General features: G+C 39.9%; 54 protein-coding genes and 1 pseudogene (1 of these 55 running past the window's edge). 7 read left to right on the top strand and 48 right to left on the bottom strand.

Annotated features, from left to right (window positions below; translation table 11 throughout):
- Positions 1–262, top strand: partial view of a TVP38/TMEM64 family protein gene (locus tag K1I67_RS04360; RefSeq protein ID WP_223338960.1) — the 3' end only. 359 nt of this gene lie to the left of the window's left edge; only the last 262 of its 621 coding nucleotides appear in the window; the start codon falls outside the window, past its left edge; the stop codon is at positions 260–262.
- 285 nt (positions 263–547) lie between these two features.
- On the opposite strand, the gene K1I67_RS04355 is transcribed toward K1I67_RS04360, so the two are convergent.
- The 4 genes from K1I67_RS04355 to prfB all read right to left on the bottom strand — a co-directional run bounded on the left by K1I67_RS04355 (position 548) and on the right by prfB (position 4,798).
- Positions 548–1,702: an MFS transporter gene (locus tag K1I67_RS04355; RefSeq protein WP_223338959.1), complete on the bottom strand. Its 1,155-nt coding sequence runs from the start codon at positions 1,700–1,702 to the stop codon at positions 548–550.
- 373 nt (positions 1,703–2,075) lie between these two features.
- Positions 2,076–3,002 carry a permease-like cell division protein FtsX gene (ftsX, locus tag K1I67_RS04350; protein WP_223338958.1) on the bottom strand — a complete coding sequence of 309 codons (927 nt, stop codon included), beginning with the start codon at positions 3,000–3,002 and terminating at the stop codon, positions 2,076–2,078.
- The gene (ftsE, locus tag K1I67_RS04345; protein WP_223338957.1) at positions 2,995–3,687 is read right to left on the bottom strand and encodes a cell division ATP-binding protein FtsE; all 693 of its coding nucleotides are present in this window, start codon (positions 3,685–3,687) and stop codon (positions 2,995–2,997) included. Before ftsE ends, ftsX begins: the two co-directional genes overlap by 8 nt.
- A 15-nt stretch (positions 3,688–3,702) precedes the next feature.
- Positions 3,703–4,798 (bottom strand): peptide chain release factor 2 gene (prfB, locus tag K1I67_RS04340; RefSeq protein WP_223338956.1). Its coding sequence is split into 2 segments (ribosomal slippage): positions 3,703–4,725 and positions 4,727–4,798, totalling 1,095 coding nucleotides; the frame shifts between segments, so codons are not numbered across the junction.
- A 506-nt stretch (positions 4,799–5,304) separates the two neighbouring features.
- Between prfB and K1I67_RS04335 the strand changes: the two genes are divergently transcribed.
- Entirely contained in the window at positions 5,305–6,783 is a 1,479-nt protein-coding gene (locus K1I67_RS04335) for an oligosaccharide flippase family protein (protein WP_223338955.1), read from the top strand.
- 167 nt (positions 6,784–6,950) lie between these two features.
- On the opposite strand, the pseudogene K1I67_RS04330 reads toward K1I67_RS04335, so the two are convergent.
- From K1I67_RS04330 to K1I67_RS04255, 16 genes and pseudogenes are all read right to left on the bottom strand, one after another.
- Positions 6,951–9,461, bottom strand: a pseudogene (locus K1I67_RS04330) (MBL fold metallo-hydrolase).
- A gap of 79 nt (positions 9,462–9,540) precedes the next feature.
- Positions 9,541–10,251 carry a LicD family protein gene (locus tag K1I67_RS04325; RefSeq protein ID WP_075227501.1) on the bottom strand — a complete coding sequence of 237 codons (711 nt, stop codon included), beginning with the start codon at positions 10,249–10,251 and terminating at the stop codon, positions 9,541–9,543.
- Between the two features lie 3 nt (positions 10,252–10,254).
- On the bottom strand, positions 10,255–12,402 hold the full coding sequence (locus K1I67_RS04320) for a LicD family protein (protein ID WP_223338954.1): 2,148 nt from the start codon (positions 12,400–12,402) through the stop codon (positions 10,255–10,257).
- 8 nt (positions 12,403–12,410) lie between these two features.
- Positions 12,411–13,376 carry a glycosyltransferase family 2 protein gene (locus K1I67_RS04315; RefSeq protein WP_223338953.1) on the bottom strand — a complete coding sequence of 322 codons (966 nt, stop codon included), beginning with the start codon at positions 13,374–13,376 and terminating at the stop codon, positions 12,411–12,413.
- Positions 13,360–14,205: a LicD family protein gene (locus K1I67_RS04310; protein WP_223338952.1), complete on the bottom strand. Its 846-nt coding sequence runs from the start codon at positions 14,203–14,205 to the stop codon at positions 13,360–13,362. Before K1I67_RS04310 ends, K1I67_RS04315 begins: the two co-directional genes overlap by 17 nt.
- 140 nt (positions 14,206–14,345) lie before the next feature.
- Positions 14,346–15,665 (bottom strand): LCP family protein, encoded by a 1,320-nt coding sequence (locus K1I67_RS04305; protein ID WP_075227505.1) that lies wholly within the window; start codon positions 15,663–15,665, stop codon positions 14,346–14,348.
- Positions 15,662–16,510: a prephenate dehydratase gene (gene pheA, locus K1I67_RS04300; RefSeq protein WP_223338951.1), complete on the bottom strand. Its 849-nt coding sequence runs from the start codon at positions 16,508–16,510 to the stop codon at positions 15,662–15,664. Before pheA ends, K1I67_RS04305 begins: the two co-directional genes overlap by 4 nt.
- A complete protein-coding gene (locus tag K1I67_RS04295) occupies positions 16,507–16,983 on the bottom strand; it encodes a shikimate kinase (RefSeq protein WP_223338950.1) in 477 nt (158 codons plus the stop codon). Before K1I67_RS04295 ends, pheA begins: the two co-directional genes overlap by 4 nt.
- Positions 16,976–18,259, bottom strand: coding sequence for a 3-phosphoshikimate 1-carboxyvinyltransferase (aroA, locus tag K1I67_RS04290; RefSeq protein WP_223338949.1), 1,284 nt, complete (start codon positions 18,257–18,259; stop codon positions 16,976–16,978). The genes K1I67_RS04295 and aroA overlap by 8 nt, the downstream gene beginning before the upstream one ends.
- Before the next feature lie 89 nt (positions 18,260–18,348).
- Entirely contained in the window at positions 18,349–18,687 is a 339-nt protein-coding gene (locus tag K1I67_RS04285) for a YlbF/YmcA family competence regulator (RefSeq protein WP_223338948.1), read from the bottom strand.
- Positions 18,688–18,698: 11 nt separating this feature from the next.
- The gene (locus K1I67_RS04280) at positions 18,699–19,802 is read right to left on the bottom strand and encodes a prephenate dehydrogenase (RefSeq protein ID WP_223338947.1); all 1,104 of its coding nucleotides are present in this window, start codon (positions 19,800–19,802) and stop codon (positions 18,699–18,701) included.
- 9 nt (positions 19,803–19,811) lie between these two features.
- Positions 19,812–20,978, bottom strand: coding sequence for a chorismate synthase (gene aroC, locus K1I67_RS04275; RefSeq protein ID WP_223338946.1), 1,167 nt, complete (start codon positions 20,976–20,978; stop codon positions 19,812–19,814).
- Between the two features lie 9 nt (positions 20,979–20,987).
- The gene (aroB, locus tag K1I67_RS04270; RefSeq protein WP_223338945.1) at positions 20,988–22,055 is read right to left on the bottom strand and encodes a 3-dehydroquinate synthase; all 1,068 of its coding nucleotides are present in this window, start codon (positions 22,053–22,055) and stop codon (positions 20,988–20,990) included.
- A 16-nt stretch (positions 22,056–22,071) separates the two neighbouring features.
- Positions 22,072–22,929, bottom strand: a complete 858-nt coding sequence (locus K1I67_RS04265) for a shikimate dehydrogenase (protein ID WP_223338944.1) — start codon at positions 22,927–22,929, stop codon at positions 22,072–22,074.
- The gene (gene aroD / locus K1I67_RS04260) at positions 22,919–23,596 is read right to left on the bottom strand and encodes a type I 3-dehydroquinate dehydratase (RefSeq protein WP_049508709.1); all 678 of its coding nucleotides are present in this window, start codon (positions 23,594–23,596) and stop codon (positions 22,919–22,921) included. The genes K1I67_RS04265 and aroD overlap by 11 nt, the downstream gene beginning before the upstream one ends.
- Entirely contained in the window at positions 23,593–24,756 is a 1,164-nt protein-coding gene (locus tag K1I67_RS04255) for a class I SAM-dependent rRNA methyltransferase (protein ID WP_223338943.1), read from the bottom strand. The genes aroD and K1I67_RS04255 overlap by 4 nt, the downstream gene beginning before the upstream one ends.
- A 246-nt stretch (positions 24,757–25,002) precedes the next feature.
- Here K1I67_RS04255 and K1I67_RS04250 point away from each other — a divergent pair, with 246 nt between their 5' ends.
- Positions 25,003–26,454, top strand: a complete 1,452-nt coding sequence (locus tag K1I67_RS04250; RefSeq protein WP_223338942.1) for an alpha-amylase — start codon at positions 25,003–25,005, stop codon at positions 26,452–26,454.
- Positions 26,455–26,652: 198 nt separating this feature from the next.
- Here K1I67_RS04250 and K1I67_RS04245 read toward each other — a convergent pair whose 3' ends face one another.
- The 12 genes from K1I67_RS04245 to cdaA all read right to left on the bottom strand — a co-directional run bounded on the left by K1I67_RS04245 (position 26,653) and on the right by cdaA (position 37,884).
- A complete protein-coding gene (locus K1I67_RS04245; RefSeq protein WP_223338941.1) occupies positions 26,653–27,327 on the bottom strand; it encodes a DnaD domain-containing protein in 675 nt (224 codons plus the stop codon).
- Between the two features lie 8 nt (positions 27,328–27,335).
- Positions 27,336–28,280 (bottom strand): homoserine O-acetyltransferase MetA, encoded by a 945-nt coding sequence (gene metA / locus K1I67_RS04240; protein ID WP_001122704.1) that lies wholly within the window; start codon positions 28,278–28,280, stop codon positions 27,336–27,338.
- 192 nt (positions 28,281–28,472) lie between these two features.
- Entirely contained in the window at positions 28,473–28,985 is a 513-nt protein-coding gene (locus tag K1I67_RS04235) for an adenine phosphoribosyltransferase (protein WP_006145170.1), read from the bottom strand.
- A gap of 122 nt (positions 28,986–29,107) precedes the next feature.
- Positions 29,108–29,713 (bottom strand): hypothetical protein, encoded by a 606-nt coding sequence (locus K1I67_RS04230; protein ID WP_223338940.1) that lies wholly within the window; start codon positions 29,711–29,713, stop codon positions 29,108–29,110.
- Positions 29,713–31,581 (bottom strand): ABC-F family ATP-binding cassette domain-containing protein, encoded by a 1,869-nt coding sequence (locus K1I67_RS04225; protein ID WP_223338939.1) that lies wholly within the window; start codon positions 31,579–31,581, stop codon positions 29,713–29,715. The genes K1I67_RS04230 and K1I67_RS04225 overlap by 1 nt, the downstream gene beginning before the upstream one ends.
- Positions 31,578–32,777 (bottom strand): CCA tRNA nucleotidyltransferase, encoded by a 1,200-nt coding sequence (locus tag K1I67_RS04220; RefSeq protein ID WP_223338936.1) that lies wholly within the window; start codon positions 32,775–32,777, stop codon positions 31,578–31,580. Before K1I67_RS04220 ends, K1I67_RS04225 begins: the two co-directional genes overlap by 4 nt.
- The gene (gene dapB, locus K1I67_RS04215) at positions 32,774–33,541 is read right to left on the bottom strand and encodes a 4-hydroxy-tetrahydrodipicolinate reductase (RefSeq protein ID WP_223338934.1); all 768 of its coding nucleotides are present in this window, start codon (positions 33,539–33,541) and stop codon (positions 32,774–32,776) included. Before dapB ends, K1I67_RS04220 begins: the two co-directional genes overlap by 4 nt.
- 44 nt (positions 33,542–33,585) lie before the next feature.
- Complete coding sequence (locus tag K1I67_RS04210) at positions 33,586–34,434, bottom strand: DegV family protein (RefSeq protein WP_223338931.1); 849 nt, start codon at positions 34,432–34,434, stop codon at positions 33,586–33,588.
- A 3-nt stretch (positions 34,435–34,437) separates the two neighbouring features.
- Positions 34,438–34,812 carry a DUF1149 family protein gene (locus K1I67_RS04205; protein ID WP_223338929.1) on the bottom strand — a complete coding sequence of 125 codons (375 nt, stop codon included), beginning with the start codon at positions 34,810–34,812 and terminating at the stop codon, positions 34,438–34,440.
- Between the two features lie 65 nt (positions 34,813–34,877).
- On the bottom strand, positions 34,878–36,227 hold the full coding sequence (gene glmM / locus K1I67_RS04200; protein WP_223338926.1) for a phosphoglucosamine mutase: 1,350 nt from the start codon (positions 36,225–36,227) through the stop codon (positions 34,878–34,880).
- Positions 36,228–36,248: 21 nt separating this feature from the next.
- On the bottom strand, positions 36,249–37,040 hold the full coding sequence (locus K1I67_RS04195) for a CdaR family protein (protein ID WP_223338923.1): 792 nt from the start codon (positions 37,038–37,040) through the stop codon (positions 36,249–36,251).
- Positions 37,027–37,884: a diadenylate cyclase CdaA gene (cdaA, locus tag K1I67_RS04190; RefSeq protein WP_223338921.1), complete on the bottom strand. Its 858-nt coding sequence runs from the start codon at positions 37,882–37,884 to the stop codon at positions 37,027–37,029. The genes K1I67_RS04195 and cdaA overlap by 14 nt, the downstream gene beginning before the upstream one ends.
- A 133-nt stretch (positions 37,885–38,017) precedes the next feature.
- On the opposite strand from cdaA, the gene K1I67_RS04185 reads away from it, so the two are divergent.
- Positions 38,018–38,986 (top strand): NAD(P)/FAD-dependent oxidoreductase, encoded by a 969-nt coding sequence (locus tag K1I67_RS04185; protein WP_223338919.1) that lies wholly within the window; start codon positions 38,018–38,020, stop codon positions 38,984–38,986.
- 32 nt (positions 38,987–39,018) lie between these two features.
- Here K1I67_RS04185 and whiA read toward each other — a convergent pair whose 3' ends face one another.
- The 13 genes from whiA to rlmD form a co-directional block, all read right to left on the bottom strand.
- Positions 39,019–39,930: a DNA-binding protein WhiA gene (gene whiA, locus K1I67_RS04180; protein WP_223338918.1), complete on the bottom strand. Its 912-nt coding sequence runs from the start codon at positions 39,928–39,930 to the stop codon at positions 39,019–39,021.
- Positions 39,927–40,904, bottom strand: coding sequence for a YvcK family protein (locus K1I67_RS04175; protein ID WP_223338916.1), 978 nt, complete (start codon positions 40,902–40,904; stop codon positions 39,927–39,929). Before K1I67_RS04175 ends, whiA begins: the two co-directional genes overlap by 4 nt.
- Positions 40,901–41,791, bottom strand: coding sequence for an RNase adapter RapZ (gene rapZ / locus K1I67_RS04170; protein WP_223338964.1), 891 nt, complete (start codon positions 41,789–41,791; stop codon positions 40,901–40,903). The genes K1I67_RS04175 and rapZ overlap by 4 nt, the downstream gene beginning before the upstream one ends.
- Positions 41,792–41,851: 60 nt before the next feature.
- Positions 41,852–42,232 (bottom strand): RidA family protein, encoded by a 381-nt coding sequence (locus K1I67_RS04165; protein WP_223338914.1) that lies wholly within the window; start codon positions 42,230–42,232, stop codon positions 41,852–41,854.
- Between the two features lie 9 nt (positions 42,233–42,241).
- Positions 42,242–42,829: a ribosome biogenesis GTP-binding protein YihA/YsxC gene (gene yihA, locus K1I67_RS04160; protein WP_049494688.1), complete on the bottom strand. Its 588-nt coding sequence runs from the start codon at positions 42,827–42,829 to the stop codon at positions 42,242–42,244.
- An 8-nt stretch (positions 42,830–42,837) separates the two neighbouring features.
- On the bottom strand, positions 42,838–44,070 hold the full coding sequence (gene clpX, locus K1I67_RS04155) for an ATP-dependent Clp protease ATP-binding subunit ClpX (protein ID WP_223338913.1): 1,233 nt from the start codon (positions 44,068–44,070) through the stop codon (positions 42,838–42,840).
- Positions 44,071–44,101: 31 nt separating this feature from the next.
- The gene (locus K1I67_RS04150) at positions 44,102–44,272 is read right to left on the bottom strand and encodes a hypothetical protein (protein ID WP_000442255.1); all 171 of its coding nucleotides are present in this window, start codon (positions 44,270–44,272) and stop codon (positions 44,102–44,104) included.
- Positions 44,272–44,778 (bottom strand): dihydrofolate reductase, encoded by a 507-nt coding sequence (locus tag K1I67_RS04145; protein ID WP_223338911.1) that lies wholly within the window; start codon positions 44,776–44,778, stop codon positions 44,272–44,274. Before K1I67_RS04145 ends, K1I67_RS04150 begins: the two co-directional genes overlap by 1 nt.
- Before the next feature lie 124 nt (positions 44,779–44,902).
- On the bottom strand, positions 44,903–45,421 hold the full coding sequence (locus K1I67_RS04140; protein WP_223338909.1) for a Dps family protein: 519 nt from the start codon (positions 45,419–45,421) through the stop codon (positions 44,903–44,905).
- A 149-nt stretch (positions 45,422–45,570) separates the two neighbouring features.
- Positions 45,571–47,352 (bottom strand): ABC transporter ATP-binding protein, encoded by a 1,782-nt coding sequence (locus K1I67_RS04135; RefSeq protein WP_223338908.1) that lies wholly within the window; start codon positions 47,350–47,352, stop codon positions 45,571–45,573.
- Positions 47,353–47,362: 10 nt separating this feature from the next.
- The gene (locus tag K1I67_RS04130; RefSeq protein WP_223338906.1) at positions 47,363–49,099 is read right to left on the bottom strand and encodes an ABC transporter ATP-binding protein; all 1,737 of its coding nucleotides are present in this window, start codon (positions 49,097–49,099) and stop codon (positions 47,363–47,365) included.
- 124 nt (positions 49,100–49,223) lie between these two features.
- Positions 49,224–49,982: a triose-phosphate isomerase gene (gene tpiA, locus K1I67_RS04125; RefSeq protein ID WP_223338905.1), complete on the bottom strand. Its 759-nt coding sequence runs from the start codon at positions 49,980–49,982 to the stop codon at positions 49,224–49,226.
- 117 nt (positions 49,983–50,099) lie between these two features.
- Entirely contained in the window at positions 50,100–51,467 is a 1,368-nt protein-coding gene (gene rlmD / locus K1I67_RS04120) for a 23S rRNA (uracil(1939)-C(5))-methyltransferase RlmD (protein WP_223338904.1), read from the bottom strand.
- Positions 51,468–51,522: 55 nt separating this feature from the next.
- On the opposite strand from rlmD, the gene K1I67_RS04115 reads away from it, so the two are divergent.
- The 3 genes from K1I67_RS04115 to ntdP all read left to right on the top strand — a co-directional run bounded on the left by K1I67_RS04115 (position 51,523) and on the right by ntdP (position 53,705).
- Positions 51,523–52,296, top strand: coding sequence for an aminoglycoside 3'-phosphotransferase (locus tag K1I67_RS04115; RefSeq protein WP_223338903.1), 774 nt, complete (start codon positions 51,523–51,525; stop codon positions 52,294–52,296).
- A gap of 10 nt (positions 52,297–52,306) precedes the next feature.
- On the top strand, positions 52,307–53,083 hold the full coding sequence (gene recX, locus K1I67_RS04110; protein WP_223338902.1) for a recombination regulator RecX: 777 nt from the start codon (positions 52,307–52,309) through the stop codon (positions 53,081–53,083).
- Positions 53,084–53,171: 88 nt separating this feature from the next.
- Entirely contained in the window at positions 53,172–53,705 is a 534-nt protein-coding gene (gene ntdP / locus K1I67_RS04105; protein WP_000775325.1) for a nucleoside tri-diphosphate phosphatase, read from the top strand.
- 268 nt (positions 53,706–53,973) lie between these two features.
- On the opposite strand, the gene K1I67_RS04100 is transcribed toward ntdP, so the two are convergent.
- From K1I67_RS04100 to asnS, 3 genes are all read right to left on the bottom strand, one after another.
- Positions 53,974–54,741 (bottom strand): epoxyqueuosine reductase QueH, encoded by a 768-nt coding sequence (locus K1I67_RS04100; RefSeq protein ID WP_006154672.1) that lies wholly within the window; start codon positions 54,739–54,741, stop codon positions 53,974–53,976.
- 67 nt (positions 54,742–54,808) lie between these two features.
- Positions 54,809–56,008, bottom strand: a complete 1,200-nt coding sequence (locus tag K1I67_RS04095; protein WP_223338901.1) for an MFS transporter — start codon at positions 56,006–56,008, stop codon at positions 54,809–54,811.
- Between the two features lie 118 nt (positions 56,009–56,126).
- A complete protein-coding gene (gene asnS, locus K1I67_RS04090; protein WP_223338899.1) occupies positions 56,127–57,470 on the bottom strand; it encodes an asparagine--tRNA ligase in 1,344 nt (447 codons plus the stop codon).
- Positions 57,471–57,671: the final 201 nt, after the last annotated feature.

Below are 57,671 nucleotides of genomic sequence, written 5' to 3'. Positions count from 1 at the left end.
CGTGCAATCTGTCGTCAGCAAACGCACCTATGATAAGTACATCGGCTGGCTAGACAAGGGCAATCGCTTTGACCGTTTCTTTATCTTTATGATGATTTGGCCAGTTAGTCCAGCTGACTTTCTCTGTATGCTGGCAGCTCTGACCAAGATGAGCTTCAAGCGTTACATGACTATTATCGTCTTGACCAAGCCCTTCACTCTGGTCGTTTACACCTATGGCTTGACCTACATCATTGAAATCTTTTGGAAAATGTTCGCCTGATCACTAAAAAGAGTTTGGGTAAAAACTCAATTTTATAACACTCAATAAAAATCAAAGAGCAAACTAGAAAGCTAGCCGCAGGTTGCTCAAAACACCGTTTTGAGGTTGTGGATAGAACTGACGAAGTCAGTAACACATATACGGCAAGGCGACGTTGATGTGGTTTGAAGAGATTTTCGAAGAGTATAAGCAAATGAAGAAAATAAAACGCATAATATCAAGTTATTAAAACACCTGATATTATGCGTTTTTTGATTTTAAAAATTTTTTCCCAGCCTCTTTTTGTTAAACTTCTTTTTTCAATAGGAGAGAAACAAGGACTGATGTAACAATCATCCATGCTCCTAGAATGATAAAGGTCATTCGACCATCCATAGTCACCAAGCTGATCCCTGATAGAACAAATGGTGTTAAGGAGGCACCAAAACTACATCCCAAAACAGCATAGGACGTTGCTTTGTTGAGGAGTTTTGCTGGGATTCTCTCAGATATCAACTGAAAGACTGTCGTCAGAGCGATGCTGTAGGCAAATCCTCCTAAGACCGAACCTGCAACCATTACCCAGAGAGAAGGAGAAAGAGCGATGACGATTTGCCCGATACCAAAAGTGACACCAGCAACCAATAAAAGTTTTTCCTTAAAGGCAGAGATGAGGAAGGAAAAGCTGATTCCAGCTAGAATTCCAATCAACTGCATGGCACTTAATACCAGACTGGATAACTGAGCATCTCCAAAGCCTGCCTCAATCATGAGACTAGGAATACGGAATGTAATGGCCGTATTGGTACATACAATGACTGCAGCACCGATAGCAAGGAAAAAAATCAACTGTTTCATAGAGCGAGTCAATCTTACTGCTTCTTCTGTCTTTTGCTTCGTAACTTGAAGTTCAGATTTCCCATAAGGGACAAAGGAAAGGAAGAGGACAAGAACCACTAACCCAGCAGCGTATGCTAGAAAGGTTGCAGTCCAGCCAAAGTTCAAGAGTTGACCGACTGCCAGAGTCAATATAGAGGCTCCCACTACCTCAGCTGATCCACGAAAACCAAGCATCTGTATACGAATCTTGCCATGATAACGTTCACTGATGATAGAGATGGCCTTAGCATTGAGCATCCCAACTCCTAGTCCAAAGAGGAGACGAGTTGCAAAGACAAAGTAGTAACCCTGATACCAGAAAGGTGCCGTTCCACTGATTGACAAGACTAAAAGTCCCAGAGTCAGTTGGAGACGCTCTGGAAAAATCCGTTCTAGAACTCCGTTTAATAAGAGCATAGCCATAATCCCAAAGGATGGGAGACTAACTAAGAGCTCTACCTGCCCGGTCGAATAACCCTGATAATAGTCAAACATGGCAGGGAGGGCACTCGAGATTGAAAACGATGTGATCAATACTAACGAGAGGGAAAGTATACTCACTTTTTCCAAAAATTGTTTCATCTTATCCTCATATTTCATTCATTTTATCTTGAAAGAGCTCGTGCTTGCTTGTATAGCTTGATGAAAGTCGTCTATTCACTACTTCTATCAGCTGATTGCCAGCTTCTTTCGTCAGCTCTTATGTCAAAAAGGTCCTTACCTATCATACACTGTTTCCCCAAAATTGGCAAGCAACTGATACTCAATGAAAATCAAAGAGCAAACTAGGAAGCAAGCCGCAGGCTATACTTGAGTACGCCAAGACCAATCTGACGTGGTTTGAAGAGATTTTTGAAGAGTATGATTTATAAGTTCAACATAAAAAGTAGGACCATCTGACTCGGTGAAGCCCTGATGGTATCCTACTTTTATAGATTTTAGTAAACTATCTTACTTAGATTTTCAAGAATCGGCGCATTGAGATTCCTGAACCAAGTGAACCGATACAAATTCCGATGAGGAACAAAAGACCGATCATCAATGGAATAAAGGTATCTGGAGTAATCAACGATAGGTTTTGTCCAACCAAGGATGGGTTGACAGATTGGAATACTCGATTATAGATAAAGTAAACCAAAGCTGATGGAAGAGCTGCTCCCAACAAACCAATAAAGGCACCTTCTAGCAAGAATGGGCCACGGATGTAGCTATTCTTAGCACCAACCAAACGCATGATTTGGATTTCACGACTACGTGAAATGATAGTGATACGAATGGTATTGGAGATCAAGAAGACTGCAATGAAAATCAAGAGTCCTGCAATGAACAATCCCCAAACACGGATGAAGGAAGCCAACTTGAAAAGACGTTCAGTATTGGCACCACCGTCTTGAACTTCAGAAACTCCCTCTATCTTTTTAGCTTCTTCAGCTACTGGTTTCACATCATTTGGTGAATTGGTATCGACAATGTAGGCATCATGAAGAGGATTGGCATCTCCTTCAAAAACCTTCCACTCGTCACCCATGGTTTCAGTCAGCTTTTGGTACTGCTCCTCTTTACTTGAGAAGGTTACATTTTTAACAGCTGGCATAGCCTTGAGGGCATCATAAACTTTGTGGTAATCATTGTTTGTAACTGTTTGGCCTTCTTTAACAATGGTTTCACTATTGTCTTCAACATCTTTACGGACATAAACCATTACTCGAACGTTGTTCTCGATATCCGTTGCTAATTTTGCAGTATTAAAGATAACTGAGGCAAAAATAGCAACCAAGGTCAAGGTAATCATTACTGAACTGACAGCAGCAATGGTCATCCACCCATTACGCTTTAAACTCTTTAAAGCTTCGAACAGGTGGCGGAAAAATCTACTAATCATCGTATCCGTACTCTCCTTTCGCTTCGTCACGAACCACACGACCATTCTCGATGGCAATGACACGGTGGCGCAAGGTATTTACGATTTGGCTGTTATGGGTCGCCATCAAAACAGTTGTTCCCTGTAGATTGATGCGCTCCAAAAGGTTCATGATTTCCCATGAGTTATCTGGGTCCAAGTTCCCTGTTGGTTCGTCCGCAATCAAAACCTTAGGATTGTTTACGATAGCACGCGCGATGGCGATCCGTTGTTGTTCACCACCTGAAAGCTCATTTGGGAATGAACGAACCTTGTGCTTCAGACCGACAAGGTCCAAGACTTCCATAACACGTTTTTTAATATTGCGACGGCTTTCACCAACAACCTCCATTGCGTAAGCAATGTTCTCATAAACTGTTTTCTTTGGCAAGAGCTTGTAATCCTGAAAGACAACTCCAACACTACGACGAAGGAGCGGAATATCTTTCTTTTTAATCTTAACAAGATTAAAACCTGCAACCTGCAAACTTCCTTTTTCAACTTTAACTTCACGGTACAAGGCACGGATAAAAGTTGACTTCCCTGCACCTGAAGGACCTACGATATAGGCAAATTCTCCTGGTTCAATATTCACAGATACGCCACGTAGGGCTGTTGTCCCGTTGTCATACTTTTTGACAACATCTCTCATTTCAATGATCGACATGTGACTTCCTTTCTTTTAACTAATACGCCATTTTAGATAGGCATCGATGAAACCATCTAAGTCTCCATCCATAACCTTATCTACCTGCGCAACTTCAAAACTGGTACGGTGGTCTTTTACCATGGTATAAGGGGTAAATACATAGGAGCGAATTTGACTTCCCCATGTGATTTCTTTCTTATCCCCCTTAAGGGCATCTACCTCAGCAGCTTTCTTTTCCTGCTCCATCTGATAGAGTTTAGCCTGGAGCATCTTCATCGCACGTTCACGGTTTCCGTACTGAGTACGGTCAACAGTTGATGCAACAACAATCCCTGTTGGAATGTGGGTCAAGCGGACACCAGTTGAAACCTTATTGACGTTTTGTCCACCTGCACCACCTGAACGGAAAGTATCCATCTTGATATCATCTTCTCGAATATCGACTTCAATAGTGTCATCCAACTCTGGCATGACCTCTACAGAAGTAAAAGAGGTGTGACGACGTTTGGCCGAATCAAATGGTGAGATACGTACTAAACGATGTACTCCCATTTCTGATTTAAGGAGACCATAGGCATTTGGCCCTTCAAAGGACAAGGTCACTGACTTAATACCTGCTTCATCACCAGCTTGATAATCCAAGACTTCAACCTTGAAGCCTTTGGCATTTCCGTAACGAGTGTACATACGAAGGAGCATATCACCCCAGTCTTGGGCTTCTGTTCCTCCAGATCCTGGGTGAATCTCTAAAATAGCATTATTATGATCATAAGGCTCTGACAAGAGCAGAGTCATCTCGTAGCTGGTCATCATCTGATCTAGATCAGCTAGCTTCTCCACCAACTCATCCTTGACAGACTCATCCTCTGCTAAAAAGTCTAGTAAGATCTCAACTTCATCCTGCAACTCCTCCATGGTATGGAAGGTGTTGTAGGTATTTTTTAGTTCATTTAATTCTTGCGACGTTTTTTGGGCCGCAATATTATCGTTCCAAAAATCAGGTTCTGTCATTTTGTTTTCCAAAATGGCAATTTCTTCTTCTAACTCTTCGAGGTCAAAGAGACCCCCTAAAAGAAGCTAATTTTTCACGATTGACGTCAATTTTTTGACGAATTTCTGAAATGTCCATATTTACTCCTTTTTTGTATCGTTTTATTATACCATAATTTTTCTTATTTGTCTAATCAGTCGTTTTTAAAATTTCTTATCAAAATATTTCGATTTGAAGACTAAGAGATTGTTTTCAACAATTTAAGGTGTATAGAATCAAAAAACATCCCAAAGCTAATCAATATTTTCAAGCAAAATTCTTTTGTATTCCAAAACTGTAAAAACTTCAAAAGCAGAAAGAAGCAATTTGATTCTCTCCATAATATGACTTGTTCAGTGTTTTTTATGAGCTCCTCTCTCATGTAAAACATGAGAATTTATATTTTCTGTAGCTAATTTAAATAGATTTTCTAAAGTTATGGTTGTTTTTAAATTGTACCATTATCTTATTTCCAACCTAACTCTAGTAAACATACGCTAGCAGTCTATCTATGCAAATCTGATTTTAAAGATTTTATCAAAAGGATGACGTAGCAATGTGGTATAATACTAGTATCTATTTTAGAATGTAAGAAAGAAAGTTTCATGAAAAATATAAAAGTTAACGCTTTGGCTAGCTTGCTGGTCAATATTTTAAACATCGTGTTCCCCTTGATTACTAATCCCTATCTAACGCGGATTCTTAGTAAATCAAATTACGGTTACTTCAACACTGCCAACACCTGGGCAAGCTTTGTTATTCCGCTTGCTGCTTTTGGTATCTACAATTATGGAATTCGAGCCATCAGTAAAGTAAAGGATGACAAAAATAAGATTAATTATGTCTTTTCTAAGTTGTTCTATATCTCAGTAATTACTTCAGTTGTAACAACTGCTATTTATTTCCTCTTTATTTATTTTGATACTAGTATTGTCAATCTAAAAATCCTTTACTATATCCTTGGAATCCAAGCTCTCTTCCAATTTTTGAATATCGAATGGATGAATGAAGCCTATGAGAATTATTCTTTTATCCTTTATAAAACACTAGTTATTCGTATTGGAATGTTGGTTGCTATCTTCGCCTTCGTTAAGACACCTGATGATATTGTTCCTTATGCAACAATCATGAGTGCGACAACCATTATCAACTATCTACTTAGCTTTCTATGGATTAAACGAGAGGTTTCCTTTGTCAAAATCCAAGTCATCGAACTTCTCAAAGCTTCTAAGCCTCTTATGACCATGCTACTCCTAGCAAATGCTAATATGCTCTATACCTTGCTAGACCGTATGTTCATTACTAAGGGTCCTGATGAAAATTTCATCTCCTACTACACCATTGCCTCAAGTATCGTCATGCTGATTGCTAGTGTCCTCAGTGGAGCCATTAATGTCAGCATTCCTCGACTTGGCTACTATTTAGGAAAAAAAGATTTTAATTCTTATAAGTATTTGGTCAATCAAGGAGCAGCTCTCTTTTTCTTCCTTATGATTCCGACTAGTATCGGAATTATGGTTTTAGGAACCTATGCTACTGTTATCTATTCTTCTGAGAAATACATAGAAGCAGGAATTGTAACAAGCGTCTTTGCCTTTCGAACCATTATCTGGGCTATCGAATTAATCCTTGGAAAGCAAATCATCTTTATCAATGACCACGAAAACCGATTAACAGCCTTTTACTTTATCGGCGGTGGAGTCAATGTAGTTCTAAACTCTCTACTCCTTTTCAACAACATCTTTACTCCTGCATACTACATCGGAACAACGATTATTGCCGAGGCAATCGTCGTTCTACTTGAAGTACGGTTTATTCTGAAGCATAAACTCTTGGATTTAAAAGAAATTTTCGGAACATTAGCCCGTTACACAATTGTGTCACTTGGCTTTATCCCAATTTACTATACCTTTAAAATCCTCTTCCAAGTTCATTCATACACAGTGAATATGGCTATGCTCAGCATGGTGGCATCTACAATCGCCGGATGTGCTATCTATTATGCCTTAACTCTCTTTGTAATAAAAGATAAAACCCTCCACTATGCACTTGATCTAGTTCGTGCTAAAATCAAAAGAAGTTAACAAAACACCTATAAGGCTAAGCCTTATAGGTGTTTTAATTATCTTCTAAAAATATTGATCGATCTTTTGAGATGTATAAAAATACTATTTCATGAGAAAACTAGGTAGTGAGTGAAATACCAACACAAAGGGAGTTTCTCGAAGACTTAGTAAGAGGTAAAAAGCACTTATTCTTTATCTGCCTTCAAAGTCGAAGTTTCTTGGGCATCTGCTGATTTTTCTTCCTTATCTACCGGCTTATCAGAATCCTTCTTAGGATCTTCTTGATCTCCCTGAACTTCTTCCTCTTTTACAGGATTTAAGCTCCAAATACCATCTTGATTGACCTTGTAGCCATCAGGTGTTGTTCCATTTCTTAGAAGTGAACCATCTGCTTGGAAATAGTACCAGTTGTCATTCAACTGTTTCCAACCAGTCTCCATTGCGCCGCTAGTATTGAGATAATAACGAGAGCCATCAATCTCTTGAAGACCTGTTGCCATGACTCCGTCCTCAGTTTGGAGATAGTACCAGATCCCCTTATCTTTGAACCAACCTGTCTTCATAGCTCCACTGCTTGTGAAGTAATAATAATGATTATCAAACCATTTCCAACCGGTTTTCATGGCTCCACTTGCATTGAGATAATAGCGAGTACCTTCGATTTCTTGAAGGCCAGTTTGCATGATACCTTCTTTATCTAGATAATACCAAAGATCGTTTTCTTTGAGCCATCCTGTCTTCATTGCTCCACTGCTTGTGAAGTAGCTATAATGATTATCAAGCCATTTCCAGCCGGTCTGCATAGCTCCACTTGCATTGAGATAATAGCGAGCACCTTCAATTTCTTGTAGGCCAGTTTGCATGATACCTTCTTTATCTAGATAGTACCAAAGACCCTTATCTTTGAGCCAACCTGTCTTCATTGCTCCACTACTTGTGAAGTAGCTATAATGATTGTCAAACCATTTCCAGCCAGTTTGCATAGCCCCACTTGCATTGAGATAATAGCGAGTACCTTCAATCTCTTGGAGCCCAGTTAGCATGACACCTTCTTTATCAAAGTAATACCAAGTATCTTTATCCTTGATCCAGCCTGTTTTCATCGCTCCAGAACTTGCAAAATAGTTCCAATGCCCTTCAATCAAGGCCCAACCTGTTTGCATAACTCCCTTATTATCAAAGTAGTAGGTTACTCCATTGATTTCTTTTTTACCAACTATTTGTTTTCCTTCTTCATCAAAGTAGTACCAGTTTGATTCAATCTTTTTCCAACCAGAGCCTGTCTCATCTGACTGTAATGCCCCACTACTTGCAAAGAACATTTTCTTACCATTAAAGACTTGTGAGCCAGTAAGCATTTTACCATCTTTATCAAAGAGGTACTTCTGCCCACCGATTTCAGCTAGTTCATTATAAAGTCTTGCACCTGTAGAGCTAATATAGTACCATGAACCATCTTGCTTGAACCAGCCCTCATACTGCATCTTACCATTACTATTAAGATAATACCAGTTGCCTTCCAGTTTTTCTCTACTATCATTTAAATGAATCCATTTGCTTGCCTGCATTTGACCTTTTCCATTAAAGAAATAATAGATATTATCTATCTTTCTCCATCCAATGGCCATTTCATTATCTGATAGACGATATTTCCAGTAACCATCTTCTTGATACCATTCTTCAGATACTGTAGGAATATCTGGGAAAGAATCAGAAACATTTGTAAAACCAGAATCAGCAATATTAAATACCGTCGCATCCTTAGTTAGACTAGAAGCATGAACAACCTGAATATTCTTCTTTTTTAGATAATCTCTTGTTGAAGCCAGATTTGCGTCATAAGAAGACGTATGGACAACCATACTAGGTGAAAGAGAATCTAAAAAAGGAATTGTATTTGAAATTTGAGCATCATAATGATGATTCCATTTCATCATGTCTACTTTGCCAATTTCTGGGCCTAATCTATCCTCAGCACCTTCAGCATTATCTAAGTCGCCACCAAGATAAATTTTTTCCCTGCAACTGTTACAACTGCAACCAAGGAATTCGAATTATCATCATAGACTCTTTTCAATTTGCCATCCGGACCATACTCATTCTTATAATTATAGAGTTGGATATCCATATCGCCCAATTTGAAACGACTATCTTCTTCCTTAATATCTTGAACAATTGTTACTCCTTTTTCACGAGCAACATTGAGTGCATTATCATAATTAAAAAGGTTATCCCACAAACGCCATTTACTGGTAATTCTCTCATCAGTATATTTTTTTAAATAAAGTTTTCCGACTGGATAACGTTTTAGAATCTCATCTGCGCCACCGATATGATCACTATGGACGTGGGTTCCTAAGATAAAATCAAATTTTTGAATACCTAGTCGATTTAAATGGCGAAATAATCTATCTTCCAAAACAAGCTCATTTTGCCTTGTAATACCAACTCGGCTTGGATAACGCGGATCCGTTCCATCTGGAAAATCATAATCTTCCCCCCATGTCAATTAGGGCATAATGTCCATTACTCTCCAATAGAATGGCATCACTTCCTGAAGCTCCCTTGGTATTGATAAAGTGAATACGATTCCCAGAACCTGCTGAGATAGTGTCTGCCTTTACTGCTTGCAAGTGACTGGCAGTAACTGACAAAAGTATAATACTAAATAAGATTGTCTTCTTTAAATTTTTCAAATCTATCACTTCTTTCCTTAAAACTTATCTGGTGTCATTCACAAATAGACTTTGTAATTCATTTGTAAGTGTACTTAGCTTATTTCTTTAAAACAACTCGAGCAAAGTTGGCATCACCTTGTTTATAGATTGGATTTTCTTTCCAATTATAATTGGTATTTGGAGTTTCAAAATCAGCTCCATACAAGTGACTGATATAGTCTCTAGTATTCTCTGGAATTTTCACATCTACGCCCTTAAAGTTTGCGACTTGTAATTGACTGAATGGCAATTCGTAATGATAGACCTCATGACGAGTTGGTACTCCCAAAGCATTAATCATAAAGAAAATCGTATCGGAGGAGATTGTTTCCCCTTTTTTATCATAAACAATAAGATCTACATTCAAACCTTTAAAGCTGTATGATAGTTCTACCAATTGTTCATTGTAATAAAATTCTTTGGTTCTTGAAAAACCTCTTTCCAAGAGATATTGTTCATCCTCTACAAAGCGTTGATAATCTGGAATAATGATGCCAAAATCCATATCCAGGTCATGGCTAATAAAATCATTTTCTCTAAAAAAGCCTAATAGAGTCCCAAAATCCAACCAAATATCATAATCTTTTAAAGGAGAACTATAAATCGTTTGAAGAATCTCTTCAAAGTTGTCTTTTAACAACTCACTTCTTTTGGAGTCCAATTCAACGTTCGCTTTGTCATTGAGACTTTTAATGATTGGTAAGTTCTTGATGAGGTCTTTCTTGTCCCCTAAAAGACTTGCCAAACTTCTTTTTAACCATTGTAACACGTCTTACACCTCTTTTATATAAGCGACAAAATCATCATGTTTCACTCGTTTTTCAACTGGTGGAATTTCCATAAAATCATCACCGTAGATAGCTGATAAGATCTGGTGAGAAGCTGCTGGAATTTTATAAATTCTATCTTCGAATGGGCTGTCCATTACTTTATCAAGCAGCGTCTTCTCAAATTTTGTAGAAGTTCTCTTATTTTCCATCAAATAATCAATAGAATCATTATCATTAGCCTGCATTGAGAGAATGTTCATTTTTTTATTCCAAGTTTTAACTCTTGTTAAACGGAAAACAAGTACTAATAGATATCTGACAAGATTCTTAAATCCAGCATTTTTACTATGAATACCATAGAGAGTATAAACAGAAAGTCTACGATAGGTATCTAGTTTAACCATCTCTTTATTGACATCAGCATAATAATCAAATGGGAAAACATCCACGCAAATTCCTAAATCGATATCATTTTCAATATAGTTATTCTCATAAACGGTACGAGCATCATATACTCGATAAAATGGATAAGGATAGCGAGCATCATTTTCCCAAGATACTACTTTGTAGATAGGGTCATTGTCCCGTAGAACTGCTTGATATAACTTGTCATACTCATCACGTTTCAATGAGATATCAACATCATCATCCCAAGGGATGTAGCCCTTATGTCTAACGGATCCTAATAGAGTTCCATAAGCCAAAGAATAACTAATATTCTCTCTTTCACAGAGATTGTGGATATAATCCATTACCCCTAATTCTACTTCTTTAATCTCTTCTTCAGATAGTTTTCTGTATCCATCTCTCTTTTTAGAAATAACAGAGAAATAATAGCCTGAGATTATAAACAGAATACAACCTAATAATGAGATACCATAGAAGGTTGAACTCAAGAATAAGTTAGAAATCAAGATAACGACGGTCATCAGTAATCCTGAAACAAGCTCATGATCAATTCTATCTTCCTCTTTGTCTTTTTTGAATTTTCTAAGACTTGCAAAGATAAATGAGAGCATGAAAATAGCGATCGGCACGATACCAAAGATTCCGTTATAGAATAATAACTCTAGGTATCCATTGTGAGTTAAGTAATGTTGTTTAATGATATATGCACTTGCATCATAAGTTTTCCCTAATTCATACCAGTTTCCTGCTGAGTAACCAAATAGAGGTCTCTTTGGAATGAACGAGGCTGTCGATTGCCAAATAGCAAAGCGGTTATTGGAAATATTTTCTTCGCTGGTATCAGTTCGCTCCAAAGTCAAATTATTGTTTTCACCTTTTTCCTTATTTCGTTGAATTTCAGCTGAGTGAGCTTTCAAATACAGATCACTACTGTACTTGACACCATTATAAGATAAAAATACTAGTCCAACTGTTAACAATACAGCGACAAATGATTTAGCCTTATTACTATATTCAAATATTATCAAAGAATAAAGAAATGCTGCTACAACTAGACAAATATATGTCGTTCTTGAACCTGATAGAACTATATAGGCAAAGTTTAAAACAATGGAAGAAATAGCAAGAGTTTTAACAATTTTGTTTAAAGCAGAAAGTCTCATCCATAAATAGATAATAACGATTAGGGAAATAATCGAAAGATAGTTAGGACTTGCTAAAATACCAAACAAGCGTGATTCAACGAATCCTTGACGAATTAAGAGACCTTTATAGTCGAAAACTCTGTAACCAATCAACATAAAGAATTGAACAAGAGAAATGAAAACTCCCACAGTATTAGCTACAGTAATCACTGAGAAGAATAGGTTAAATAAAAGTCGAGACTTTTCTTTGGTAAAGGTCTGAAAAATTGGGTAAATAGCAAAGAAATAGATAAAGAATACTACCAAGTTCTTGATATTTGTTGAAAAGCCATACTTCATCACCAGTAAACTTGTGATAATATTCATAGCAAAAAAGATGATTAAGTACTCAATTTTTCTAACAAATAAATAAGCTTTCTTCACAAAGAAATTATACAAACCTAATAAAACTCCTAAAAGAGTCATACCTAAGGTAACAAATTTATTAGCCGAAATAAATTGAAGGGGGACAATGAGTCCCGCCATACAATAAAAAGATATGACTGATAAAAATACCAGATTTATTTTAAAATAGTTTTTCTCAATAATAGAAATCATTTTCTCTCCTAACGATGATCTTGACTAAGTAAAATCTTAGTATAGAGTTTTCTGCTGATGACTAAAGCTAAAAAACTTATTTTTCTAGCATTGGTAAATCTGCTATCACGTAAAATATTCATGCTATTCTTTTTCAAATAGGCGATCAATTTATCTTCTAAAGCCTTATCCTTAAAATCTGAATCAACCAGTAAGCGATCCAGAACATAGAAATAAGCCCAGTTGAGACGCATGCTTGCGACGTCAGCGATTGCCGGATACTGTTCTCTTATTATATTCGCGTTTTGTTCATAGGCTTCAATAACATTCAAGAATTTTAATGAGAATTTTTGAGTGGTGATACTGTTTTCTCGATGGACATAGTAATACTTCTTCTCATTTGTTGCGGCAACCTTCTGACACTGACTCAGTAAACGAATCATAATAAAGGCGTCTTCAGCAATTTTTCCAACTTCAAATCTCAGTTGGTCAAACAACTCTTTTTTATAGAGTTTATTAACTGCCGTCACTGACAATACCTTTGCTTCCATGACCATTTTGATAGCTTCTTCTGAAGATAATTGCCAAGTTTTAATCTCTGAAACTTGTTTTTCAGGAATCTGATGAAAGACATCGTAGTGACCACACATTGATAAATCTGCATTGGCCTCTCTTAAATGACGGTAGAGAGTCTCGTACATATCTTCGTCAATATAATCATCGCTATCAATAAAGCCAATCAAATCTGAACTTGCTTCATCAATTCCTCTATTTCGAGCATCAGACAAACCACCATTTTCCTTATGAATAACCCGAATTCGTTTATCTCTCAAGGCCAGCCGATCACACAAGTCCCCACTCTCATCAGTCGAACCATCATTTATAAGGAGCAATTCAAAATTGGTATAAGTCTGCTTTAAAATCGACTCTACGCAGCGTTCCAAATAAGCTTCTACATTATAGACAGGAACAATGATACTAATTTTTTCTTGCATTGTATTCTCCCTTATATTCTGTATAGCTCTTATCCATATCTGCTATAAGGGCATCGTGGTGAGGCACTTGCTTGTCAGCTGGTGGTGGTGTCATGTAGTCACCAAATGCTGTACTGAGATAGGCATCATAACCAACTGGAATAGGCATTTCTGTTCCTTCGAATGGTAAGAAAATGCTATCTTCAAAGGCCTGAATTGGATACTTCTTCTTCATGTAGCCTGGACCTGAGCATAACTCTGTGATGCCATCACTTTCAGCTGGACCATACTTGGTCATTTCTTTCTCAGCCTTTTTCCAGATACGATAACGAAGGGCTTTAGGAGTTAATCCTAATAAAATAGTGCTGCCCCATTTCATGAGAGCTCCATGATTTTCTGGAATGGTTTGTGCACAAAAGAGCGAATAAATCAAAGCCCAACGTACCTGTTTCTTACGTTCAGCTGGATTTTTAGGGTAGTAGTCCAATGGAAGAACATCCAGAGCCAATCCATGTGGCAAATCCAAATCCTGCTGGTAAGGCTTTATGCAAGTTGTTGCCTTGTCTCGAATAGTGATAAATAGATTGCGATCGACAAAGTTTTTATCACTCTTTGATAGGAAATATCTCTCATCCGCGAAACGAGGCCATAACTCTGCTAATCTTTCATAATCCTTGCGGGGCATAAAGAAGTCTAAATCATCATCCCAAGGAATAAAACCTTTATTTCGTAGAGCTCCAATAGCTCCTCCACCACACAAATAACAGAGTAAATCGTGTTCTTTACAAAAGGCGACAAAATATTCAGCCATCTCTAGGCTACGAGCTTGAATTGCCTTTAAATCACTCATCTTATTCTCTTCCTCTTCTATAGAATACATCATTCTATTATACCATAAAAATAGTTTATAAATCCATCTGACCATGTGAAAAATCAAAGCCCAAGATAACCATTTTCATAGGTACCTCAAGCTCTGATTCATTTTACATGTTATCTAAATCCCATTTGGGCCAATTTATTTTGGTAAGCTTTTTGGTCCACTCGAAGGGATTGACCGCCGTATACATCAAAGTCATCTACCCAGTCTCCAAGTTCTGGGACTGTCAATCTTTCAATACCATTCTGCGCTCCTTCAAGGACTGATAAACCGTTGGTCAATAAGAAGGTATATGGAAGGTTTGTAGAGGTCATGGCGAAAACTTTCCCGAGTGCTTCTGAGCCGGTGAAAAGTTTTGTAGGATCCTTAATCTGCTGCAAGACAGCTGTCATGACCTGCTGTTGTCTACGAGTACGGCCATAATCCCCTTCATCATCATCACGGAAACGTGCATAGTTCAGAAGAGTCGAACCATTCATCTGTTGTTTTCCAACTCGAATGGTTTGAGTCGGTGACTCAGTTTCCGTTGCATGCAAGTCATCGCCTACAGTCGCTTCTGTAACTGGAACCCCATTTAGAGTTGAAAACTGGGCATCAATAGTCACCCCGTCAGGGAAAAGCGTATCAATGGCTGTCGCAAAGGCTTGGAAATCGACAAGTGCATAATATTTGATGTCTAGATCAAAATTATCCTTGAGCACCTTGCGGACCATTTCAGCTCCTTGTTTACCTTCTTGTTCCCCTAATTCATAGGCCAAGTTTAATTTATGGTCGGTCTGTTTTTGACCATTGATGACTTGGCTATACCCATCAATATAGACCAAATTATCACGCATAAAGCTAACGAGCTTCAATTTTTTATCTTTGCCACTTACATTCAAAACCATAATGGAATCTGTCCGTGTTTCTGCACTATTCTGTCCAATACGGCCATCCGTACCCAAAATCAGAATATTAACCCCATCACGCGTATCTTGTCCATTGAAGACTTCAACCTGAGCAGCTTTGGCATCTTTGGGCCCATTTGAACTATTAGGGTTCGCCGATTGGAAGCCTTTTAAGAACATGACGATCATTCCTACTGCTACACAAAGCAATATCATCCCTAACCAAGCAAATAAGCGTTTAAAACGAAAACCCCTTTTTTTCTTTTGCTTCTTAGCTTTTGGAATCTTCGTTTCCAGTTGATCTCCACTACTACGGCGACTAGAACGACTACGATTAGCATAGGTTGGCAGGTCGATACCAGAGTCTGAAAGAAGTTGTTCTTTGGCTTCTGGATTGAAAACTTCTGCTGAATCTTTTTGACCTTCTAACTTGGCTTGTAAAAAGGCAAATTCTCTCTTTTCTTTCTCATTCAAATAATGAATGTTTTTCAAAAGATAGTCATATCTCAGTTTTTCATGATGTGTCAAAGGATTCTCTCTAGTCATTCCTTCTCCTTCCCTTTATCCTGAATGGTATAGATAGGGTAAGCTCCTAGTATTTTATACTGGATTCCAATTGTTTCTAATTCTTCTTGAGCAAAATGGACCAATTCTTTATCTCTATAGTCAACATCAATGATAAAGAAGTATTCACCAAGTGCAGTTTTAAGGGGACGACTTTCTATCTTGGTTAAGTCAATCCCTCGCCAAGCAAAGGTAGAAAGCGCCTTGTAAAGAGCACCAGGTAGATTGTCTGGCAAGGTAACTGCTAGGCTCATTTTTTCAGTTGCATCCTGTAAAGGAATCTGTGGCAACTCTGCCCCCAACACCCAAAAACGAGTGAAATTAGCTTCCATTTCTTGAATATCTTGAGCGACCAGTTCCAATCCATATTCCTCAGCAGAGCTCTTGGGAGCAATAGCTGCAAAAGCTTGATCCGAATGTTCGGAAACATACCGCGCCGCATAAGCTGTGCTAGCAGTGACTTCTAATTGAGCATTGGGAAAATGTTCCTCGATAAATTTTTTCCCTTGAGCCAAAGCTTGCGGATGAGAAAAGATTTTTTCAATCCTAGACTGGCCTGGCACTGCCATTAGCTGTTGATGAATTGGTTGAACAATCTCTGCTACAGCCTGAATATGAGCCTGATGAAAAAGATAATCCAAGGTTTCATGAACACTACCTTCTATGGAGTTTTCAACTGGTACTACTGAATAGTCTACCAATCCCTGTTCATAGGCCTTGATAACGTCTGTAATATTTGAAAAAGGCTCTAGTTCCTCATGAGGAAAAGCCGTTTGCACCACATGGTGCGAAAAAGATCCTTTGGGACCTAGATAGGCAATTTTCATGTCAATTCCTCTATAATTTCCTCCGGACTTAGCTTGGACACATCGATAACTTTACTAGCCACTTCCTCATACCAAGCCTGTCTTTCTTTAAAAATCGCAGCCAAATCTTCCTTGCTATTCTTTAAAAATAGTGGACGTTGATTGCCCTTATCGGCTGAAATTCGCTGGTAAAGAGTCACGAAATCTGCTTTTAGATAGACGTTGTCTGAGTTTTCCTTGAGCAAAACCCGATTACGTGGAGAAATGACTATTCCTCCTCCTGTGGAAATAACTTTATCTGTCTTCAGCAGTTCAGCCAGTACTTCTTCTTCTAGCTGACGGAAGGCTGCTTCTCCTTCTACTTCAAAGAAACGAGCAATCGGCATACCTAATCGTTCTTCAAGCAAAGCATCCATATCTACAAAATCAGGATCCAGCTTTCTAGCAATAGTCGTTTTTCCTGACCCCATAAATCCTAGTAAAACCTTAGCCATGAATCAAAGTCTCCAAATCCTCAAAGAAACTTGGGTAGCTAGTATTAATGGCTTCTGCACGGTCAAGCTCCACTTCTCCCTCGGAAACCAATAGAGCTGCAATGGCTGTCATCATCCCGATACGATGGTCTCCGAATGTATTAACCCTTGTTCCATGAAGGGTAGATTTCCCTTTGATAATCATGCCGTCTGCTGTTGGAGTAATAGCTGCTCCCATGCTATTTAAGGTATCTGCAACTACCTGAATACGGTCTGTTTCCTTAACCTTAAGTTCTTCAGCATCTTTGATAATCGTCACTCCTTCTGCTTGGGTAGCAAGGAGGGCTATGATTGGTAATTCATCTATCAGGCGTGGAATCAAAGACCCACCAATTTCTGTACCTTTCAGGTCAGAAGTTTCAACAGTCAAGGTTGCAGATTTAGCTATGGAATCTGTTTCTGTTATTTCTAGTTTTCCACCCATAGCACGGATGACATCGATAATCCCAGTACGTGTTTCATTGATACCAACGTTCTTAAGTTCAACTCGAGAATTTGGCACAATCAAACCAGCAACCAGCCAAAAGGCTGCACTCGAAATATCTCCTGGTACGACAACCTCTTGTCCGCTCAATTTTTGTGGTCCTTGAACAGTGATTTTCTTACCATCGACAGTCAAATCTCCACCAAATTGACGCAGCATATCTTCTGTGTGGTTACGAGTGCACTCCTTCTCAATGATGACAGATTGACCCTGAGCCTGCAAAGCCGCAAAAATCAAGGCAGATTTGACTTGAGCAGAGGCGATTGGCAATTCATAATGAATAGGTCTTAAGTTTTTCGTTCCTTTTAAGTGCAAAGGTGGCAAGTCTCGCTCTGTTTGAGCTGAAATGCTAACTCCCATTTTTTTCAAAGGAAAGGTCACACGATCCATAGGGCGTTTAGAAAGGCTGTCATCTCCAAACATTTCTACTTCAAAGTCTGCACCAGCAAGAACACCCGAAATCAGGCGAATAGAGGTGCCAGAATTCCCCATGTCTAAAGCATTTTTCGGAGCTTTTAAGCCGTCCATTCCAACACCTTGAATGGTAATGACACCGTCTTTATCCTCAATCTTAACACCAAGGTCACGAAAAACTTGCATAGTTGAGAGCACGTCCTCACCACGCAAAATATCATAGACCTTGGTCACACCCTCAGCCAAGCTTCCAAAAATGATAGAGCGATGACTGATGGACTTATCCCCAGGTACGCGAATACTACCATTTAAGTGGTTAATGTTTGTTTTTAATTTCATACCGGCCCTCATACTGACAATACTTTTTCTTATTTTATCATAAAAAGTCAGAAATTTCTTAAAAATTCCTGACTTTATGAGGTAAATTCTTATTTTAAAAGTTCTGAAATTGGTTCAAAGACAATTTTTTCAATATCAGAAAGGTAGATCGAAAGTTGCTGCTGTTTGGCAAAGAATTCTGACAAGAGAGAGTTACCTTGAATCTGCTTGCCAAAACTTTCCATTTTTTCTTGGAAAGAAGCGTCTGGAATTTGACCAGTTTGTGCCATGATTTGGATTTCATGTTGAAAAGCAATATAATCTGCAAAGATTTTACTAGCTTCTGCATCCGCTTGGATGGCATTTCTAGCTTCTTTAACTGCCTTGTATTCAGGCAATTCGCGTAGTCCACGACTTAGTGCATTTGCACTATCATAAATATTTGACATAATTGTCCTCCTTATTTAATAACGACTGTGTAGTCGGTATTTTCTGTAATGACTTGTTCAGCACGTTTTAAATCCTGAGCATTCTTAAAGGAAATTTGCAGAATCCCGTGAACATCCTCACGGTTTTCCTCATTGATATGGATATTGACCAAGGAAGTTCCTCTTAGCAATTCCAAGATGCGCAAGATAACATCTTCTTCATCGGGAACATCTACATAAAGGTCAAATGAGCTATCTACTCCGCCACGTTTATGGATTTCCATAGCTTGACGTTGCTCACGCGCTTGATTGAAAAAGTTCCAGATTTGGTTTTCGTCACCCTTATGAATAGCTTGTCCAACCTCGTCCAAACGTCGCTTGAAATCTTCGATACGTTCAATAATGGTCTCTCGATTGGATAAGAGGATAGAAGTCCACATTCCTGGCTCACTTTCGGCAATCCGAGTCATATCACGGAAACCACCTGCCGCAAAACGTCGGGCCATCTCATGCTCTTCAGCATAACTAGCAGTTTGTTCCATCAAACCTGATGCTAAGATATGAGGAAAATGACTGATCTGAGAAGTCACTCTGTCATGCTCTTCAGCATCGATTTCAATGAAACGAGCGTGCAGACCTGACAGCAAGTCCTTCATTTCTTCAAGCGTATCCTGGGTTGTTAAGCTCGAAGGCGTAAAGATATAGTAGGCATTTTCAAAAAGATTAACATCGGCAGAAGCAGCTCCTGTCTTATGACTCCCTGCCATAGGATGCGCTCCAACAAAGCGAACAGGCTTATCTGCAAAACAGTTCTCAGCTGTAGCCACAATAGCTGACTTGGTCGATCCAGCATCAGAAATAATGACACCTTCTTTCAAATCCAAAGTTGCCAAATCTTGTAAAAAAGCAATGGTTTGCTTGATTGGCAGGGTAAGAATGATGACGTCTGCAAGTGGAGCAAAACTGGCAAAATCATCCGTCGCACGATCAATCATTCCTCGCTCCAAGGCAATATCTCTAGATGCCTGACTGCGATTGTATCCTAAAATTTCATAATCAGGATGATCCCGCTTGATTCCCAGTGCCATGGAAGCACCAATCAAACCTAGTCCTGCAATATAGATGGTTTTTGCCATAAGAACTCCTTAATAATTCTTTGTATACTCCCGATGTTTTGCAACAGTCTCTTTTAATTCTTCCAGATTATCAGAGGAGAATTTCTCAAGGATTTCCTGAGCCAAAACTGTTGCTACGACTGCTTCCATAACGACACCTGCTGCTGGAAGAGCAGTTGGATCACTTCTCTCCACCGTTGCCTTATAAGGTTCATGGGTTTCAATATCAACGCTCATCAATGGTTTATAGAGAGTTGGAATTGGTTTCATAACCCCACGAACAATAATCGGTTGACCATTGGTCATACCACCTTCGAAACCTCCAAGATTATTGGTACGACGAGTATAGCCATCTTCTTGTGACCAGAGGATTTCATCCATGACTTGGCTACCCTTGAGATAACCTGCTTTAAAGCCTAGTCCAAACTCCACACCCTTAAAGGCATTGATGGAGACAACCGCTTGAGCTAATCTTGCATCTAGTTTGCGATCCCATTGGACATAGGATCCCAGACCAACTGGAATGCCACCGACAACTGTTTCGACAACACCACCGATGGTATCTCCATCACGTTTAATCTGATCAATATAGTCCTTGATTTCCTGCTCACGTTCTTGGTTGACGATAGAAACTTCTGACTGGGCAGCTAGTTTTTTAATCTCTGCGACTGTTAAGTTTTCTGGAACATCGATTTCCTTACCACCAAAGACAACAACATGGTTGGCAATTTCAATATCAAGCTCAGCCAATAAACGCTTGGCCACAGCCCCGACTGCTACTCGCATAGTCGTTTCACGAGCAGATGAACGTTCTAGGGAATTTCGCAAATCATCAAAGCGGTATTTGATGCCCCCAACCAAGTCTGCGTGACCTGGACGAGGATGTGTGATTTTTCGTTTACTTTTAAGTTTATCTTCAATATCCTCGGCAGACATGATATCTAGCCATTTTTGGTGGTCTTTGTTAATGACATCCATGGTAATGGGAGCCCCTGTCGTCTTCCCGTGGCGAACGCCAGAAGTAAAGACAACCTGATCACTCTCAATCTTCATGCGACCACCACGGCCGTAGCCACCTTGACGACGTTTGAGATCCTCATTGATATCCTCGGCAGTCAAAGGAAGGCCTGCTGGGATTCCTTCAATAATTGCTGTCAGACGAGGACCGTGTGATTCTCCTGCTGTTAAATATCTCATACATTCTCCTTATTTTACTAGGTAATCTTTCATTTCTTCGAGAGAAACTGGGTGAATGGTGGCTGAACCAAGTTCTGGTACCAAAACTAATTTCATGGTGTTCCCACGCGCTTTTTTATCATGAGTCAAGGCCTGATAAAGCTTATCAACATCCCAGTTTTCATAATCCACAGGAAGGCCAAATTTCTGACACATTTCTCGGATAGACTGAGTGATCCCAGCTGGCATGAGGCCTTTTTCCTCTGCTACTTTGGAGACCTGAACCATTCCCATCGCTACTGCCTCACCATGCATGACACGTCCATAACCAGCAGTCGCTTCGATAGCATGGCCAATGGTATGACCAAAATTGAGATACAGACGAATGCCATTGTCCAATTCATCCTCAACTACCATCTTGCGCTTGACCTGGCAAGAATGCTCAATCAAACTCTCTGAATGTTCCAAAATACTCTCTACAGAACCATCCATTTCAGATAATAAGTCCCAGAGTTCTGGATCTTCAATTAAGCCATACTTGATGACTTCACCCATTCCTTCAATCAACTCTCTCTTACCTAAGGTTTCAAGAACGGTTGGATCAATCAAAACGCCGTCTGGTTGGGCAAAAGTTCCCACCATATTCTTGGCAAAAGGAGTATTTACTCCTGTCTTACCACCGATTGAAGAGTCCACTTGAGCAGTCAAACTGGTCGGAATTTGAACAAAGTGAATACCTCGCATATAGGTTGAGGCTACAAAGCCAGCCAAATCACCAACGACACCACCACCTAAAGCTACGATGCCGTCACTGCGAGTCAAGTCTTGCTTAACTAGAAATTCATAAGCCTTTTGAACTGTGGTTAGATTTTTTCGCTCTTCACCCTCTAGAAAGTCAAAAACTGCCACTTGAAAACCAGCATCCTCTAGGCTCAATTTAACTTTTTCTGCATAGAGAGAAGCCACATGGTTATCGGTAATAATAACGACTTTTTGCGGTTGCCAAAGTTCCCGCAACCATTTTCCTGCTTGAGACAAGCATCCTTTTTCAATCTGAATATCATAAGGATGGTGGGGAAGGTCTATTCTGATTTTCATAGCAGTTCTCCTTTTTTCATTTTTGATACTTTTGTTTTAGTAATTCCCAGATTTGATCGGTTGGCATTTCCTTGCCAGTCCATAACTGAAAAGCTTCAGCTGCTTGGTAAAGCAACATGGCTAGGCCATTAACAGCGTGATTGCCCTGGTTTCTTGCCCACTTTAAAAATGGTGTCTCAAAGGGTTTATATATCACATCAGCTACCAAAAGCTTCTCTGGTAAAAGGATACTTGTTGGGATTGGCTGAGATACTCCATCCATACCCACACTGGTCGCATTTACCAGTAAATCCAAATCAGTTATCCTTGCTTGCAGTTCAGAAACATCTTCTAAAGCAAATAAATCTACTTTAAACCCTGTTTCATTTTGTAATTTTTCTAAGTAAGGTCTTGTTTTTTCTATTGAACCCGAACGAACAAAGACAGAAACTTGACTGACTCCATCCAAGATTGCCTGTGCCAAAATTGCCTTGGCTGCACCGCCTGCTCCTAACAAGACCATTCTTTTCCCAGATATTTTAAAAGAAGGCAAGCTCTTAAAGAATCCCTTGCCATCTGTGTTATATCCGATTAAAGTTCCATCTCGATTCACCACTGTATTGACAGCTCCAATTAAACGAGCTTCTTCACTCAATTGATCTAAGTAAGGAATCACCTGCTCCTTGTAGGGCATAGAAAGATTGATTCCAAACATCTGGTAACGACGAATGTTGGCAACTGTTTCTGCCAAGTCTGTTCCTTCTATCTCCCAAGCAAGATAAACCCCATTGGTATGAGTTGCCTCAAAAGCTCTGTTGTGAATGAAAGGTGAAATGGAGTGTTTGATAGGATTGGCGACTACAGCTGCTAAACGTGTGTAGCCATCAATCTTCATTTAGTATCTCCCTAATTTTTTTCATGCTAGAAAGTGAAATCTGTCCTGGAGCACTGGCTTCGTCCAGACTTGCAAAAGACCAGCTAGAACCTGTCACATCTGAAGTAATACGAGAAACCTTGCCCACTTTCCCCATAGAAATCGTCACATATTCTTGTTCTGGGTTCAGTGTTTTAAAGCCACGTGTAAAGTTCATAAGGTCCAATACATCTTGTTCTGTATGAGCCATAACCGATACTTTAACCACTTTGGGCGTTAGGCTGGTAAGCTCGGATAAGATTTCCATCATATTCTCTGGAGTTTCTTGGAAATTATGATAACTCAAGACTAGATTTGGAAAATCAAGCATCTCTTCAAAAACATCCTTATGGGAGAAATACTCAAAATCGATATATTCAGGTTGATAGAGTTGAGCTACATCTTTGATAATTTGTACATACTCTGCCGAATCCAAATCGATCTCGCCTCCCTCAGCACGAGTACGTAGGGTGAAGAGGAGTTCGCGACCTGCAAATTTTTCAAAAATAGCTGGAGCTACCTGTAAAATAGCTTCCTTTGGTAGGAAGTCGGCACGCCACTCAATGATATCAGCATCGATATACCGCATGGCATCGATTCCTTGCGCCTCTTCTAAACTCTTTGGCATTACTGAAACGACTAATTTCATTTAGTTACCTTCATGCTAATCACCTTAAGGTAATTACTACTTTCATCTTTTTCATTGTAGACAAAGTCTGCTGGAAGTCCATATTTATTAAGAACCTGGTACTTTCTTCCTGCAAATCCTTTGTCGATTTGTTCTATAAATTTTTGACGGGAAACATTGGCAGCATTGGTGCTAGCAATGATCATACCTCCCGGATTTAAAATCTCTAAACTCTGGGAAATCAACTTGTGATAGTCCTTAGCTACAGAGAAAGTTTGCTTTTTATTACGGGCAAAGCTAGGTGGATCAAGAACGATTACATCATAAGACAAGCCCTTACGTTTAGCGTATTTAAAGTATTCAAAGACATCCATAACAATAAAACGATGATTGTCAAGACTGAGTCCATTGGCATGAAAATGAGCTTCTGACAGTTCTCTCGAACGTTTGGCTAGGTCTACAGAGGTTGTTTCACTAGCTCCTCCCATTGCTGCAGCAACTGAAAAAGCTGCTGTGTAGGAAAACATATTAAGCAAGGATTTCCCCATAGCTAAACCATCAACCAAGCTACCACGCACTTCATGTTGGTCCAAGAAGATGCCTGTCATAAGACCGTCATTCATAAAGACTTGATAGAGAACTCCATTCTCAAGAACTGTAAAATTTTCTGGTGCTTCTTGACCATAGATATGGGCAGACTCATAGTCTAGACCTTTAAAACGAATCTTTTCATAGACACCTAAGACTTCAGGGAAAACCTGAGCAAAGGCTGCTAGGATCTGTTGGCGTAGCCCATAGACATAGGAGTTATACCAGGAGAAAACAACATAATCTCCATAGAGATCCAAAGTCATTCCACCAAAACCATCACCTTCTTGATTAAACAAACGAAAGGCAGTTGTCAACTCATCTTGATAGTAAGAAGAACGTTTTTGTTTGGCTTTTTCAAACAAACTTTCAAAGAATTTTTGGTTAAAAGAAAGCTTCTGGTTGGTTACAAACCAACCAATCCCCTTATTTTGACGAGATAAGTAGGCCTTTCCCAAAAACTGCTTGTTTTGACTAAATAACTCAACTTCTTGATTAGTTTCAGATAGTTCTGGAAAATCAATTTCCTCCAAAAGTACTAGACCTTGGTTTAGTTTTTTTTCAACACGTCTACTGACGAATACTTTATTCATAAATACTATTATAACAAATTTTGTGACAATTCACAAAATAGAAACTATTGATTCATCCATCATCCTACCCTATCTGAGAGAATTCTTCCTCCCATTAGTCCTACTATTTTTCTTTTATAGTATTTCAACACTTCTAGTTGAAAAATAGACATAAAATTCAAAGAGTTTAATTATAACGCAAACGTTTGCATATTCTTTAGCTTTATGCTACAATAATTCTCATCACTGTAAGTAAGAGGATCAACTATGAAAAATCAAACCCTAATGCAATATTTTGAGTGGTATCTCCCCCACGACGGTCAGCACTGGACACGCCTCGCTGACGACGCTGAACACCTAGCCAACTTAGGCATTAGTCACATTTGGATGCCCCCTGCCTTCAAGGCAACAAATGAAAAAGATGTTGGTTATGGAGTATATGATCTATTCGACCTTGGCGAATTTAATCAGAAGGGTACTGTACGTACCAAGTATGGCTTTAAAGAAGACTTTCTTCACGCCATTCAAACTTTAAAATCTCATGGGATTCAACCAATGGCTGATATCGTCTTAAATCATAAGGCAGCCGCTGACCATTTAGAATCTTTCCAAGTAATAGAAGTGGATCCAGAAGATCGAACTGTAGAACTAGGAGAACCTTTTACCATCAATGGCTGGACAGGCTTTACCTTTGAGGGACGACAAAATACCTACAATGACTTCCACTGGCACTGGTACCACTTTACTGGAACTGACTACGATGCTAAACGCCGTAAATCTGGGATCTATCTGATACAGGGAGACAACAAAGGCTGGGCTCATGAGGAATTAGTCGACAATGAGAATGGCAATTACGACTATCTCATGTATGCTGATCTAGATTTCAAACATCCTGAAGTGATAAAAAATATCTACGACTGGGCAGATTGGTTTATGGAAACAACTGGTGTAGCTGGTTTCCGTTTGGATGCAGTTAAACACATTGACTCTTTCTTTATGCGCAATTTCATTCGCGATATCAAAGAAAAATATGGCCAAGATTTCTATGTCTTTGGAGAATTCTGGAATCCAGACAAGGAAGCAAATCTGGACTACCTTGAAAAAATTGAAGAACGCTTTGACCTTGTCGATGTTCGCCTTCACCAAAATCTCTTTGAAGCAAGTAAATCTGGAGAAGAATATGATTTGACAACCATCTTTGAGGATAGTCTAGTTCAACTCAATCCAGACCGAGCTGTAACCTTTGTCGATAACCATGATACTCAACGTGGCCAAGCTCTTGAATCCACTGTTGAAGAATGGTTTAAACCAGCAGCCTACGCCCTCATTCTTTTGCGAGAGCAGGGACTCCCATGCGTCTTTTACGGAGACTACTATGGTATTTCTGGTCAATATGCTCAGCAAGATTTCAAAGATGTTCTTGACCGTTTGCTAGCTATTCGAAAAGAGTTGGCTTATGGAGAGCAAACAGACTACTTTGATGACCCTAATTGTATCGGTTGGGTCCGTTCAGGAGCTGAAAATCAATCACCACTTGCCATCGTGATTTCTAATGCCCAAGCAAACTCTAAAACCATGTTCGTCGGTCAAGAATGGACTGACCAAACCTTTGTTGATTTACTAGGAAATCATCCTGACCAAGTAACGATTAATGCTGAAGGGTATGGAGATTTTCCAGTTACAGAACGCTCTCTTAGTGTATGGGGACTGGTTGACTAATCAATTAATACTCTTCGAAAATCTCTTCAAACCACGTCAGCTTCCATCTACAACCTCAAAGCAGTGCTTTGAGCAACCGGTGGCTCGCTTCCTAGTTTGCTCTTTGATTTTCATTGAGTATAAAACACACAAAAAATGCCCACAAGCTAGATTTTCATTCTAGCCTGTAGGCATTTTTTCTATTATCAATACTTAAGTTTAGTCTTTCCAAAGATCCATAGCATTTTGAAAATCTGCAGAAACTTGAACATTTTGAGGATTAGTCGCTTCTCTATCCTGACGCTTCGCCTCTACCTGGACTACACTCTTAATGCCTTCATGACGCCAGTTCCGTAGGATAGCTTGGATATACTTCCAATTTGGTTTTCCATTCAAAACGGCCTCACGTAGAGCCTCTTTGATCAGGTCCGCACTGGTTCCGTCTTCTTTCAAACTCTTTTCTAAATCTTCAATCTCAAAAGGACTCAAGAGGCGCCCTAGTTCTTGTTGGAAGGTTTCCACTAAGTCTTTCAAATCATTTTTAGCGGGTGCCACTTGGCTTGGTTCTTGCTTTTCAAAAAGTTGGTCTAAGCGCTCTAAAGCCAAAGTCGCATCAAAAATAACTTCTATTTCTCCATTGAGTTCAATCGTACGATATTGGAGTAAGCCTTTTTCGGTCAAGCGTGAAATCGCTTGATTGACTTCAAAAACTTGCTTGCCAATTTTCTCAGCAATCTGGCTTGGGGACAATTCCCCTAAAGCTGTTGTATTTTGTAGGTAAAAGAATTGCCAAACTAAGAAATCATCGCTTGATGAGAAAAGTTGATTGTAGTTTAAGAGCAGAGCACTTGGTAGTACCAAATTCCCTGATTTGAAAGCATCTAAATATGTCATAATTCCTCTTATAAATATCCAAAATGAGACACATCTTCTTCTGCACTCTTCCACTCAAAAGGCGTTTCTTGGTAAACTGCATAATTTACCCAGTTACTGAAAAAGAGAGCTGCTGAGGAACTCCAACGCATACAAGGAAGTTCATGGATGTCATCATTTTTGAAATAATTTTCTGGTATATGGGGATCTAAACCAGCATCTAGATCTCTAAAATATTCTTTCGCTAGGGTATCACGATCATACTCTAAATGCCCAAAGCTATAAACTTCTCTTAAATCTCGGCTTGCAAGGATAGAGATTCCCACCTCTTTTCCAGATGCTAAAATCTCTAGATTGGTTTTATTTACAATGTCTTCTTTGAGAATTTCTGTATGACGAGAATGAGGAGACACATACAAGTCATCAAAACCTCTCAGCAAAAGATGACCTTCTTTTAAAACATCCTGAGGATAAATTCCCGAAAGCTTTTGAGCCATCTGGTGTTTATCTACGCCGTAACGATAGTAGAGGCCAGCCTGTGCTCCCCAGCAAATATGCAGGGTTGAAAAAACATGAGTCTTTGACCAATCGATGACCTGAGTAAATTCCTCCCAATAGTCCACTTCTTCAAAAGGAAGATGCTCAACCGGCGCTCCTGTGATAATCAAGCCATCAAAATACTGGTCTTGAACTTCCGAGAAGGTCTTATAAAAAGTCTCCATATGCTCAGAACGAGTTGTTTTCGACTGATGACTTTCCATATATAAGAAATCAATATCTAACTGCAAAGGAGTATTAGCTAAATGTCGTAAAAGCTGAGTCTCTGTAACCATCTTCTGTGGCATCAAGTTTAAAATCAGAATTTTCAGTGGTCGAATATCCTGATGAGCCGCCCTCTGGTCATCCATGACGAAAATATTTTCCGTTCGTAAAATCTCAACTGCTGGTAATTTTTTATCAATTCGAATCGGCATGGAAATCTCCTTACTGTATCAATTCTAGGCTCAAACGAACATACAGTCGTCAAATGAAAAATCAGCTGACGAAAGTCCTTCCCTTTATTATACTGTAAGAAGATATAGTTTTCAATTATAGTTTTTCTCTAACTAGATATAGCCTTTTTTTATATCAGATGAAGAGAAAACAGCCCTAGGGACTGTTTTTCATTAATAATGCATAAGCACTTTATAATCGTAATCTCCGATAGCTTCACGGCCTTTAAGCTCATCAAGCTCAATCAAGAAGGCACAACCAGCTACGATACCACCAAGTTTTTCAATCATTTCGATGGTTGCTTTCACAGTACCACCTGTTGCCAAAAGGTCATCGACGATCAGAACACGTTGACCTGGTTTGATAGCATCTGCGTGCATGGTCAAAGTATCAACACCATATTCTTTTTCGTAGTCAGCTGAAATGACTTCGCGTGGCAATTTCCCTGGTTTACGCACAGGAGCAAAACCAATTCCCAACTCAAAAGCGACTGGACATCCAACGATAAATCCACGCGCTTCTGGTCCTACGATCATATCGATCTTTTTGTCAGTAGCATATTGAACAATTTCACGAACAGCATAGCTGTAGGCATTGCCGTTTGCCATTAAGGGGCTGATGTCACGGAATGTAATTCCTTCTTGTGGATAATTTTCAATACTTGCAATGTAATCTTTTAAGTTCATAGCATTTCTTTCTTTTTAAGTTTTTACTCCCTATTATACCATAATTCTTAAAAAAGAGAAATAGAAAGAAACCCTGGAAACTGAGTCCAAGGCTTCTAATCTGATCTGTAACTATTGATCGTTTAATGAAATCTTTCCTTCTTTTTGCTTTTAGAAGTTTGATTCCGTTGACGATTCTGTTGGATGCGCCATTCTCGCTCAAAGTAAGACATGGTTTCAAATACCCTCTTTGGCAATCCGACATCTAGTAAATAGATTGGAATTTTCAAAACGTTTGAATTCTTCTTGGTAGTAAACCTAGTTCGTAGACGTCCCCATAAAGAGGTACTTTTCAAAAGTTCTCGATCAAAAAAATGAACCTCAATCATATAAAAATCACTTGAATGTCTACTACCTTTAATTCTCGTGAGGGCAAAGTTTTCAACTTGTCCCCAAGAATAAAACTGCCAGTCTTTCTTTGGATATGGTTTATAGAAAAATCCTTGAGCCGTACATTTCAAATACTCTTTATCAGAAAAAAGCAGTCGCAAACGTTGATACAAAATGAAGCCAACGATGATGATTAAGAAAACAATAAAGAGAATTAAAGCCACCAATCCCATAGGTGGTTCTTCGGGATAGCTCAGCAAAAACGAAAAGATCCAAAGTAGAAGAGCCAATTCTAGTAGGTAAAGAACAAAGCTCAAAACGATTTTCTTACTACTCCATTTAATAATTGTTTCTTCCATTATACCAACTCACTTAAATATTCATAGCGTTCATATTTTTCCAGTAAGTCTTCATTTTTCTCGTCTAACTCTTTTTGAAGGGTAGCTAGTTTCCCAAAGTCAGAACCATTTGCTAGCATTTCTTCTTCAATCTCAGCAATGCGGTTCTCCAAGTTTTCGATATCGCTTTCAATACTTGACCACTCCTGCTTTTCTTGGTAGGTCATGCGTTTCTTTTCTTCACGGACTTTGACCACTTTTTCCTTGTCAGCCTTTTGACTTTGCGTTACCGCTTCTGCTTCAAAGGCCTTTTCATCCAGATAGTCGGTATAGTGGCCAAAGAACGGACGGATGGTGCCATTCTCAAAGGCAAGAATCTTAGTCGCCACCTTATCCAAGAAATAACGGTCGTGACTAACTGTCAAAACTGGGCCGGCAAAATCCTGTAAGAAATTTTCTAGAACTGTTAAGGTCGCAATGTCTAGGTCATTTGTTGGTTCATCCAAAAGCAAAACATTTGGTTTTTCAAGGAGCAATTTAAGAAGATAGAGACGTTTTTTCTCTCCACCTGATAACTTCTCAATCAAGGTCCCATGGGTTGAACGTGGGAAGAGAAACTGTTCCAACAACTCAGCGATTGAAGTCGTAGCACCACCGCTAGTCTTAACCTCTTCTGCCACTTCCTGCAGGTAATTGATAACCCGCTTACTTTCATCTAAACCTTCGATTTGTTGAGAGAAATAAGCGATACGAACTGTTTCACCGATAATAACTTGTCCTTCAGTCGCTTCAAGTCTTCCTGCAATAAGGTTAAGAAGGGTTGACTTCCCAACACCATTGTCCCCGACGATTCCGATACGGTCTTTGGCTTGTACCAAAAGATTAAAATGTTTCAGAATCGGTTTATCGTCATAGGCAAAGGAAACATCCTTAAACTCGATAACTTTTTTACCGATACGGCTAGTTTCAAAATTCATGCTCAAATCCGCGTCAGCTGTAGTTCCCGAGACTTCCTTTTTCAAATCATGGAAACGATTGATCCGAGCTTGTTGCTTGGTCGCACGCGCCTGTGGTTGTCTACGCATCCAGGCCAATTCCTGCTTATAAAGTTGTTCCTTTTTGTGAAGAAGAGCTGCATCGCGCTCATCCTGTTCTGCCTTGAGGCGAACATAGTCTTGGTAATTCCCCTGATATTCTGTTAATCCACCTCTATCTAATTCAAAAATTCGCGTCGAAAGCGCATCTAGGAAGTAACGGTCGTGGGTGATAAATAGAACCGTCTTCTTAGAATTTTTCAAAAAGAGAGTCAGCCACTCAATGGTCGCAATGTCAAGATGGTTGGTTGGCTCATCCAAAAGCAAGAGGTCGTGATTACCTAGAAGAACTTGGGCCAACTGAACCCGTCTACGGAGACCACCCGACAAGGCTTCAACAGGAGTTGATAAGTCCTGAATTCCAAGTTTACTTAAAACGGTCTTGACCTGACTCTCAATTTCCCAAGCCTGGAGGGAATCCATCTCCGCCATGACCCGTTCTAGACGCGCTTGCTTGTCCTCACTGTAGTTGAGCATAAGGAGTTCATACTCACGAATCAGCTGGATTTCTTTCAAATCACTTGATAGGACAGTATCCAAGACAGTCTTGCTATCATCAAAATCTGGATCCTGAGTCAAGTAGCCAATTTTGTAATCATTTTTTGCCGAAAAAGGGCTTACGTCACCATCAAAACCCGAAACTCCTGAAAGAACATCTAAAAGGGTTGTTTTCCCAGTTCCGTTGACACCGATTAGACCAATTCTGTCCAAGTCATGAATGATAAAGGAAATATCCTTAAAGACGGTCTTGTCCCCAACGGATTTACTTAGCTTTTCAACGATAAAATCACTCATTTTTTCTCCCTCAAGTATGCATGGATGGCTTCCAAGTTATTTTCCAAATCTCCATCCACAATAGCATACTCAATCTCTGCTAAAATTTCTCCCATTTCTGGTCCCGGCTGATAGTCGTATTCTTTGATCAGAATCCCACCATTGATTTGAATTTCTTTCTTATCATGGATGGTTAGGCTGTGGTAAGTCTCTTCGATGGCTTGTGGATTGACTTCTTTTCCTTGAGCCTGACGAAGATTTTCAGCCTGCAAAAGTAAATCTAGATCAAAGCGGTAACAATCACGCTTGCTCAACTCTCCTTCTTCACGCAGAGCCAAAATGAGCAACAAATCTTGAACCTGCTTAGCAAATTGACGCGAAGTCTTCCAATGTTTCAAAAATTGTTGAGCATCTTCGACTTCTAAAACCCATAAAAGTGCTGCCCAGGCTTGCTCAGAAGATTCGAAGGTAAAATCAGCCTCTAGGTCAAAGAAAGATTGGAGTTGCTCCTGACTGCCTCCCATATCTGGAAGATAATCATAAGCTTGACTTTCAATCATGGAAGATAAACCTACTCGCCAATGAGGAGCCAGAAGAAGTTTATCAAATTCAACAAAAGTACGCTCCACAGAGATTTTTTCTAAAAGTGGCGTTAAGGTCTTCATCGCTTCAAAGGTTGCTTGCTCAAGTTCAAATCCTAGACTAGCTTGGAAACGAAAGCCACGCATGATACGTAGAGCATCTTCGTTGAAACGCTCACTGGCAACTCCAACTGCGCGTAAGACCTGATTTTCTAAATCTTGTAAACCATCAAATAAATCAATGATTTCCCCTGTCTCATCTAGAGCAAAGGCATTGACAGTAAAGTCACGACGCTTGAGGTCTTCTTCCAGCGAACGAACAAAAGAAACTGAGCTTGGTCTACGGTAGTCTACATAGACATCTTCCGTTCGAAAAGTAGTTACTTCGTACTCTTCATCACCCTCTAAAACCAAGACGGTTCCGTGCTCAATGCCAATATCTGCTGTGAGTGGAAAAATCTGTTTTGTTTCTTCTGGATAAGAGGAAGTTGCGATATCCACATCATGAATGGGACGATTGAGAAGGGCATCCCTTACAGAGCCACCAACAAAATAGGCCTCAAAACCTGCTTCTTTAATTTTTTCTAATACTGGTAAAGCCTTCTGAAATTCAGAAGGCATTTGTGTTAATCTCATAATAAGTGTTCTAATCCATAGACAAGCTCATGACGCTTGATAACTTCTTTGATTCCCAAATTTACCCCTGTCATGAAGGAGCTGCGATCATAGGAGTCATGACGCAGGGTCAATCCTTCTCCCTGATTTCCAAAAATGACTTCCTGATGGGCTACCAATCCTGGCAAACGAACCGAATGGATACGCATGCCATCAAAGTTAGCACCACGTGCACCAGCAATGAGTTCTTCCTCATCACTAGCACCTTGTTGGATAGACTCACGAACTTCTGCCATCAACTCAGCTGTTTTAATAGCTGTTCCACTTGGAGCATCTTTTTTCTTGTCATGGTGAAGCTCAATAATCTCCACATTTGGGAAATATTTTGCTGCTTGTGTCGCGAATTGCATGAGCAAGACAGCACCCAAGGCAAAGTTAGGAGCAATCAAGCCACCCAAACCTTTGGAACGAGAAAAATCTTTTAGTTCTTCGATCTCTCGACTAGTGAAACCTGTTGTTCCAACGACTGGAGCAAAGCCATTTTCAAGAGCAAAGCGGGTATTTTCATAGGCAACAGCTGGGGTAGTAAAGTCCACCCAAACATCCGCATCAAAGCCTACTAAGGCAGCCTTATCATTGAAAACAGGAATTTCCTTCAATTCGGTCTCAGACTCGAAAGGATCCAAAACGGCTACTAGTTCTAACTCAGGATCTGTCAAAACCATCTGACAAGCCGCCTGACCCATCTTACCCTTAAAACCTGCAATAATCACTCGAATACTCATCTTTACTCTACTCCTATCTAAGATACAAAGCCTGTGAGAACAATCTAGACGATTGGTGTATAGCCCAGAGCAATACTTCCTTCTCCCAGGTGAGTCCCAATAACACTACCGAAGGTTGCAATTGAAACATCTGTAGCCACTCCACCATCAATCAAAAGCTGACGCAAATCTGCTGCTTTTTGAGGAGCATTCCCATGAATGACAGTAATCTGGTAATTCCCGTCAGCTGTTACTTCTTTAACAATTTCAACCAAGCGTTTTGTAGCCTTTTTTTCTGTGCGAACCTTTTCATATACTTCTATCACACCTTGGTCATTGAAGTAAAGGATTGGCTTGATACTAAGAAGATTCCCTAAAATGGCCGCACCATTTGAAAGACGTCCCCCTTTAACTAGATGGTCAAGATCATCCACCATGATAAAGGCCGAGGTGTTTTCAATCTGTTCAGTTACTTTATCTAAGATAGACTCGAAGCTATCTCCCTGCTCTGTCCATTTAAAGACACTCTCAACCATATAGCCTAAAGGAGCACTTGTAATTCGAGTATCTGGAAAAGCAATGGTCAAACCTTCATACTCATCCTTCATGTATTGGATATTTTGGTAAAATCCTGAAATTCCAGAAGATAGGAAAAGGCCCAAAGCATGTGTATAGCCTCTGTCTTTTAATGATGATAAAATTTCATCCAACTTAGCAATACTTGGTTGGCTCGTTTTTGGCAATTCAGTTGCTGAAGCCATTTTTTCATAAAATTCTTGAGCGGTTAGATTTACACCTTCAACATACTCCTGCCCATCGATATTCACAGGAATGTCTAGCACAAATAAATCTTCTTTCCGCAAGGTTTCCGCTTGTAGAAAAGCAGATGAGTCTGTTATGACCGCTAATTTCATTTCTTAAAACTCCAAATTAATTCCCGGTAAATCAAGGGCAATTTCTGTTACTTCATAAGTCAAACGATTAAGCATATCCAAACATGGACGAGCTAGTGTCTCAACTTCTTCTTGGCTGAAATCACTTGGTTGGTCGACAATACGACCTTCAACATGATTGACTTGAGAAATCGTTCCACTAATGACAAATCTATCAAAGACAATCATAAAGCTCAAAACAACAATCAAAGAAGTAACTTGATTTTCTTGATCATGCTGAAGCAACTGGAAGTTTACATCTACCTTAGTTTCAGGTGCTCCATTTTCATTTTCCCATTCAAAGTTACGCGCATCAAAGTGATACTGACTGACAAATTCTTGTTCACGTTTTAAATTCATTTTCATCTCCATTGGTACAATATAGTTGCCATTGTACCATATTTTTTTATTTTCTGCTAGATTTACTAAATACCAATCTCAGTTTTAACAACTTGAGCAATCGTATCCACGTAGTAGTCCACTTCTTCTGTTGTAGGCGCTTCAGCCATTACCCGCAAGAGTGGTTCTGTTCCGCTCGGACGAACAAGGATGCGACCATTCCCTGCCATTTCTTCTTCCATTTTCTCGATAATCGCTTTGATAGCAGGAACTTCCATTGCCTTTTCTTTCATAGCATTTTCCACACGAATATTGACCAATTTTTGTGGGTAAATAGTCACTTCTGATGCTAATTCTGATAAACTCTTACCTGTTTCTTGCATGATCTTCGTCAATTGAACTGCTGACAACTGACCATCACCAGTTGTGTTATAGTCCATCAAGATAACATGACCAGACTGTTCCCCACCGAGATTGTAACCTGACTTTCTCATTTCTTCAACTACATAACGGTCTCCAACAGCAGTGACTGCTTTATTGATCCCTTCGCGATCCAAGGCCTTATGGAAACCAAGGTTGGACATGACTGTTGTTACAATAGTATTTTGGGTCAATTGACCTTTTTCAGAGAGATATTTACCAATGATGTACATAATCTTGTCACCATCGACAATTTCTCCGTTTTCATCAACAGCAATCAAACGGTCGCTATCACCATCAAAGGCCAAACCAATGGCAGATTGACTTTCTTTCACAAGTTCTTGCAAGGCTTCTGGATGAGTTGAACCAACGTTCAAGTTGATGTTCAGTCCATCTGGAGTTTCTCCGATAACCGTTAATTGAGCACCCAAGTCTGCAAAAATTTGTCGAGCACTTGTTGAAGCAGCGCCATTTGCAGTATCCAAGACTACCTTCATTCCTTCAAGAGCTGTTCCAGTTGAAACAAGATAAGCTTCATACTTGCGCAAACCTTCTGGATAATCAACTACAGTACCTAGACCTTCAGCACTTGGACGTGGAAGAGTATCTTCACTCGCATCAAGCAAGGCTTCGATTTCAGCTTCTTTGTCATCGTCTAGTTTAAAGCCGTCACCACCAAAGAATTTAATTCCGTTATCAAGGGCTGGGTTATGACTAGCTGAAATCATGACACCTGCGCTCGCACCTTCTGTTTTAACAAGATAAGCTACTGCTGGTGTTGCAAGAACTCCAAGCTTATAAACGTGAATTCCGACTGAAAGGAGACCAGCAATCAAAGCCGCTTCTAGCATTTGACCTGAGATACGAGTGTCACGTCCTACGAACACTTTTGGTGCTTCAGTTGTATGTTGACTGAGAACATAACCTCCAAAACGTCCCAATTTAAAAGCTAATTCTGGCGTAAGTTCTACGTTTGCTTCTCCACGGACTCCGTCCGTTCCAAAATATTTACCCATGTTATATCCTTTTCTAATTTTTTAGTCTTTCTTTGAAGAATCTGGTTTGGTTTCAGACCCAGTTGAAGACGAACTGCCCGCAGATGAGCTTGTCGTTGATGAGCTAGAACTACTTGCTGATCGAACTTGTTTCGTCGTTACTTTCATAGTTGTTTCATAGGGTGTAATGACCGTTGGTAAAACTGTTCCGTTCTTATCAATAGCTTGTAAGGGAACTGAACCCGTATAATTTCCTGTAATTTTTTCACTCGTTGGTAAGACAGCCACAATCTTATCAATCTTGGATAAGGTGTCAGCATCACTAGTAACAGAAACGCGTTCATCTGAAACGGTCACACTATCGATGAGGATCCGTTCATCAATCTTACCAGAGTCAATCTGTGGAGTGACTGGTAAATTATCCCGTGTTGCCTTCTTCCCAATTTTAACGGTAATTTTCTGCGGTGTTGCTAGAGCTGTTAAGCCACTTGGTAGATTTTCAATAGTCAAGGGAACTTCAATTGTTCCTTCGGTAGCCTGTGTTAAATCTGCAGTAACCTTAAATTTACGAGTGCTTTCTTGCATCTCACTAGCCAAGGTCACTCGATTGGATCCAGTCAAAAATACCGTTACTTCTGAACTAAAACCGCTAATAAAATACTGCTCACTATCATACTGAATATCAATCGGTACATTTACAACTGTGTTGGTATAAGTTTCTGTTCTAGCTGGTCTTGCATTATTATTATTTTGGTAATTAATAGAGGTAGCGTAGATAAATAAAACGCAAGCAAAGAGGAGTGAGGAGATGATATATAAATTATTTTTTTTCATTCTTCCAACCCCCTAGTATACGTTCTGTTAAGCTTGGCTCTTGTGAATTTTCCGGAATTAGTATACGGCGTAGTTCTTCTTCAAACTCCTCCATCGTTAAATCATGTTTAAAGACACCATTATAGGTAATGGAAATACCTCCAGTCTCCTCTGATACAACAAATGTGAGAGCATCTGAAACCTCAGATAAACCAATGGCTGCACGGTGTCGCGTTCCAAACTCCTTAGAAATACCAGTGTTTTCAGTTAGTGGAAGATAAGCAGAAGTTACAGCTAGCCGATCACCTTTTATAATGACTGCTCCATCATGTAAAGGGGTGTTTGGGATGAAAATATTGATTAAGAGTTCTGCCGAAATTTTAGCATCTAAAGGAATCCCTGTGGAAATATATTCCTGTAAGGTTCTGACACGCTGAACAGAGACCAGTGCTCCAATTTTCCGCGGGCTCATATATTCTACCGCTTTAACAAAGGCCTGAATCATCTGTTCTTCTGAACTCATTGGTGTACTTGAAAAGAAATCAGTCGCACGTCCCAAACGCTCTAAACCTGTCCGAATTTCTGGAGAGAAAATAACTACCGCTGCGATAACACCGTAGGTAATCAATTGATTGATCAACCAGGAAATAGTTGTCAGGCCTAGGGTATTTGCTGCTATCTGAGCTAAGATAAAAACTAGAACACCTCGAACCAGAATCATAATCTTGGTTCCTGCAATTGATTTTGTAAATTGGTATAAGATATAGGCAACGATAAGAATATCAATCACATTTATCAGAATACTCCAAGGACTGGAAAATAAACTAGACCAGTATTGAAGATTAGATAATTGTTGAAAATTCATTCTAGGCCTCCTCTCCATAAAAAAGCTACTCTTCATTATATCATTTTATATGAAAATTTTCTTCCCCCTACTTCATTTTAAATTGGTAGAAAATATGATAGAATAAGAAAATAGAAATTATTAAGGAGAAACCATGTCTGAACTATACGATATCACCATTGTAGGAGGTGGTCCTGTCGGTCTTTTCGCAGCCTTTTATGCTCACCTTCGTCAAGCCAAAGTACAAATCATCGATTCTCTTCCTCAACTAGGTGGTCAGCCTGCTATCCTATATCCTGAAAAACAAATTCTCGATGTTCCTGGTTTTCCAAACCTCACAGGGGAAGAATTGACTAACCGCCTTTTGGAACAACTTGAAGGGTTTGTGACACCTGTTCACCTCAATGAAACCGTTCTTGAGATTGAAAAAGAGGATGATGTTTTTAAGATTACAACCAATAAGGGAAATCATACTTCTAAAACCGTTATTATTGCTATGGGTGGTGGTGCCTTTAAACCACGTCCACTCGAATTAGAAGGTGTTGAAGGCTATGACAATATCCACTACCACGTTTCTAATATTCAACAATACGCTGGTCAGAAGGTAACCATCCTGGGTGGTGGTGACTCAGCCGTTGACTGGGCTTTAGCTTTTGAGAAGATTGCTCCAACTACACTTGTGCATCGTCGCGATAACTTCCGTGCTCTTGAGCATAGCGTCCAAGCCTTGCAAGAGTCTTCTGTGACTATCAAAACACCTTTTGTGCCAAGTCAGCTTCTTGGAGATGGAAAAACTTTAGACAAGCTTGAAATCACAAAAGTTAAATCCGATGAGACTGAAAGCATTGAGTTGGACCACCTCTTTGTCAACTATGGCTTCAAATCTTCTGTAGGTAATCTTAAAAAATGGGGATTAGAACTGAACCGCCACAAGATTATTGTCAATAGCAAGCAAGAATCAAGCCAAGCTGGAATTTACGCTATTGGTGACTGCTGCTACTATGAAGGGAAGATTGACTTGATTGCCACAGGTCTTGGTGAAGCCCCAACTGCTGTCAACAATGCCATTAACTACATTGACCCAGAACAAAAAGTACAACCAAAACACTCTACAAGTCTATAAGAAAAGAACCACGAATCCGAAGATTCGTGGTTTTATAGTTCATCAGCAATTTTATTAATTTTTCTCAGTCGATGATTAACACCACTTTTGGTTAAGGGATTTTGTAGACTATCTGCCAACTTCTGTATAGAATAGTCTGGATGCTGGATACGCAAACGGGCAACTTCCTGTAAGTCTGCTGGAAGATTATCTAAGCCAACGATATCAATGATTTTACTGATATTGTTGATGGTTTTCATGCTTGCAGAAACTGTCCGAGCAATATTAGCCGTCTCTGCATTATTGGCACGATTAAGGTCATTTCGAGTTTCTCGGAGAATCTTGATCCCCTCAAAAGTATCTCGTGCCTGCATGGCTCCAACTAAAATCAGGAAATCCATAATATCTTCTGCTCGCTGAAGATAGGTCACCGCACCTTTTTTTCGTTCGATAACCTTGGCATCTAACAAGAACTGCTGCAACAGTGAGGCGATCCCTTGAGCATGGTCCAGATAAACTGAACTAATTTCTAACTGATACTTGCCTGAGTCAGGATCTCGAATGCTACCGTTTGCTAAAAAAGCACCACAGAGGTAAGCGCGTCCAGCTTCCTCATCTGATAAAATATCTGGGTCAATTCCCGTCTCCAAACCAAAGAAAGAATCAGCCAAACGTAAATCGGCTAAAAGTTCTTGGACTTGCTCATCTGTAAACACAGTATAAACACGATTTTTACGAAGATTACTTCTCTGATGATGGCGAATCTCCGACTTAATACCATAGAAGTGTAAGAAAGATTCATAGAGATGGCGGGCAAGCTTAGCATTTTCTGTAATAACGGACAAGGTCAAGCCAGAGCTCGATAAACCAATACTACCTGACATCTTGATAATGGCTGATAACTCATAACGGCTCAGATGGTGTTGACCTAGGATTTCTTCTTTTACTGCTACTGTGAAGCTCATTTTCTCACCTGTATAATGCGCATCAATTCATCAACGATTAAATCTCCATCGTGGAAGGCACCACCATTTTCCAAACGAAGGAAATTAGACGAAATCACACGGGGAACTTGTTGATGCAGTCCCTCAAAATCATGCTCAACCTGAACTAGATACTCATCGAAACGGTTGGTATCCATATAGTCCCTCGGAACCTTTTCGATATTAACAAGGACAGTATCGATAAATGGACGGCCCAAATGACGATGCAAAACTTTCACATGATCACTATCTGTGAAATGCTCTGTCTCGCCACGCTGTGTCATGATATTGCAGACATAAGCCACCTCAGCTTTGGTTTCAAGGAGTGCTTGTCCAATCTCTTCAATAACGATATTCGGCAAAATCGAAGTAAAGAGTGAACCTGGTCCCAAGACAATCATATCACTCTCAAGAATCGTATTGACGACTCGGCGACTTGCTTGTGGTTTTTCAGCGTCTAGAGTATTGGTAACATAGACATGGTCAATCATGCCAGGATGGTCTGCGATGTGACTTTCTCCAGCTACTTCTGATCCATCTTTGAAGACAGCATGGAGTGTCAAAGGATGGTCACTTGATGGAAAAATCTTGCCTGTCGTATGGAAAAATTTACTCAGTAATTGCATGGCATTGTAGGTTGAACCCTGCATTTCAGAAAGTCCTGCTATGATAATGTTCCCTAATGGATGACCAGCAAAAGCACCTGCATCCTCAGAAAAACGGTATTGAAAGACTTTCTCGTAGAATTTTGGCATATCTGACATGGCTACAAGAACATTACGTAAATCCCCTGGCGGTGTTAACTGTTGAATATTTTTACGAAGTTCACCTGAAGAACCTCCATCATCAGCAACAGTGACAATGGCTACAATGTCAACATCTCTTTCCCGCAAACTTTTTAAAATAACAGGGATTCCAGTTCCTCCACCGATCACCGTAATTTTTGGTTTTCTCATGAACGGTTTACCGTTTCCTTTCTTCGGTCTTTATCACGATGACTTTCATTTACAGGCCAATTCTTAGACAAATCATTCGCCAGTCGTTTAGCAAAGGCAACACTTCGGTGTTGTCCACCTGTACAACCTACTGCAATGGTTAAAACAGATTTGCCCTCTTTTTTGTAGCCAGGTAGGATTGGTTCAATCAAGGCCAACAAATGGCGGTAAAAGTCTTCGGATTCCTCATGTTTCATGATATAGTCATAAACATCTTGATCTTCACCTGTCTGATTGCGAAGTTCTGGTAGATAGTAGGGATTTGGTAGGAAACGAACATCAAATACCAAGTCAGCATCAATTGGAATGCCATATTTAAACCCGAAAGACATAACCTCAATACGGAAGGACTGAACCTGTTCTTGATCTGAAAACTGCTCTGCAATGGTCTTACGGAGTTCACGAGGAGTTAACTCTGTTGTGTCTACCACGTTTTGGCTCATATTTTTCAAGGGTGCCAAGAGTTCGCGTTCCAGCTTGATTCCATCTAAGATACGACCATCTGCTGCTAGAGGGTGGCTTCTTCTGGTTTCCTTATAGCGAGCCACCAATTCCTTATCAGCTGCATCCAAAAAGAGGATTTTGAAGTCCAAATCATCTTGATTTTCCAATTCATCCAAAACAGCCTGAATCTCTGAGAAGAAAGAACGACTACGCATATCAACCACTAGAGCTAACTTGTGGTCATCATCCTTGGTCTCAACCAACTGTAAAAATTTTGGTAAGAGGGCAGGTGGCATATTATCAATGGTAAAATATCCTAAATCTTCAAAGGATTGAATGGCTACAGTTTTTCCTGCACCACTCATCCCTGTTACAATCACCAGGTGAAGTTGTTTCTTTGTCATCTTTGTCATCTTTGTCTCCTTATATCAAAAGAAGTTTGGAAGAACCAAACTTCAACTCGCTTATCCAATCTCTGCGATGACTTCAATTTCGACTTTTACATCGCGAGGAAGACGAGCTACTTCTACAGCTGAACGAGCTGGAAATTCCTTGTTAAAGGCTGTTTGGTATACCTCATTGAAAGGTACAAAGTCGTTCATATCACTCAAGAAGCAAGTTGTTTTAACAACATGGTCAAAATCCGTTCCTGCCTCTGCTAAAATAGCTCCAATGTTTTTCAAAACTTGTTCAGTCTGTTCTTGAATCGTTTCTCCTACGATTTCTCCAGTTTCAGGAGATAAAGGAACTTGACCGCTAGCAAACAAAAGGTTCCCAACGATCTTTCCTTGAACGTAAGGCCCAATTACCTTTGGAGCTTTATCTGTATGAATTGTTTTTGCCATCTGTATTCCTCACAATTTTTCTAAAATAGCATCCCAAGCTTGGTCCATTCCTGCTTTTGTTACTGATGAAAAGAGGATAAAGTCATCACTTGGATCAAAGTTTAATTTCTTTTTAATAGCTGATTCGTGCTTGTTCCATTTCCCACGCGGAATCTTGTCTGCCTTGGTCGCCACAATGATGACAGGAATCTCATAATACTTAAGAAATTCGTACATCTGTACATCATCTGCTGACGGATCATGACGAAGGTCAACGAGACTGACAACTGCTCGAAGATTTTCTCGAGTAGTCAAGTACTCCTCAATCATACGTCCCCATTTTTCGCGTTCTTTTTTGGAAACACGGGCATAACCATAACCAGGCACGTCGACAAAACGCATCTTATCATCAATATTAAAGAAATTCAGTAGTTGTGTTTTTCCTGGTTTTCCAGAGGTACGAGCTAGATTTTTACGATTGAGCATGGTATTGATAAAGCTAGATTTACCAACATTTGAGCGACCTGCAAGAGCAATCTCAGGAAGTTCATCTTGCGGATAGTGGGACTTGTTGGCTGCACTCAGCAAAATCTCGGCATTGTGTGTATTGATTTCCATAGTCACCTCTAGGCTGTCTCTAGGATTGGCTTAGCTGTTCCATTGACTGCTTCTTTTGTGATACGAACAGTTTTCACATTTTCTTGACTCGGAACTTCAAACATAACGTCTAGCATGGTTTCTTCGATAATTGAGCGAAGACCACGGGCACCCGTTTTACGTTCGATTGCTTTATTGGCAATCTCTTGAAGGGCTTCGTCGTCAAATTCAAGCTCTACATCGTCATATGAAAGCAATGTCTGGTATTGTTTGACCAAGGCATTTCTTGGCTCTTTCAAAATACGAACCAAATCATCTACGGTCAACTGCTCCAGAGCTGCAAAGACTGGTAAGCGTCCAATCAACTCGGGAATAATTCCGAATTTTTGAATATCTTCTGCGATGATTTCTTGCATGTAAGAACTATTTTCATCAATTACCTTGTTGTTTTGTCCGAAACCAATGACCTTTTCACCCAAACGCTGTTTGACAATTTCTTCGATGCCATCGAAGGCACCACCCACGATGAAGAGGATATTCTTAGTGTCCACTTGAATCATCTCTTGTTGTGGATGTTTACGTCCCCCCTGAGGAGGTACGCTAGCTACAGTTCCTTCGATAATCTTGAGGAGGGCTTGTTGCACACCTTCACCAGAAACATCACGTGTAATAGAAACATTCTCACTCTTCTTCGCAATCTTGTCAATCTCATCGACGTAGATAATCCCACGTTCTGCACGCTCAATATTAAAATCAGATGCCTGCAAGAGTTTGAGGAGGATATTTTCCACGTCCTCACCCACATAGCCAGCCTCGGTAAGAGCTGTCGCATCTGCGATTGCAAAAGGCACATTCAAGCTCTTAGCCAAGGTCTGGGCCAAGAAAGTTTTCCCAGAACCAGTTGGGCCAATCATCAAGATGTTTGACTTCTGCAAATCCACATCTTCTGATTCTTCACGCGTATCGTGGAAATTGATGCGTTTGTAGTGGTTATATACAGCCACTGCCAGAGCACGTTTGGCACGATCTTGACCAATTACATAGTGGTTCAAGATGTTTAGTAGTTCGATTGGTTTTGGTACTTCAGACAAGTCCGCCAAGACTTCCTCAGCTAACTCCTCACGAATGATTTCCTGGGCCAACTCTACACATTCATTACAGATAAAGGCATTGTTCCCAGCGATTATTTTTTTAACTTCTTCTTGGCTTTTGCCACAAAATGAGCAATAAACCATCATATCATTTTTCCTATTTGTAGGCATGATTCCCTTCCGTTCTAACTATTCTTTCTCTCTAAAATAAGGTCATATAAAAAGCATGAATGCTATTTACCAAGTTTGTAAAGGCATTAAGCCAAAGTAGAGTAGCAAGTCCAAAGCGCTTTTTACGAAAAGCGTGTGTTCCAGCTACAAGACAGACAGCACACAAGAGAGCTGTAAAAAATCCAAAAATACTACGCTCCATTAGGCTTCCTTTCTCTTTCTATATTCGATGGTAAAATCGTAGGCATTTTTTTCATCTTTGGTAAAGCTATTGCTTGCGACTGTTTCAAAAGCTGTCAAGTCAAATTCTTCTGGAAAATGAGTATCTCCATCTACTTTAGCATGAATTTGTGTCACGATAAGCTCATCTAAATAAGGTTCAAAAAGTTGAAAAATTTGTTTGCCACCGATTATATAAAGATTTTTATCCTGATTTTGATACCAATCTAATACTGTCTCAACATCTTGAAACACCATTGCTCCCTCAATAGACTCCTCTGGATTTCGAGTCAAAATCAAAGTCTGACGTTTAGGAAGCAATCGACGCCCCATGCCATCAAAGGTTACACGTCCCATTAAAATAGCATGGTTTAGAGTCGTTTCTTTAAAATGTTTTAATTCCGCTGGCAAATGCCATGGTAGACGATTTTCTTTTCCGATGACACCCTCTTGATCTTGTGCCCATATCGCTACAATTTTCTTTGTCATGCTTTCATCCTTTTCATTGATAGTACTATTTTATCAAAAAACTTTAAAAAAGACAGTTTTGGAATGTCTACATCAATAGAAAAATCCGTAGAAATCTACGGATTCTTTCTTTGGTTAAAAATTCTTACAAACCAGGCGCTTGTCCTAATTCTGCCGCAAGCATCCAGACTGTTTTTTCAAGGTCAGCCTTAGCGCCAACGAAGATATCATTCGTAACATCATCACCTTCTTCATCTGTTACATCCAAAGCTTTTTGGAAAAGAGTGATGAGGTAACGATAAATGTCAAGGACACGTTCCAAACTTTCTTCTACATTGCGGAACTCTCCAACTTCTTCTTCGATTTCACTGTGTTGAAGGAATTCTGTCAAAGTAGAGTAAGGTTGCCCACCAAGTGTAATCAAACGTTCGCTGATTTCATCTAGATAACCATCAAGGCTATCCATGTATTCATCCATCTTAGGATGCCATACCATGAAACCGCGTCCACGCATATACCAGTGTACTTGATGTAGAGCGATATGGGCTACATACAAGTCTGCTACGGCTTGGTTAAGCACTTCCTTTGTTTTTGCTAGCGCTTCAGGCGCTGATTTAGATAATGTTGTTACATCTTTTAAAGCATCTTTTTTAAATTCAACCATTTTTCTCACCTCGTAATATTATTTTTGTAACCATATTTATTGATTACTACCTAAGTATACTACTCCCAGTATACAAAAGCAAGGGAATTAACTCATATTAAAAAAGTTGTAATTGACTGATAATTTAAGAAACTTTAATAGTTATTTTTCTAGCTGATTTCGGCATTTTTACCCGAAAATTGACTTTGATAAAGATCATAATAAAATCCTTTTGCGTTTAAGAGACTTTCATGATTTCCTTGTTCGATAATCTGTCCATCTTTCAGCACCAAAATTTTATCAGCTTCCTGAATCGTAGAAAGTCGATGGGCAATGACAAAGCTCGTTCTCCCCTTCATCAAACGTTTCATAGCCTTTTGAATCAAGAGTTCTAGACGAGTATCGACTGATGAGGTTGCTTCGTCCAAAATTAAGATTTTAGGATCTGCCAAAAGTGCACGCGCGATCGTCAACAACTGTTTCTGACCAAGAGAAATATTACTTGACTCTTGGTTCATTTCCATGTTATAGCCACCAGGGAGGGTGCGGATAAAGTGGTCAACATTGGCAGCCTTAGCAGCTTCAACGATTTCCTCGTCTGTTGCTTCCAGATTCCCAAAGCGAAGGTTTTCCTTGATACTGCCTTCATAGAGCCAGGCATCCTGTAGGACCATCCCAAACTGACGACGGTAGTCCTGACGAGACAAGTCTCTAATATCTTGTCCATCCACTAAAATAGCACCAGCTGTTACATCGTAAAAGCGCATGAGAAGGTTGATCAAGGTTGTTTTCCCTGCCCCAGTTGGTCCTACGATGGCTACCATCTCTCCAGGTTCAACATCTAAGTTGAAATTACGAATCAATGGTTTATTATCTACATATTGGAAATCAACATTCTTGAAGCTGACTTGCCCAGTCAACGGTGCCAACTCTTTAACTTCCGTAGCTTGGATTTCTTCTTGTTCATCTAAAACTTCAAAGACACGGTCAAGCGAAGACTTAGCACTTTGCATTTGCCCTGCTAGTTGAGTAATATTTTGAATAGGCTGGCTGACTTGCCAAACATATTGAACGAAGGCCTGCATATTACCGATCGTCAAGCGACCTGCAATTACCTGCAATCCACCTAATACTGCAACAATCAGATAGGTTAAATCAGATACGATGTGAAGGACAGGCATCATCAAACCTGAAATAAAGCTAGCCTTGAATCCGACTTGTTGCAATTCATCCGTAATCTTTTCAAATCTCTCTTGAGAGTTTTCTTCACGTCCGAAAAGTTTTAAAACATTAAAACCTGTCAAGTTTTCCTGTACAAAGCCATTCATACGTCCCAAGATAGCCGCCTGCTGTTTAAAATAAGGCTGCGAACGATTCAAAATCGTTTTAGCACCAAAATAAGTAATCGGAATGGATAAGATAACAATGATAGCCAGCTGAAGATTTAGATAGAGAACCATTCCCATCACAAAAAGAATGGTAAAGACTGCATTGACAATCTGTAAGAAAGATTGTTGGAGAGCGTTTGAAACAGTTTCAACATCACTTGTGAAACGACCTAACAAATCTCCAAACTGGTGCTTGTCAAAGTAGGACACAGGGATGCGATTGATTTTTTTACTCATTTCATTTCGCAAATCCTGTATCATGGACTGCACCGCATTGGTCATAAAGTAGTTTGAATAGTAAGACCCCAACTCATAGAGAAGACCACGTAATAGATAGATAACCAGAATCACTGCAATATAGCTAGTATTAATGCCTGCTCCTGCAACACCATTTGCCATAGCAAGGAGATTGCTAGTTAACTCAGTGATAGCAAGCCCCAATACGAATGGCTCGATAACACTCATAATGACGCTGACTATTTTCAAGAAGACTGCAAAGAAAACAGAGAATCGGTAGGCTTTTAAATAGCTCCATAGACGAGCTAGACTAGATTGTTGTTTCATCCTTTACCTCCTATTCTTCTGTCAGAGACGCATTTTTCAGCTGCGACTCAGCAATTTCTCGATAGATGTCATTGGTTTCCATCAATTCTTCATGACGTCCACGACCAACGATTTCACCCTTATCAAGGACGATGATCTGGTCAGCATCCATGATAGTTCCAACACGTTGCGCAACAATCAATACCGTTGCATCTTGCGTCACTTCCTTGAGACGACGGCGCAAAATAGCATCTGTACGGTAGTCCAAGGCTGAGAAGGAATCATCAAAGATATAGATGTCTGGACCCTTGATGACTGCTCGGGCAATCGACAAGCGTTGTTTCTGACCACCTGATAGGTTGCTTCCCCCTTCAGCCAGATGCGTCGCAAAACCTTCTTCTCGACTTTCGATAAAGTCTTTGGCTTGGGCTACATCAGCTGCTTGGTGCAAGTCCTCATGACTGGCATCCTCTTTCCCGTAACGGAGATTGTCTGCGATAGTCCCTGTAAAGAGCAAGGCCTTTTGTGGAATAAATCCAATCTTCTGACGGAGAGATTTGAGTCGGTAATCTCGTACATCAACACCATCGACCTTGATTTTCCCTAGCGTAACATCGTAAAAACGAGGAATCAATTGAACCAGAGTAGACTTACCTGAACCAGTTGAGCCGATAAAGGCAATGGTTTCTCCCGGTTTAGCAGTAAAGGAAATGTTATGCAAAACAGGGCTTTCTGTTTCCCCAGGATAGGCAAAAGTCACATTATCAAATTCTAAGTAACCATGTGTTTCTGTTTCTTGAATTCCGTCCTCATTTGGATCAATGGAAATGGGCATGTCCATGATTTCCTTCAAACGCTCGCTAGATACAGCAGTACGTGGATACATGGTAAAGAGGTTTGACAAGAAAAGGAAGGACAAGAGAGCGTGGAAACTATACTCGATGAAGGCCACCAAATCCCCAATCTGCAAATTTCCATGCTTCAGAGGATCAAGGGCAAACCAAACGATAGCCACAATCATGGCAATAATGATTTGAACAAAGAGGGGCTCTGTCAAACCAGTTAATTTGAACAAGCGATTCGAATTATCCGCATAGATTGCATTTTTGTCTTCGAAACGTTTTTCTTGGAAGTCTTCACGAGCAAAGGCACGAATCACTCGTAGCCCCATCAAATTTTCACGGACATACTGGTTAATCTTGTCCAGTGTTTTCTGTTGTTTTTCAGATAAAGGACGCGTTTTTACCGCCACATAAATGACTACTACAGCTAAAAAAGGAACGGAAAAAGCGACAATCCAGGCTAGTGAAGGACTCGTCAAGAAAATCATGAGAATACTCGAAAACATCATCATGGGAGTGATAACACCCAACTTAAGCGTTTGTTCCGCAAACTGCATGAGGACAAAGGCATCACTGGTAATACGAGTGACTAGTGAAGACACACCAATTTGCTCGTACTCATGATGAGAATACTCTTGTAATTTAGCATAAACATCATTTCGCATGTCCTTAACCATGTTGGTGGTCAATTTACTAGCAGCATAGGATAGAACAACCCGCCCAAATGTCCCCAAGACGATAATAACCAACATTACGATAGCCCAAAAATAGAGTTTATCCTGGTCACCTTGGTTGATTCCCTGGTCAATCATGCGAGCAAGAACAGTCGGTAGCCCAAGATTGACAATCACAAAGAAAATAGCTCCGAAGAAGTCTAACACTAACCACTTGGGATAACGTTTGAGATAAGACCAAATATAAAGCATAATTCTCCTTTCTTTTTCATTCAAAATGCAGAAAAGAGCGTGCTTTCGCACGCCTTTTTACTAAAAAGAAGACAGGCAGTCTTAACCTCGAGGGAGGGAACTGTCTGTCTCAGATATTTAAGGCTTATTTTACAAAGTCAAGCAATGCCAAGAAGCTTTCTGGGTCAAGTGATGCACCACCTACAAGAGCTCCGTCAACGTCTGGACAAGCCATGTATTCAGCAACGTTTTCAGGTTTAACTGAACCACCGTATTGAACACGTACTTTGTCAGCTACTTCTTGACCGAAGTCAGCAGCTACAACATCACGAACAACTTTACACATTTTTTGTGCGTCGTCTTGTGAAGCAGATTTACCAGTACCGATAGCCCAGATTGGCTCATAAGCGATAACTGTTGAAGCTACTTGTTCTGCAGTCAATCCAGCAAGAGCAGCTGAAACTTGAGCACCTACGAATTCTGCTGCTTTACCAGCTTCGTAAGTTTCAAGTGACTCACCACAACAGATGATTGGAAGCATACCGTTTGCAAAGATTGCTTTTGCTTTTTTGTTGATGTCTTCGTCTGTTTCGTGGAAGTAGTCACGACGTTCTGAGTGACCGATCACAACATAGTCAGTACCGATTTCTTTCAAAACTTGTGGGCTAGTTTCACCAGTGAAAGCACCTGCATTTTCAAAGTAGCAGTTTTGAGCAGCAACTTTAAGGCTTGAACCTTTAGCAGCAGCAAGAACAGTTGTCAAGTCAAGAGCAGGAGCTGCGATACCTGCTTCAACAAGGTCTGATGAAGGAAGTTTTGATGCTACAGCTTCAACGAATGCTTTTGCTTCTTCTGGGTTTTTGTTCATTTTCCAGTTACCAGCGATAAATGGTTTACGTGACATTTCACATACCTCTTTTTTCATTTTATTTTCTATTTATTTTATCATATTTAAAGATAGCTTGCAAATCTTACTCTGTAACTAGAAGTCTTCTTTTCAAAAACTTTCCAGTTGCCATTTTTATCTAGAAGCTGGCTTGCGCCTCGTTAATTTGACCACTGCTTCTGTTCTAGCCGTGTGTGGAAACATATCAACAGACTGGATATAGTGTAGATCATAGACCTCTACCAGACGGACTAAATCACGCGCCAAGGTAGACACATTGCAGGAAACATAGACCATCTTTTCAGGAGCGTATTTGACGATAGTATCCAAAAGCTTGTCATCTAAACCAGTACGTGGCGGATCTACAATCAAAGCATCTGCACGATAGCCTTCCTTGTACCAACGAGGGATGATTTCTTCTGCAGTTCCAGCCTCATAGTGAGTATTGGTATAACCCATGCGCTTGGCATTTTCTTTGGCATCCTCAATAGCTTCTGGAATAATATCCATCCCTCTCAAGCTTTTGACTTTCTTAGCAAAGGCAAAACCAATGGTCCCAACACCACAATAGGCATCAATCAGATGGTCATTCTCATTTACGTCCAAGGCCTTAACGGCTTCACTGTAGAGGACTTCTGTCTGTTCAGGATTGAGCTGGTAAAAAGCTCGTGGTGAAAGAGAAAATTCATAGTCTAGAACACCTTCGCGTATACTATCCTGCCCCCAAATAATCTCGGTCTTGTCTCCATAAATCTCACTGGTTTTTGCAGTATTGGTATTGACTGCAACTGTCACCACTTCTGGAAAATCCTTGACTAGGTCTTGAACTAAGAGAGTCAGATTCAATTGGCGATTAGTGACGATAATGATTTGAACCTGCCCAGTTTTCCGTGCTCGACGAACCATGATGGTCCGAACCCCAAGAATTTTCCGTTCATCTGTAATCGGAATTTGATGATAGGTCAAGAGTTCAGCAATGCGATTGGCAATAATCTGCGTCTCCTTGTCTTGAACCAGACAGTCTTTTAACTCAACCAAATAATGGGAATTTTGAGCATATAATCCCGCCTTGACTTGGCCCTTAAATTTTCGAGTTTGGAATTGCAGTTTAGCCCGATAATACTTAGGCTCCTGCATGCCAATGGTTGGTCTAATTTCATAGTTTTCGTAGCCAGCAGGAGCAAATTTCTTCAGAGCTTGATGGAGGAGATCCGTCTTGAATTCTAACTGCTTGTCATAATGCAGGTGCATGATTTGACAGCCACCACACTCATTATAGATGGTGCAGTCTGGGACCACTCGAAACTTAGATTTTTTATTGACCTCAAGGAGTTTAGCCTCAACGTAGTTACGCTTAACCGAAGTCACCTGACAATAGATATCTTCTCCCTTGAGGGCACCTGGAACAAAAACGAGGGTTTTCTGGTAAAATCCGATTCCTTCCCCGTTAATCCCCATGCGCTTGATTTTTAATGGAATTTTTTGTTTGACTTTTAGATTCATAAGTCTATTATACCACGTAGTTTCTCAATGGTTAAGAATATGTTACAATAAAACCATGAATACAAAGATATCTTTTTCCTCATTGGATTTTCCTGAGCAATTACGAACTTATATAGAGGAGGCAAACCTATCGGACAGCTCTTCTCATTCAGGCGCAAGAGTTCTCTATCTTGATTCAGGTTACTATTTAAAAATTGATCAAAAGGGAAGTTTAGAGCGAGAAACTAGCATTGCGAGTTGGTTTGAACAAGAGGGAATAGGAACTCCAGTCATCCACTATCTATCTACAGATAAAGACTACCTCCTGACTAAAGAGGCTATTGGTCATGATGCTCTCGCTTTTTTAGACCAGCCAGAAAAAATCTGCCGAACAATGGCAGAGGCTCTTAAAAAGCTTCACAACTTAAACCCACAAAATTTTCCATCAGAAAATCATTTAAAAGTCTATAAAGAAAGAGCCTTTAAAAACTATGAAAAAGGGGAGTTCTATGCCAAGGCACTCCTACCCCAATTCCAGATTAACAGTCGCGAAGAGGCCTTCCAACTCATCCAAGAACAAGGGCACCTTTTAGAAACAGATGCCTTTATTCACGGTGATGCCTGTCTACCAAACTTTATTCTAAAAGATGCTGACCACTTCTCTTGTTTTATTGATCTTGGTTTGGCTGATTTCAGTGACCGACATATCGATCTCTTTTGGGCAGTTTGGTCCCTCAACTACAACTTAAAAGATCCCAAATATGCTGAACTATTTCTCGACTATTACGGGAGAGAGCTGATTGATAGCAACAAACTTCGACTCGTTGCTGCCTTCGAAGCATTTGGATAAGAGGTAAACCATGAAAATCACAAAACTTGAAAAGAAAAAACGACTCTATCTGCTCGAACTTGATAAGGACCAAACCTGCTACATTACAGAGGATACCATTGTTCGCTTTATGTTGACAAAAGGGAAAGAGATCTCAGCTGAAGAACTAACTGAGATTAAATCCTTTGCGCAATTTTCCTACAGTAAAAATCTAGCTCTTTATCATCTATCCTTTAAGTCTCGTACTGAAAAAGAAGTTCGAGATTATCTTGCCAAACATGAAATTGATGAGAACATCATCCCCAGAGTTATCCAGTCTTTAAAAGATGATAATTGGATTAATGATCGCCAATATGCTTATGCCATCATCAATTCCAATCAGCTTTCAGGAGATAAGGGAAGCTATATGCTCATGCAGAAGATTTCTCAAAAAGGCGTTGCTAAATCCATTATCCAAGAAGTCTTACAAGAATTTGATATGACGGAAGTCGCAGAGCGCACATCTGAAAAACTACTGAAAAAATACCAAGGGAAATTACCTGCCCGTGCTCTACAGGATAAGATTATCCAAAGCCTAACCAATAAAGGATTTTCCTACACAGAAGCCAAAACAGCCTTTGACCAGTTGGACAGCCAGGTAGAAGAAGAAACCGTTCAGGAACTTATTTTTAAAGAGTTAGACAAGCAGTATCGGAAATATTCACGAAAGTATGAAGGATACGAACTGAAACAACGTTTGACCCAAGTTTTAGCTAGAAAAGGTTATGATTTTTCGGATATAGCCAGCGCCCTCAGAGAATATCTTTAATTTTTTCATGAAAAAACTAAGAACTTTAAACAAAAATGTGATACAATAGTAAACGATAAACTTATAAATTGTAGAAAGTTGGTTAGTTATGAAACTTCCAAAAGAAGGCGACTTTATTACAATTCAAAGTTATAAGCATGATGGGAGTCTCCACCGTACTTGGCGGGACACCATGGTACTAAAAACAACAGAGAACGCTATTATCGGCGTCAACGACCACACACTTGTTACCGAAAGTGACGGTCGTCGTTGGGTGACTCGAGAACCGGCTATTGTTTACTTTCACAAGAAATATTGGTTTAATATTATCGCTATGATTCGTGAAAATGGTATCTCCTACTACTGCAATATGGCAAGTCCTTACTATCTGGATGAAGAAGCTTTAAAATACATTGACTATGATTTGGATGTTAAAGTTTTTACAGATGGTGAAAAACGCCTCTTGGACGTTGAGGAGTATGAACGACATAAGCGAAAAATGAAGTATTCTTCTGATCTAGACTATATTCTGAAAGAGCATGTAAAGATTCTTGTTGATTGGATTAACAATGAGCGAGGTCCTTTCTCAGAAGCCTATGTCAACATTTGGTACAAACGCTACGTAGAACTAAAGAATCGGTAAAGTTGTCAGAGGTCAGGATTAAAATCCTGACCTCGTTTTTTGATTTTCAACGAGCCTTTGAGTAGCGACTAATTGAACTATTTATCAGCATTCTAAATTCCCAAAATCTCCTTTGAGCAAAACTTCATTTTTCATCCACAAATCTTAAGTCTCAACTGATTTATTGAAATCTCTCGAGTCATGGACTAGGAATTCATAGATCGGTCCATCGACTTCTCTCCATCACCTTTTCCTAGCAAAAAACCTGCCACATTGGGCAGGTTTTCGTCTAAATATCTAACTTCGTAACAGTGAACTTGATATGCGAATAGTCTTTTTCGATATCCTTATCTACCATAAAGGCTGTTGCATCCTTCTTGACCTGTACCAAGTCAATATTTTGAGCTTGAGCGGCATAGACACAGCCACAGTAACATTGACGATAGATATCGTACTCTTCACACATCTCTACAGAACGTTTGTAACCCTGATTTTTCTTAAAGTCACTCGGAAGATAATGGGTAGTATAGATTTTCTGCACATCGATCCCGATACTATTGATGGTTTGTGAATTTTTATGAGGACTGATCGTCAGGGCCGAACCAAAGTAATCAAACCCTAAGTCCATCGCTACCTGCGCTGTCTTATCCAAGCGATAGTCAAAACAAACCTTGCAGCGATCTCCACCTTCTGGTTCTTCTTCCAAACCACGGACCAATTTACGATATTCATTGGGTTCGTATGGTGCTTCTAGGTATTGAACCTTGTTGCCAGTTCGCTCATTGAAATCACTGACAAACTTTTTGGTCACATAAGCACGCTTGTGATACTCTGCTTTGGGATGGATATTTGAATTTGCAAAATAGATGGTCACATCTGCATACTTGGTCAAATACTCTAAAGTATAGGTGCTACAGGGAGCACAACAGACGTGCATGAGAATAGTTGGTCTCTCTTCATTTTTTTCCCACACTTGGACCATCTTTTGCATGACACGGTCATAGTTGATCTTTTGATTGGGATTCATCTTACTTAGAATTTCTTCTACATCGATCATACTCTTCTCCTTTTCCTCATGCTATTGTACCACAGGATGATACTTTGGGCAAATAGGTTTTCGTGCTTTACTCAGTTTTTAAGTCCTTATCCAATACCTTGCCCATCCTTTTTAGACCGATTATTAGGATAGGGGAGGTTAAAAGCAAGATAAGACCTAGAACTAAAAAGACAGCTACAAGATCCCAACGATCAATCATCCAGCCTGTCAGCGGGAAAATGACAATCATAGATAAACTAAAGAGCATAGAATTGATACTAAGCATGGTTGCTCTTACACTTGAGGGTAAATAGCCTTGTAAATCATTGAAGTAGATCGGCTGATAAACTGCATAAAGTGTATCAGTTAAAAGATATACGAGAAGAAAGGCAAAGGGTGTCCCAGAAAATACCAATAGCATTGCGAGGCCTGTCAGTGCAACAAGCATCGGAAAAACTTGATTGCTATTCCATTTTTTCCCGATTTGACTAGCTAAATAAACCGCCAATAGGTTTAGCAAACTACCAATCAGCATAACCAGTGAAACCTGCCACCCTGCTAAGTCACTTATTTTCTGCTGATAGTAAAAGTAAAACATGCACATGAGTGTCCCGACTAGCTGGTATATCATCATCCAGTAAAAGAGTACTGGTTTTTCCTGCCATTCTTTTCTGACTTGCAGGACAATCCTTTTAAAGGTTAAGGATTCATTTTTCTCTCTCTTGGCCATTGGTTCTTTCATGAAATAAATCAAAATGATAGAAATAAATGAAAATCCAATAGCTATCAGATAGGTCCAGGCCAATGTTCCGTGAATAAAGAAGCCTGCCACAACTGTACCTAGAGTTCGAGTGACTTCTGCCACACCAGACAAAAAGCTAGAAATCTGAAGATAACGGTCCTTCTGACCTGCTTCAACAGCTGAATCATATAAGAAAGCCGTACTGGTCCCCGAATCAAAATTGTAAGACCAAGCATTAACCATCATGGCAATCGCATAAATCCAAAAATTCCCCTGACCAAACAAAATCAAGATAGAGGACACAATGCTGGCCAATCGAGCCAAATAGAGATTGGTCTTGTAGCTAAACCGATCGGCCAACATACCTGACGGGATCTCACATAAGAGACTTGTCCCATGAAAGATACTTTCTAGTAAACCGATTTGAAGTAATGAAAGACCATTTTGAATGAAAAATAAAATCCAAAAACTGGTAATTCCAAAATAAGATGTGAATTCCAGACCTGCTAGGAGTGGAATATTGCGTTTGTAAGTTCTTTTAAACATTGTTTTCTCTCTTTCTATATGTAATATAATTGTTTCTAAAAGACTTACTGAGATTTGCCTACATTTTCTCCACCTCTTTCATTTAAAGTAAAAACGCCAGACGGCGTTTTTATGGCTATTAAGGTTTGATACGGTGCAACATACGTGGGAATGGAATAGCTTCACGGATGTGTTTAGTTCCAGCTGCGAAGGTTACCATACGCTCAATACCGATACCAAATCCACCGTGTGGTACTGTACCATATTTACGAAGGTCAAGGTAGAATTCGTATTCTGTACGATCCATTCCAAGTGATTCCATCTTAGCGACAAGGGCATCGTAGTCTTCCTCACGCATGGAGCCACCGATGATTTCTCCGTAACCTTCTGGCGCAAGCAAGTCTGCACAAAGTACGCGGTCTGGGTTCCCAGGAACTGGTTTCATGTAGAAAGCCTTGATGTCAGCTGGATAGTTAATCACAAAGGTTGGTACACCAAAGTGGTTTGAAATCCACGTTTCGTGTGGTGAACCAAAGTCATCACCATGTTCAAGATGCTCGTAGTCAGCGTCTGCATCATTTTCATGCTCTTGCAAGAGGTCAATGGCTTCATCGTAAGTGATGCGTTTGAACGGCTCTGCAATGTATCGTTTCAAGAGCTCTGTATCACGCTCCAATGTTTCCAAGGCTTGTGGAGCACGATCTAGAACTCCTTGAAGCAATGCTTTTACATAAGCTTCTTGCAAGTCAAGTGACTCATCATGTGTCAAGTATGAGTACTCAGCATCCATCATCCAGAACTCAGTCAAGTGACGACGAGTCTTAGATTTCTCTGCACGGAATACTGGACCAAAGTCAAAGACGCGACCTAAAGCCATAGCACCTGCTTCAAGATAAAGCTGTCCTGATTGGCTCAAGTAGGCTGGTGTTCCAAAGTAGTCTGTTTCAAAAAGTTCTGTAGAGTCTTCTGCCGCATTTCCTGAAAGGATTGGGCTATCAAATTTCATGAAGCCATTCTTATCAAAGAATTCATAAGTTGCATAGATAATAGCGTTACGGATTTGCATGACTGCTACTTGTTTGCGTGAACGCAACCACAAGTGGCGGTTGTCCATCAAGAAGTCTGTTCCGTGTTCTTTTGGCGTGATTGGGTAATCTTGAGATTCACCGATGACTTCAATGTCTGTAATATCCAACTCATAACCAAATTTTGAGCGCTCGTCTTCTTTAACAATCCCTGTTACAAAGACAGACGTTTCTTGGCTTAGACGTTTGATGGTATCAAATTTTTCAAGTCCTACTTCTTCACCGAATTTTTCGATAAAGTTTGGTTTGAAAGCCACGCCTTGGAAGAAGGCAGTTCCGTCACGCAATTGCAAGAAGGCAATTTTTCCTTTTCCTGACTTGTTAGCAACCCAAGCACCAATAGTGACTTCTTGACCAACATAGTCTTTTACTTCGATAATTGTTACACGTTTTGTCATCGTTTATCTTCCTTTTTTCGTTTAACTTGTCCAAAGACATCATTACCCACTATTGTACCACAAATAATGCCTGATAGCTAGATTCTATCAGAGAAAATCACAGGTTTTAGCCAAAAAAATCTCCCCCCAATTGTCAAGTCAAGTGCAACAAAGTTGTTCCTCTGATTAAGCGAGTATCTTTCAAGCTGTTTGAGCTGACTC

This window comes from Streptococcus infantis (genome assembly GCF_019929575.1).
GTDB classification, from domain to species: domain Bacteria; phylum Bacillota; class Bacilli; order Lactobacillales; family Streptococcaceae; genus Streptococcus; species Streptococcus infantis_L.
Note: the sequence above shows the minus strand (reverse complement) of the source record. Positions and strands in the feature narration are given on the sequence as shown.

Coding starts and splice junctions, on each gene's coding strand:
- K1I67_RS04355 (WP_223338959.1), bottom strand. CDS start 1,702: ATGAAACAATTTTTGGAAAAAGTGAGTATACTTTCCCTCTCGTTAGTA.
- ftsX (WP_223338958.1), bottom strand. CDS start 3,002: ATGATTAGTAGATTTTTCCGCCACCTGTTCGAAGCTTTAAAGAGTTTA.
- ftsE (WP_223338957.1), bottom strand. CDS start 3,687: ATGTCGATCATTGAAATGAGAGATGTTGTCAAAAAGTATGACAACGGG.
- K1I67_RS04335 (WP_223338955.1), top strand. CDS start 5,305: ATGAAAAATATAAAAGTTAACGCTTTGGCTAGCTTGCTGGTCAATATT.
- K1I67_RS04320 (WP_223338954.1), bottom strand. CDS start 12,402: ATGATTTCTATTATTGAGAAAAACTATTTTAAAATAAATCTGGTATTT.
- K1I67_RS04315 (WP_223338953.1), bottom strand. CDS start 13,376: ATGCAAGAAAAAATTAGTATCATTGTTCCTGTCTATAATGTAGAAGCT.
- K1I67_RS04310 (WP_223338952.1), bottom strand. CDS start 14,205: ATGAGTGATTTAAAGGCAATTCAAGCTCGTAGCCTAGAGATGGCTGAA.
- K1I67_RS04305 (WP_075227505.1), bottom strand. CDS start 15,665: ATGACTAGAGAGAATCCTTTGACACATCATGAAAAACTGAGATATGAC.
- pheA (WP_223338951.1), bottom strand. CDS start 16,510: ATGAAAATTGCCTATCTAGGTCCCAAAGGATCTTTTTCGCACCATGTG.
- K1I67_RS04295 (WP_223338950.1), bottom strand. CDS start 16,983: ATGGCTAAGGTTTTACTAGGATTTATGGGGTCAGGAAAAACGACTATT.
- aroA (WP_223338949.1), bottom strand. CDS start 18,259: ATGAAATTAAAAACAAACATTAACCACTTAAATGGTAGTATTCGCGTA.
- K1I67_RS04285 (WP_223338948.1), bottom strand. CDS start 18,687: ATGTCAAATATTTATGATAGTGCAAATGCACTAAGTCGTGGACTACGC.
- K1I67_RS04280 (WP_223338947.1), bottom strand. CDS start 19,802: ATGGCAAAAACCATCTATATTGCAGGACTAGGTTTGATTGGTGCTTCC.
- aroC (WP_223338946.1), bottom strand. CDS start 20,978: ATGAGATATTTAACAGCAGGAGAATCACACGGTCCTCGTCTGACAGCA.
- aroB (WP_223338945.1), bottom strand. CDS start 22,055: ATGAAAATCAGAATAGACCTTCCCCACCATCCTTATGATATTCAGATT.
- K1I67_RS04265 (WP_223338944.1), bottom strand. CDS start 22,929: ATGAAGATTGATGGCTACACACGTTTAGCAGCTGTAGTCGCCAATCCT.
- aroD (WP_049508709.1), bottom strand. CDS start 23,596: ATGAAATTAGTCGTTTCAGTAATGCCAAAGAGTTTAGAAGAGGCGCAA.
- K1I67_RS04255 (WP_223338943.1), bottom strand. CDS start 24,756: ATGAATAAAGTATTCGTCAGTAGACGTGTTGAAAAAAAACTAAACCAA.
- K1I67_RS04250 (WP_223338942.1), top strand. CDS start 25,003: ATGAAAAATCAAACCCTAATGCAATATTTTGAGTGGTATCTCCCCCAC.
- K1I67_RS04245 (WP_223338941.1), bottom strand. CDS start 27,327: ATGACATATTTAGATGCTTTCAAATCAGGGAATTTGGTACTACCAAGT.
- metA (WP_001122704.1), bottom strand. CDS start 28,280: ATGCCGATTCGAATTGATAAAAAATTACCAGCAGTTGAGATTTTACGA.
- K1I67_RS04235 (WP_006145170.1), bottom strand. CDS start 28,985: ATGAACTTAAAAGATTACATTGCAAGTATTGAAAATTATCCACAAGAA.
- K1I67_RS04230 (WP_223338940.1), bottom strand. CDS start 29,713: ATGGAAGAAACAATTATTAAATGGAGTAGTAAGAAAATCGTTTTGAGC.
- K1I67_RS04225 (WP_223338939.1), bottom strand. CDS start 31,581: ATGAGTGATTTTATCGTTGAAAAGCTAAGTAAATCCGTTGGGGACAAG.
- K1I67_RS04220 (WP_223338936.1), bottom strand. CDS start 32,777: ATGAGATTAACACAAATGCCTTCTGAATTTCAGAAGGCTTTACCAGTA.
- dapB (WP_223338934.1), bottom strand. CDS start 33,541: ATGAGTATTCGAGTGATTATTGCAGGTTTTAAGGGTAAGATGGGTCAG.
- K1I67_RS04210 (WP_223338931.1), bottom strand. CDS start 34,434: ATGAAATTAGCGGTCATAACAGACTCATCTGCTTTTCTACAAGCGGAA.
- K1I67_RS04205 (WP_223338929.1), bottom strand. CDS start 34,812: ATGAATTTAAAACGTGAACAAGAATTTGTCAGTCAGTATCACTTTGAT.
- glmM (WP_223338926.1), bottom strand. CDS start 36,227: ATGGGTAAATATTTTGGAACGGACGGAGTCCGTGGAGAAGCAAACGTA.
- K1I67_RS04195 (WP_223338923.1), bottom strand. CDS start 37,040: ATGAAAAAAAATAATTTATATATCATCTCCTCACTCCTCTTTGCTTGC.
- cdaA (WP_223338921.1), bottom strand. CDS start 37,884: ATGAATTTTCAACAATTATCTAATCTTCAATACTGGTCTAGTTTATTT.
- K1I67_RS04185 (WP_223338919.1), top strand. CDS start 38,018: ATGTCTGAACTATACGATATCACCATTGTAGGAGGTGGTCCTGTCGGT.
- whiA (WP_223338918.1), bottom strand. CDS start 39,930: ATGAGCTTCACAGTAGCAGTAAAAGAAGAAATCCTAGGTCAACACCAT.
- K1I67_RS04175 (WP_223338916.1), bottom strand. CDS start 40,904: ATGAGAAAACCAAAAATTACGGTGATCGGTGGAGGAACTGGAATCCCT.
- rapZ (WP_223338964.1), bottom strand. CDS start 41,791: ATGACAAAGAAACAACTTCACCTGGTGATTGTAACAGGGATGAGTGGT.
- K1I67_RS04165 (WP_223338914.1), bottom strand. CDS start 42,232: ATGGCAAAAACAATTCATACAGATAAAGCTCCAAAGGTAATTGGGCCT.
- yihA (WP_049494688.1), bottom strand. CDS start 42,829: ATGGAAATCAATACACACAATGCCGAGATTTTGCTGAGTGCAGCCAAC.
- clpX (WP_223338913.1), bottom strand. CDS start 44,070: ATGCCTACAAATAGGAAAAATGATATGATGGTTTATTGCTCATTTTGT.
- K1I67_RS04150 (WP_000442255.1), bottom strand. CDS start 44,272: ATGGAGCGTAGTATTTTTGGATTTTTTACAGCTCTCTTGTGTGCTGTC.
- K1I67_RS04145 (WP_223338911.1), bottom strand. CDS start 44,778: ATGACAAAGAAAATTGTAGCGATATGGGCACAAGATCAAGAGGGTGTC.
- K1I67_RS04140 (WP_223338909.1), bottom strand. CDS start 45,421: ATGGTTGAATTTAAAAAAGATGCTTTAAAAGATGTAACAACATTATCT.
- K1I67_RS04135 (WP_223338908.1), bottom strand. CDS start 47,352: ATGAAACAACAATCTAGTCTAGCTCGTCTATGGAGCTATTTAAAAGCC.
- K1I67_RS04130 (WP_223338906.1), bottom strand. CDS start 49,099: ATGCTTTATATTTGGTCTTATCTCAAACGTTATCCCAAGTGGTTAGTG.
- tpiA (WP_223338905.1), bottom strand. CDS start 49,982: ATGTCACGTAAACCATTTATCGCTGGTAACTGGAAAATGAACAAAAAC.
- rlmD (WP_223338904.1), bottom strand. CDS start 51,467: ATGAATCTAAAAGTCAAACAAAAAATTCCATTAAAAATCAAGCGCATG.
- K1I67_RS04115 (WP_223338903.1), top strand. CDS start 51,523: ATGAATACAAAGATATCTTTTTCCTCATTGGATTTTCCTGAGCAATTA.
- recX (WP_223338902.1), top strand. CDS start 52,307: ATGAAAATCACAAAACTTGAAAAGAAAAAACGACTCTATCTGCTCGAA.
- ntdP (WP_000775325.1), top strand. CDS start 53,172: ATGAAACTTCCAAAAGAAGGCGACTTTATTACAATTCAAAGTTATAAG.
- K1I67_RS04100 (WP_006154672.1), bottom strand. CDS start 54,741: ATGATCGATGTAGAAGAAATTCTAAGTAAGATGAATCCCAATCAAAAG.
- K1I67_RS04095 (WP_223338901.1), bottom strand. CDS start 56,008: ATGTTTAAAAGAACTTACAAACGCAATATTCCACTCCTAGCAGGTCTG.
- asnS (WP_223338899.1), bottom strand. CDS start 57,470: ATGACAAAACGTGTAACAATTATCGAAGTAAAAGACTATGTTGGTCAA.